The 55,834-nt window shown below is 44.0% G+C and carries 67 protein-coding genes and 1 tRNA gene; 58 read left to right on the top strand and 10 right to left on the bottom strand.

Annotated features, from left to right (window positions below):
* The first annotated feature begins 88 nt into the window (after positions 1-88).
* The 5 genes from DOT_RS05770 to DOT_RS05750 are packed head-to-tail and all read left to right on the top strand — an operon-like array spanning position 89 to position 4,258.
* Positions 89-670, top strand: a complete 582-nt coding sequence (locus DOT_RS05770; RefSeq protein ID WP_009615395.1) for a nucleoside recognition domain-containing protein — start codon at positions 89-91, stop codon at positions 668-670.
* Positions 667-1,206: a spore maturation protein gene (locus DOT_RS05765; RefSeq protein WP_009615394.1), complete on the top strand. Its 540-nt coding sequence runs from the start codon at positions 667-669 to the stop codon at positions 1,204-1,206. The genes DOT_RS05770 and DOT_RS05765 overlap by 4 nt, the downstream gene beginning before the upstream one ends.
* A 50-nt stretch (positions 1,207-1,256) precedes the next feature.
* A complete protein-coding gene (locus DOT_RS05760) occupies positions 1,257-2,060 on the top strand; it encodes a glycosyltransferase family 2 protein (protein ID WP_009615392.1) in 804 nt (267 codons plus the stop codon).
* Positions 2,045-3,451 (top strand): glycosyltransferase family 39 protein, encoded by a 1,407-nt coding sequence (locus DOT_RS05755; protein ID WP_009615390.1) that lies wholly within the window; start codon positions 2,045-2,047, stop codon positions 3,449-3,451. Before DOT_RS05760 ends, DOT_RS05755 begins: the two co-directional genes overlap by 16 nt.
* 21 nt (positions 3,452-3,472) lie before the next feature.
* Positions 3,473-4,258, top strand: coding sequence for a pseudouridine synthase (locus DOT_RS05750; RefSeq protein WP_009615388.1), 786 nt, complete (start codon positions 3,473-3,475; stop codon positions 4,256-4,258).
* Positions 4,259-4,271: 13 nt separating this feature from the next.
* Here DOT_RS05750 and DOT_RS05745 read toward each other — a convergent pair whose 3' ends face one another.
* Positions 4,272-4,784: a hypothetical protein gene (locus DOT_RS05745; RefSeq protein ID WP_009615387.1), complete on the bottom strand. Its 513-nt coding sequence runs from the start codon at positions 4,782-4,784 to the stop codon at positions 4,272-4,274.
* A 179-nt stretch (positions 4,785-4,963) separates the two neighbouring features.
* Between DOT_RS05745 and DOT_RS05740 the strand changes: the two genes are divergently transcribed.
* From DOT_RS05740 to DOT_RS05715, 6 genes are all read left to right on the top strand, one after another.
* Positions 4,964-5,428: a hypothetical protein gene (locus DOT_RS05740; protein WP_009615386.1), complete on the top strand. Its 465-nt coding sequence runs from the start codon at positions 4,964-4,966 to the stop codon at positions 5,426-5,428.
* 349 nt (positions 5,429-5,777) lie between these two features.
* The gene (locus DOT_RS05735) at positions 5,778-7,460 is read left to right on the top strand and encodes a lactate permease LctP family transporter (RefSeq protein WP_009615385.1); all 1,683 of its coding nucleotides are present in this window, start codon (positions 5,778-5,780) and stop codon (positions 7,458-7,460) included.
* Between the two features lie 194 nt (positions 7,461-7,654).
* Positions 7,655-9,043 (top strand): FAD-linked oxidase C-terminal domain-containing protein, encoded by a 1,389-nt coding sequence (locus DOT_RS05730; RefSeq protein WP_009615384.1) that lies wholly within the window; start codon positions 7,655-7,657, stop codon positions 9,041-9,043.
* 2 nt (positions 9,044-9,045) lie between these two features.
* On the top strand, positions 9,046-10,332 hold the full coding sequence (locus tag DOT_RS05725) for a (Fe-S)-binding protein (RefSeq protein WP_009615383.1): 1,287 nt from the start codon (positions 9,046-9,048) through the stop codon (positions 10,330-10,332).
* A 206-nt stretch (positions 10,333-10,538) separates the two neighbouring features.
* The gene (locus DOT_RS05720) at positions 10,539-11,258 is read left to right on the top strand and encodes a FadR/GntR family transcriptional regulator (protein ID WP_040411351.1); all 720 of its coding nucleotides are present in this window, start codon (positions 10,539-10,541) and stop codon (positions 11,256-11,258) included.
* Positions 11,259-11,374: 116 nt separating this feature from the next.
* Positions 11,375-12,430 carry a 4Fe-4S binding protein gene (locus tag DOT_RS05715; protein ID WP_009615381.1) on the top strand — a complete coding sequence of 352 codons (1,056 nt, stop codon included), beginning with the start codon at positions 11,375-11,377 and terminating at the stop codon, positions 12,428-12,430.
* Here the strand turns inward: DOT_RS05715 and DOT_RS05710 are convergent.
* Positions 12,374-13,279 (bottom strand): phosphatase PAP2 family protein, encoded by a 906-nt coding sequence (locus DOT_RS05710; RefSeq protein ID WP_050809826.1) that lies wholly within the window; start codon positions 13,277-13,279, stop codon positions 12,374-12,376. The two genes, DOT_RS05715 and DOT_RS05710, sit on opposite strands and share 57 nt — an antisense overlap.
* A 17-nt stretch (positions 13,280-13,296) precedes the next feature.
* Positions 13,297-13,566, bottom strand: coding sequence for a carboxymuconolactone decarboxylase family protein (locus DOT_RS05705; RefSeq protein WP_009615380.1), 270 nt, complete (start codon positions 13,564-13,566; stop codon positions 13,297-13,299).
* Positions 13,567-14,338: 772 nt separating this feature from the next.
* On the opposite strand from DOT_RS05705, the gene DOT_RS30295 reads away from it, so the two are divergent.
* From DOT_RS30295 to DOT_RS05650, 11 genes are all read left to right on the top strand, one after another.
* Positions 14,339-14,719 carry a hypothetical protein gene (locus DOT_RS30295; RefSeq protein ID WP_009615379.1) on the top strand — a complete coding sequence of 127 codons (381 nt, stop codon included), beginning with the start codon at positions 14,339-14,341 and terminating at the stop codon, positions 14,717-14,719.
* A gap of 121 nt (positions 14,720-14,840) precedes the next feature.
* Complete coding sequence (locus tag DOT_RS05695; RefSeq protein WP_009615378.1) at positions 14,841-16,151, top strand: NAD(P)/FAD-dependent oxidoreductase; 1,311 nt, start codon at positions 14,841-14,843, stop codon at positions 16,149-16,151.
* A 71-nt stretch (positions 16,152-16,222) separates the two neighbouring features.
* Positions 16,223-16,687, top strand: coding sequence for a hypothetical protein (locus tag DOT_RS05690; protein WP_009615377.1), 465 nt, complete (start codon positions 16,223-16,225; stop codon positions 16,685-16,687).
* 549 nt (positions 16,688-17,236) lie between these two features.
* Positions 17,237-17,656 carry a HutP family protein gene (locus tag DOT_RS05685; RefSeq protein WP_009615376.1) on the top strand — a complete coding sequence of 140 codons (420 nt, stop codon included), beginning with the start codon at positions 17,237-17,239 and terminating at the stop codon, positions 17,654-17,656.
* Between the two features lie 12 nt (positions 17,657-17,668).
* Entirely contained in the window at positions 17,669-18,037 is a 369-nt protein-coding gene (gene aroH / locus DOT_RS05680) for a chorismate mutase (protein ID WP_009615375.1), read from the top strand.
* 524 nt (positions 18,038-18,561) lie between these two features.
* A complete protein-coding gene (gene aroF, locus DOT_RS05675) occupies positions 18,562-19,593 on the top strand; it encodes a 3-deoxy-7-phosphoheptulonate synthase (protein WP_009615374.1) in 1,032 nt (343 codons plus the stop codon).
* Positions 19,587-20,489, top strand: coding sequence for a prephenate dehydrogenase/arogenate dehydrogenase family protein (locus DOT_RS05670; RefSeq protein ID WP_009615373.1), 903 nt, complete (start codon positions 19,587-19,589; stop codon positions 20,487-20,489). Before aroF ends, DOT_RS05670 begins: the two co-directional genes overlap by 7 nt.
* Before the next feature lie 62 nt (positions 20,490-20,551).
* Positions 20,552-21,838 (top strand): 3-phosphoshikimate 1-carboxyvinyltransferase, encoded by a 1,287-nt coding sequence (aroA, locus tag DOT_RS05665; RefSeq protein ID WP_009615372.1) that lies wholly within the window; start codon positions 20,552-20,554, stop codon positions 21,836-21,838.
* Positions 21,835-22,584, top strand: a complete 750-nt coding sequence (locus DOT_RS05660; protein WP_009615371.1) for an AzlC family ABC transporter permease — start codon at positions 21,835-21,837, stop codon at positions 22,582-22,584. The genes aroA and DOT_RS05660 overlap by 4 nt, the downstream gene beginning before the upstream one ends.
* A gap of 13 nt (positions 22,585-22,597) precedes the next feature.
* On the top strand, positions 22,598-22,918 hold the full coding sequence (locus tag DOT_RS05655; protein WP_009615370.1) for an AzlD domain-containing protein: 321 nt from the start codon (positions 22,598-22,600) through the stop codon (positions 22,916-22,918).
* Positions 22,919-23,065: 147 nt separating this feature from the next.
* Positions 23,066-23,641, top strand: coding sequence for an HDIG domain-containing metalloprotein (locus DOT_RS05650; protein WP_085930974.1), 576 nt, complete (start codon positions 23,066-23,068; stop codon positions 23,639-23,641).
* A gap of 95 nt (positions 23,642-23,736) precedes the next feature.
* Here the strand turns inward: DOT_RS05650 and DOT_RS05645 are convergent, their stop codons facing one another.
* Positions 23,737-25,935 (bottom strand): cell wall-binding repeat-containing protein, encoded by a 2,199-nt coding sequence (locus tag DOT_RS05645; RefSeq protein WP_009615368.1) that lies wholly within the window; start codon positions 25,933-25,935, stop codon positions 23,737-23,739.
* 552 nt (positions 25,936-26,487) lie between these two features.
* Here DOT_RS05645 and DOT_RS05635 point away from each other — a divergent pair.
* Entirely contained in the window at positions 26,488-27,465 is a 978-nt protein-coding gene (locus DOT_RS05635) for a zinc dependent phospholipase C family protein (RefSeq protein WP_009615366.1), read from the top strand.
* 172 nt (positions 27,466-27,637) lie between these two features.
* Here the strand turns inward: DOT_RS05635 and DOT_RS05630 are convergent, their stop codons facing one another.
* Complete coding sequence (locus DOT_RS05630; protein WP_009615365.1) at positions 27,638-27,847, bottom strand: hypothetical protein; 210 nt, start codon at positions 27,845-27,847, stop codon at positions 27,638-27,640.
* A gap of 87 nt (positions 27,848-27,934) precedes the next feature.
* On the opposite strand from DOT_RS05630, the gene DOT_RS05625 reads away from it, so the two are divergent.
* Both DOT_RS05625 and DOT_RS30290 read left to right on the top strand, forming a co-directional pair.
* Positions 27,935-28,597, top strand: a complete 663-nt coding sequence (locus DOT_RS05625; RefSeq protein ID WP_009615364.1) for an HAD hydrolase-like protein — start codon at positions 27,935-27,937, stop codon at positions 28,595-28,597.
* A gap of 11 nt (positions 28,598-28,608) precedes the next feature.
* Entirely contained in the window at positions 28,609-28,755 is a 147-nt protein-coding gene (locus tag DOT_RS30290) for a hypothetical protein (protein ID WP_009615363.1), read from the top strand.
* Positions 28,756-28,789: 34 nt separating this feature from the next.
* Here DOT_RS30290 and DOT_RS05620 read toward each other — a convergent pair whose 3' ends face one another.
* On the bottom strand, positions 28,790-29,110 hold the full coding sequence (locus DOT_RS05620; RefSeq protein ID WP_009615362.1) for a hypothetical protein: 321 nt from the start codon (positions 29,108-29,110) through the stop codon (positions 28,790-28,792).
* An 82-nt stretch (positions 29,111-29,192) separates the two neighbouring features.
* Between DOT_RS05620 and DOT_RS05615 the strand changes: the two genes are divergently transcribed.
* The 13 genes from DOT_RS05615 to DOT_RS05555 all read left to right on the top strand — a co-directional run bounded on the left by DOT_RS05615 (position 29,193) and on the right by DOT_RS05555 (position 42,667).
* Positions 29,193-29,918 carry a type II CAAX endopeptidase family protein gene (locus DOT_RS05615; protein ID WP_009615361.1) on the top strand — a complete coding sequence of 242 codons (726 nt, stop codon included), beginning with the start codon at positions 29,193-29,195 and terminating at the stop codon, positions 29,916-29,918.
* 16 nt (positions 29,919-29,934) lie between these two features.
* The gene (gene cmk / locus DOT_RS05610; protein ID WP_009615360.1) at positions 29,935-30,615 is read left to right on the top strand and encodes a (d)CMP kinase; all 681 of its coding nucleotides are present in this window, start codon (positions 29,935-29,937) and stop codon (positions 30,613-30,615) included.
* Positions 30,612-31,208 carry a lysophospholipid acyltransferase family protein gene (locus DOT_RS05605; protein ID WP_009615359.1) on the top strand — a complete coding sequence of 199 codons (597 nt, stop codon included), beginning with the start codon at positions 30,612-30,614 and terminating at the stop codon, positions 31,206-31,208. The genes cmk and DOT_RS05605 overlap by 4 nt, the downstream gene beginning before the upstream one ends.
* 90 nt (positions 31,209-31,298) lie before the next feature.
* On the top strand, positions 31,299-33,287 hold the full coding sequence (locus tag DOT_RS05600) for a bifunctional 4-hydroxy-3-methylbut-2-enyl diphosphate reductase/30S ribosomal protein S1 (protein WP_009615358.1): 1,989 nt from the start codon (positions 31,299-31,301) through the stop codon (positions 33,285-33,287).
* A gap of 220 nt (positions 33,288-33,507) precedes the next feature.
* On the top strand, positions 33,508-34,662 hold the full coding sequence (gene ftsW / locus DOT_RS05595; RefSeq protein ID WP_009615357.1) for a putative lipid II flippase FtsW: 1,155 nt from the start codon (positions 33,508-33,510) through the stop codon (positions 34,660-34,662).
* A 56-nt stretch (positions 34,663-34,718) separates the two neighbouring features.
* On the top strand, positions 34,719-35,348 hold the full coding sequence (locus tag DOT_RS05590) for a hypothetical protein (RefSeq protein ID WP_040411347.1): 630 nt from the start codon (positions 34,719-34,721) through the stop codon (positions 35,346-35,348).
* A gap of 87 nt (positions 35,349-35,435) precedes the next feature.
* Entirely contained in the window at positions 35,436-36,767 is a 1,332-nt protein-coding gene (locus tag DOT_RS05585; RefSeq protein WP_009615355.1) for a DUF512 domain-containing protein, read from the top strand.
* Positions 36,760-38,091 carry a ribosome biogenesis GTPase Der gene (der, locus tag DOT_RS05580; protein WP_009615354.1) on the top strand — a complete coding sequence of 444 codons (1,332 nt, stop codon included), beginning with the start codon at positions 36,760-36,762 and terminating at the stop codon, positions 38,089-38,091. The genes DOT_RS05585 and der overlap by 8 nt, the downstream gene beginning before the upstream one ends.
* Before the next feature lie 3 nt (positions 38,092-38,094).
* Complete coding sequence (gene plsY, locus DOT_RS05575; RefSeq protein ID WP_009615353.1) at positions 38,095-38,685, top strand: glycerol-3-phosphate 1-O-acyltransferase PlsY; 591 nt, start codon at positions 38,095-38,097, stop codon at positions 38,683-38,685.
* Positions 38,686-38,773: 88 nt separating this feature from the next.
* Positions 38,774-39,787 carry an NAD(P)H-dependent glycerol-3-phosphate dehydrogenase gene (locus DOT_RS05570; protein WP_009615352.1) on the top strand — a complete coding sequence of 338 codons (1,014 nt, stop codon included), beginning with the start codon at positions 38,774-38,776 and terminating at the stop codon, positions 39,785-39,787.
* A gap of 231 nt (positions 39,788-40,018) precedes the next feature.
* A complete protein-coding gene (gene spoIVA / locus DOT_RS05565) occupies positions 40,019-41,503 on the top strand; it encodes a stage IV sporulation protein A (protein ID WP_009615351.1) in 1,485 nt (494 codons plus the stop codon).
* A gap of 549 nt (positions 41,504-42,052) precedes the next feature.
* Positions 42,053-42,529: an ACT domain-containing protein gene (locus DOT_RS05560; protein ID WP_009615350.1), complete on the top strand. Its 477-nt coding sequence runs from the start codon at positions 42,053-42,055 to the stop codon at positions 42,527-42,529.
* A gap of 61 nt (positions 42,530-42,590) precedes the next feature.
* Positions 42,591-42,667: transfer RNA gene (locus DOT_RS05555), tRNA-Pro, on the top strand.
* A gap of 120 nt (positions 42,668-42,787) precedes the next feature.
* Here DOT_RS05555 and DOT_RS05550 read toward each other — a convergent pair.
* Both DOT_RS05550 and DOT_RS05545 read right to left on the bottom strand, forming a co-directional pair.
* Positions 42,788-43,903 carry a site-specific integrase gene (locus tag DOT_RS05550; protein WP_009615349.1) on the bottom strand — a complete coding sequence of 372 codons (1,116 nt, stop codon included), beginning with the start codon at positions 43,901-43,903 and terminating at the stop codon, positions 42,788-42,790.
* Complete coding sequence (locus DOT_RS05545; RefSeq protein WP_009615348.1) at positions 43,904-44,548, bottom strand: S24 family peptidase; 645 nt, start codon at positions 44,546-44,548, stop codon at positions 43,904-43,906.
* A 169-nt stretch (positions 44,549-44,717) separates the two neighbouring features.
* On the opposite strand from DOT_RS05545, the gene DOT_RS05540 reads away from it, so the two are divergent.
* The 3 genes from DOT_RS05540 (at position 44,718) to DOT_RS05530 (ending at position 45,797) form a co-directional block, all read left to right on the top strand.
* Positions 44,718-44,951 carry a helix-turn-helix transcriptional regulator gene (locus DOT_RS05540; protein ID WP_009615347.1) on the top strand — a complete coding sequence of 78 codons (234 nt, stop codon included), beginning with the start codon at positions 44,718-44,720 and terminating at the stop codon, positions 44,949-44,951.
* Positions 44,952-45,296: 345 nt separating this feature from the next.
* Entirely contained in the window at positions 45,297-45,569 is a 273-nt protein-coding gene (locus DOT_RS05535) for a hypothetical protein (RefSeq protein ID WP_009615346.1), read from the top strand.
* Positions 45,570-45,608: 39 nt separating this feature from the next.
* Positions 45,609-45,797 (top strand): hypothetical protein, encoded by a 189-nt coding sequence (locus DOT_RS05530; RefSeq protein ID WP_009615345.1) that lies wholly within the window; start codon positions 45,609-45,611, stop codon positions 45,795-45,797.
* A gap of 19 nt (positions 45,798-45,816) precedes the next feature.
* Here DOT_RS05530 and DOT_RS05525 read toward each other — a convergent pair whose 3' ends face one another.
* Positions 45,817-46,164, bottom strand: a complete 348-nt coding sequence (locus DOT_RS05525) for a hypothetical protein (protein ID WP_009615344.1) — start codon at positions 46,162-46,164, stop codon at positions 45,817-45,819.
* Positions 46,165-46,399: 235 nt separating this feature from the next.
* Between DOT_RS05525 and DOT_RS05520 the strand changes: the two genes are divergently transcribed.
* Positions 46,400-46,588 carry a hypothetical protein gene (locus DOT_RS05520; RefSeq protein ID WP_009615342.1) on the top strand — a complete coding sequence of 63 codons (189 nt, stop codon included), beginning with the start codon at positions 46,400-46,402 and terminating at the stop codon, positions 46,586-46,588.
* 157 nt (positions 46,589-46,745) lie between these two features.
* Here DOT_RS05520 and DOT_RS29615 read toward each other — a convergent pair whose 3' ends face one another.
* Positions 46,746-46,976, bottom strand: a complete 231-nt coding sequence (locus DOT_RS29615; RefSeq protein ID WP_139024143.1) for a hypothetical protein — start codon at positions 46,974-46,976, stop codon at positions 46,746-46,748.
* 98 nt (positions 46,977-47,074) lie between these two features.
* Here DOT_RS29615 and DOT_RS05515 point away from each other — a divergent pair, with 98 nt between their 5' ends.
* From DOT_RS05515 to DOT_RS29310, 16 genes are all read left to right on the top strand, one after another.
* Complete coding sequence (locus tag DOT_RS05515; protein ID WP_009615340.1) at positions 47,075-47,476, top strand: hypothetical protein; 402 nt, start codon at positions 47,075-47,077, stop codon at positions 47,474-47,476.
* A gap of 26 nt (positions 47,477-47,502) precedes the next feature.
* Positions 47,503-47,721: a hypothetical protein gene (locus tag DOT_RS05510; protein ID WP_040411339.1), complete on the top strand. Its 219-nt coding sequence runs from the start codon at positions 47,503-47,505 to the stop codon at positions 47,719-47,721.
* Positions 47,722-47,736: 15 nt separating this feature from the next.
* The gene (locus DOT_RS30285) at positions 47,737-48,054 is read left to right on the top strand and encodes a hypothetical protein (protein WP_157998417.1); all 318 of its coding nucleotides are present in this window, start codon (positions 47,737-47,739) and stop codon (positions 48,052-48,054) included.
* Positions 47,978-48,415, top strand: a complete 438-nt coding sequence (locus tag DOT_RS05505; RefSeq protein ID WP_009615339.1) for a hypothetical protein — start codon at positions 47,978-47,980, stop codon at positions 48,413-48,415. Before DOT_RS30285 ends, DOT_RS05505 begins: the two co-directional genes overlap by 77 nt.
* Positions 48,416-48,810: 395 nt before the next feature.
* Complete coding sequence (locus DOT_RS05500; RefSeq protein WP_040411337.1) at positions 48,811-49,131, top strand: hypothetical protein; 321 nt, start codon at positions 48,811-48,813, stop codon at positions 49,129-49,131.
* 134 nt (positions 49,132-49,265) lie between these two features.
* Positions 49,266-49,628, top strand: a complete 363-nt coding sequence (locus DOT_RS05495; protein WP_009615337.1) for a hypothetical protein — start codon at positions 49,266-49,268, stop codon at positions 49,626-49,628.
* A 13-nt stretch (positions 49,629-49,641) separates the two neighbouring features.
* Complete coding sequence (locus DOT_RS05490; protein ID WP_009615336.1) at positions 49,642-51,285, top strand: PcfJ domain-containing protein; 1,644 nt, start codon at positions 49,642-49,644, stop codon at positions 51,283-51,285.
* An 18-nt stretch (positions 51,286-51,303) separates the two neighbouring features.
* Entirely contained in the window at positions 51,304-52,434 is a 1,131-nt protein-coding gene (locus tag DOT_RS27720) for a DUF3102 domain-containing protein (protein WP_009615335.1), read from the top strand.
* 59 nt (positions 52,435-52,493) lie between these two features.
* On the top strand, positions 52,494-53,465 hold the full coding sequence (locus DOT_RS27715; protein WP_009615334.1) for a phage replisome organizer N-terminal domain-containing protein: 972 nt from the start codon (positions 52,494-52,496) through the stop codon (positions 53,463-53,465).
* Between the two features lie 11 nt (positions 53,466-53,476).
* Positions 53,477-53,881, top strand: coding sequence for a single-stranded DNA-binding protein (gene ssb, locus DOT_RS05475; RefSeq protein WP_009615333.1), 405 nt, complete (start codon positions 53,477-53,479; stop codon positions 53,879-53,881).
* 17 nt (positions 53,882-53,898) lie between these two features.
* On the top strand, positions 53,899-54,057 hold the full coding sequence (locus tag DOT_RS30280; RefSeq protein WP_009615332.1) for a hypothetical protein: 159 nt from the start codon (positions 53,899-53,901) through the stop codon (positions 54,055-54,057).
* A 122-nt stretch (positions 54,058-54,179) separates the two neighbouring features.
* Positions 54,180-54,665, top strand: coding sequence for a Holliday junction resolvase RecU (locus tag DOT_RS05470; protein ID WP_009615331.1), 486 nt, complete (start codon positions 54,180-54,182; stop codon positions 54,663-54,665).
* A 35-nt stretch (positions 54,666-54,700) separates the two neighbouring features.
* Entirely contained in the window at positions 54,701-55,006 is a 306-nt protein-coding gene (locus DOT_RS05465; protein WP_009615330.1) for a hypothetical protein, read from the top strand.
* A gap of 25 nt (positions 55,007-55,031) precedes the next feature.
* A complete protein-coding gene (locus DOT_RS29610) occupies positions 55,032-55,262 on the top strand; it encodes a hypothetical protein (protein ID WP_009615329.1) in 231 nt (76 codons plus the stop codon).
* Complete coding sequence (locus DOT_RS05455) at positions 55,198-55,644, top strand: ASCH domain-containing protein (RefSeq protein WP_202798699.1); 447 nt, start codon at positions 55,198-55,200, stop codon at positions 55,642-55,644. The genes DOT_RS29610 and DOT_RS05455 overlap by 65 nt, the downstream gene beginning before the upstream one ends.
* A partial coding sequence (locus DOT_RS29310) for a hypothetical protein (protein WP_040411362.1) occupies positions 55,641-55,834 on the top strand: 194 nt, incomplete at its 3' end. The genes DOT_RS05455 and DOT_RS29310, both read left to right, overlap by 4 nt.

Genomic DNA, 55,834 nt, shown 5'->3' with positions numbered 1-55,834 from the left:
ATAGGATTGGATAACCAAGAAAGAACGAGATTTCTCGTTCTTTTTTAGTTGTCCTTATCATACATTCTATTGAAATAGGGGGTGGGAAATGGTTAATCTCATCTGGCTTTTAATGTTGGTGACTGGAATTATCGTCTCTGCGCTCAATGGGCATATCGAAAATGTAACGGTATCTGCTATGAAAGCGGCTGAACTAGGAGTAGAGGTTGCCATTGAACTGATAGGTGTGATGAGCTTATGGTTAGGTCTCATGCGCCTGGCGGAGGAGGCTGGTTTTGTTAAAGGGATTGCCCGTTTATTCGGACCTGCAATTCGTCATTTATTTCCTTCACTTAAGCCAGATAGTCCGGCACTTGGGGCTATCATCATGAATTTGAGCGCTAATATACTAGGACTGGGTAATGCAGCGACGCCTTTCGGATTAAAGGCTATGCAAGAACTTCAAAAGGAAAACCCGACACCCGATGTAGCAAGCCCTGCAATGATTACCTTTCTTGCTTTAAACACATCATGTATTACCCTTATCCCAGCAACGATTATAGGAGTGCGACTTAAGGCGAATTCAGCAAACCCAACAGAAATTATCGGCACTACAATCGTTGCGACAGGATGTGCTATGTCTGTTGCTATCATCGTGGATTACCTTATTCGTCACAGGAGGAAGAAATGAGAATTATTGCCGAGATTTCTCGTTGGGCGATTCCATTACTCTTATTACTTATCCCGGTGCTCGCCTACCTGCGTAATGTCCCTGTCTATGAGTCCTTTGTGGCTGGAGCGGAGGAAGGGTTCAAAACTGGTGTACGGATACTTCCCTTTTTAATTGGAATGCTTGTGTCTATTGGGGTTTTCGTCGATTCAGGAGCACTCGATATAGTATCGCATTGGTTACAGCCACTATTCGGGTTTTTAGGTTTCGATTCAAACTTTGCAGCGATTATCCCGTTAGCTATCATGCGTCCTCTGAGCGGATCGGGAGCCTTAGGGGTAGCAACCCAACTAATTAATCAATATGGACCGGATTCCTTTATTGGACGATTGGCTTCAACCCTTCAGGGCAGTACAGACACCACATTTTTCGTGCTAACGGTCTATTTTGGTTCAGTTGGCATCAAAAAGTATCGTTACGCTTTAAAATTAGGATTATTAGCCGATCTCATTGGTCTAATCGTTTCTGTTTGGATTGTCAGCAAGACGTTTTATTGATTCATACTTTGAGCATACTAACGATGAACCGAAAGGGGGCATTGTGTAGTATGCTATATATAGTTCTACCTGCGTATAATGAGGCCGCAGCACTTCCAAATTTGCTCGAAGACATCGCGCAGAACTGTGCACCAATCCCACATCAGATTGTTGTCGTTAATGATGGAAGTTCAGATCGAACTCAGGAAGTCGTCGATAAATATGCTATGACGCATAAAAACGTCCACAAAGTTAACCATGATCAAAATCAAGGGCTTGGGGCAGCCTTAAACAGCGGTTTTCAGTATGTCTTGAATTATAACCAAACTCAAGGTCACCTCTCAGAAAATACTGGTTACAAGGAGCAGGAAGTCACAGACATACTCATAACGATGGATGCGGATAATACTCACCCTGCCAACTGCATTCCTTTGCTTTGTGAGGCCATATGTTCAGGTGCTGACCTTGTAATTGCTTCGCGTTATGTTCAAGGCGGTGAACAGCATGGGCTTTCTTTCGGGCGTAAGGTATTATCTTGGGGAGCTGGGAAAGTCATGAATTATTTTCTCCCCATTGCAGGGGTGCGAGATTATTCGTGCGGGTACCGTGCTTATCGGCTCTCCATCTTGGCTGAAGGAACTCGAATATATGGTCCAAATATAATCAAAAGCCAAAATTTTTCAGGAATGGTTGAATTGTTATTGAAAGTTGCTCCTTTAGCAGAGCTCGTAACGGAAGTTCCCTTAAAACTTCATTATGAACATAAGGTTGGTGTCAGTAAAATGAGAATAGGGGCAACAATTTGGGGATATATCCAGCTAATCTATCAGACAAAACGCAAAAAGTGGAGTACCGTGGAATGGGCCGAAGAATAAGACGTATACTCTTGTGTCTAATTCTTCTTCTGGCCTTACTAGTCCGTCTGCGGGGAATAACAAATCCATTGTTGGATAATCAAGGCTGGAGACAAGCCGATACGGCGAGTATGGCGACCCATATGCTTGGGCGATTAACAAATATTCCAAGTGTCTTCTTGCCTCAACTCAATTATGATGGCGCTACCCCTCAAAAGGTTGAATTGGAGTTTCCTTTTTTGCCTTATCTGCTGGCTTCCACTTGGACTTTGTTTGGCTGGGCAGATATTTGGGGACGGCTATGGTCGATTGTCTTATCTCTGGTTACAGTAGTTGGAATCTATGATTTAGGGCGGAAGATGTTCACGGACCGTGCAGGGCTTTATGCGGCAACCATCTATGCCTTAATGCCCTTATCAATTTATTATGGACGAGTTGTTATGCCTGAACCGATGGCCCAAGCTTGGAGTATTTGGGCCTTAGTTATGATCTGGCGATGGAGAATTACGCAGCAGGAGAGCGGAATTTGGAAAGTGGGCTTGTTAATGGCCGGGGCAATCTTGGCCAAACTTCCTCAGTTAATGTTGTTTCCGGTTGCCCTCCTGCTTGGCTTTTGGCCACTAAATCGTAAACGAGTAGTTCAGCTTGTTCATTATAGTATGTTTGTGCTAATTCCACCTATGGTATATTATTTATGGGTACATTCTCAAGTTGCTTCTTCAAGTCAATTTGTTTCAGGAATTTTGACGGATCAAGTGGCCAAGAACGTGCACAATCTTGATTGGAAAATATTGGAAAAAAATATTCTGCGAGGGTTTACTGACAGCATTCTCTTTCTTTCAGGCCTCGGTATGTGCCACATGATCTTTTTCCGCTCTCCGGTGCGCATGGCCCTGTTGATTTGGGGAGGAATTGCTGCCCTTTATATTGGATTAGTTTGTGTTCGTATTCCTTTAGATTACTACTTAGTCCCAATTTTACCTTTTGCTGCCTTGCTAAGTGGCTATGCACTCGGCCAGATAAAAAGTCTGCCGGGAACCGTGATCGTAATTATGCTCTTATTATTTATCAATCGAAGTTCTTATACCTACTTAACACCTAAGTATCAGTGGAATCAAGACTATCTCACTCAAGCCAAGTGGATTCAAGACCATACACCAGACTCGAGTATTCTCGTCTTAAGTGATCCACCGCCGATGACGTTTTATTATGCTCGGCGTGTTGGTTTTCGACTATCTATTCTAAAGGACGAGGAGATCCCGTCGAAAGTACTGCAAAAGTTCCCCGCTGATTACTTTGTTCAGCTTCCCCAAAGTGCCCAGAAAGAACTCTTTTGGGAAGACATTCAGAATAGTTATCCTGAAGTTGGGCCGGGCATTTTTGATCTTAAAAACCCTAAAACTAATCGATGAGGAGAAGGGGACCGGAGATTCATGAAAAGTGAGAACATGGCTCTAGATGAAGGAGCTGGAGAACGTCTGCAAAAAGTGCTTGCCCAGGCTGGAGTGGCCTCTCGTCGACATGCTGAACGACTTATTATTGATGGTCGAGTGACAGTCAATGGAGAAAAAATTTTAGCCTTAGGGACTAAGGTCAGAATCCAAGACGATATTGAAGTGGATGGGCATCCGGTTCAACGATCTGAGAGGTTGTACTATTATTTACTTAATAAACCAATAAGCGTTATTACCAGTGCTAGTGATCCGCAAGGCCGTCCCACCGTGGTTGATTTAATGAAAGATGCTCCGGTACGGGTATATCCTGTCGGGAGATTGGATTACGATACATCCGGCTTATTAGTGCTTACCAACGATGGTGAATTAGCCCATCGCTTAATGCACCCCTCATATGGAGTCGAGAAAACGTACCGGGTTTGGGTACAGGGCTCGGTTGGTATTAATGCGCTCGAAGAGTTACGGAAAGGGGTACTTCTTGAAGATGGCAACACCGCTCCTGCTAAAGTTAAGCGCCTGAGCGGTGTTGCCAAGGAAACAAAGGTAAATTCTAAGGAAGGACAGATAGAAATCTTAGAGGTGACAATTCATGAAGGTCGAAATCGCCAAATCCGACGGATGTTTGCTGCCCTAGGATATTTAGTGGTTAAGCTTCAACGGGTTAGTTTTGGACCGTTAACCCTCGAGAAGACGCTCCAGTTAGGGAATTACCGGGCACTTACTGTTAAAGAAGTGAAGGAATTGCGTTCTCAAGTAGGGCTATGAAGGAAATTTGAATCTAACCAATAGGGTAAATAGGATGCTCGATTTCTGTATTCCATTTTTCAATATCTCTACCGCCAAAGGCACGTAAGGCGTTTGCCACAGAATTTATTTTTTCGTGGCTTGTTTGGATCAGTACAAGCCAATGACCTGTACGCACTTCATGTTCATAATGCCGTGCCCGGATTTCAGAAAGTCCATAAGTGAGAAGCACCTCAACAAGTCCACGGTCCTGAGGTTGGTGCATAAGTTGACTTGCCAAAGGGCCGGCGACAACCACTTCACCTAGGTTGGGTACATTGAACGGTGGAGCTTGAACTAACCAAGCATTAAATTTGTCTAAGTTAATTTCACTGGGGTAATAAGCTAATTCATTGGCAATTTCTTCACGGAATTCGCCTTGATGGATGTATTCAACTCGAACCATGACGGATATCTTGCTATTTGCCAAGGATTCACCTTGAATTTCCTCGATTGCCTCTTTTGTTTGCTGAGGACCTTTGAAAATTGCGATGGCTGTTTTTCTCATTTCGTTTATCCTCCTTTAATAATTATGTTAGTATAACCTTCGGCGTTTTTTTTAGTATGTCCACAAATTACAACCCTAAATTCAAGACTTGCAGGAGAAAATCAAACGGATGGAGAATATTTTTATGATGAAATAGAAAGATATAAAAGCTTTATAATAGAGAAACGGAGATATGGAAGATGAAAATTCGGATTGGGAATGAGCTCTTAACGGAACATATTCGTGTGCGAATTCGCTTGGACTATCGAGGTGAATCGCGGAGTGGACGCTTTTTCTTTGGGAGCAAAAGTAAAGAACAAATAGCGGAAACGATGAGAGAACAACAGGTTGCCTTGTTGCGTAATGTTCCACTGCAAGGAATTTTTATTGAAGATGTCGATTTGAGTCTTGAAGTCTATACGGTGAGTCAAGAGGATGGGAGACGTAATCATGAGGCTGCCTATGCGCCTATTATATTGACCCTTCGGATTGAAAACCTCGATGATCTGCTTCCCCTCTTGATTAAACCTGAATTTCGTAAAATCGAGTTCTTAAGCCCTGAGAATATCTCCCTTCACCGCTTGGACATGGAACGACTGCTTTTTAGATTAAGTCAATCGTTTCAGCAAGAGACAAAATTGCTGGAACAGAAATACTCACGTTAAGTTAATTGCTACATACGTTGCAGAAAATAGATTACAAAAATTAACAGCGAAGAATGCCTTCTGAGGCTTCTTCGCTGTTAGTTTTTGTAATGTACATTTATTCGACTGAAAATAACAAATAAAGCGTTTTTATATAGTTTTTCTTTTCACAATATGATTTACATATTGAAATTTTCGCAACATTAGATTAATATATATGTAGTGGTCTGACCGCTATACTATCAGTTGGTTTAGTTGTCCATCTTTGCTTGAGAAAAGCAAAAAAAAGGGGGTGAGATGAAAAGGCCTGAATAAGGTCGAGGAGAGAGGGTAAAGATATAAAAATACTTAAGGAAAGGTGGAATTATTAATGCCATGGACACAAAACTATGCCGCACTCGGAAATAGTATTGGACTTACAGCACTCGCAGTATCCCTTCCTATCTTTTATCTGTTTTGGGCGCTAGCTATTAAACGAATGAAAGGTCATATCGCTGGGAGTACCACGCTCTTATTCACAATTGTTGATGTAATGCTTGTTTACAAGATGCCACTTGGAACTGCACTTTCTGCAAGTGCTCTTGGTATTCTGAATGGACTATTCCCTATTGCCTGGATTATTGTAACGGCTGTTTTCCTGTATAACTTGACAGTCGAAGCTGGCCAGTTTGAAATCATTAAAAGTTCAATTGCCTCCTTGTCTAGTGACCGCCGTCTTCAAGCTCTGCTCATCGCATTTTCATTTGGTGCGTTTTTGGAGGGAGCAGCAGGATTTGGTACACCCGTTGCAATTTCCGGCGCGATCCTGATTGGTCTGGGTTTTGAACCCCTCTATGCAGCAGGACTTTGTTTAATTGCCAACACGGCACCAGTTGCCTTCGGTGGAATCGGTGTTCCGATTATTACCGCAGGTGCTGTGACCGGGGTTAATGCTAACATCATCTCCGCTGCCGTAGGACGTCAACTTCCATTCCTTTCGGTCTTCGTTCCTTTATATTTGATTATACTTATGGCTGGTTGGAAAGGTGCTAAAGAAGTACTTCCTGCAATTGCTGTCTCAGGTGTTTCCTTTGCGGTTGCACAGTGGTGGTCTTCTAATTTCCTCGGACCTTTACTCCCGGATATCATTGCTTCCTTGTTTTCTCTAATTTCCACAGTCATCTTGCTCAAAGTCTGGAAACCTAAGAACATCTGGCGTTTCCCTAGTGAGAGCGGTGAAAAGGTTGCCGAATTTAAAAAGTATACTACCAGTCAGATTATTAAAGCCTGGTCTCCATTTGCAGTACTTACAGTTATGGTGGGTATTTGGGGAACAAGTTCCTTTAAAGATCTTATCGGTAAAAACCTCAAATGGTTCGTAAACATCCCTCACTGGCCTGGTCTAGATGGTTTGGTTTTGAAAACTATGCCAATCGTAAGCAAACCAACAGTCTACGGGGCTGGTTACAAGTGGGATTTCTTTGCAGCTGCTGGGACAGCAATCCTCATTACAAGTCTTATCACCATGTTGATTCTCGGCATTAGTCCGGCCAGAGGTGCTAAAGTAGCTGGGTCAACGGTGAAAACTCTCGTCTATCCTATCATTACCATTGGTTCGGTGTTAGGTTTTGCTTACATTGCTAACTACTCTGGGCTCTCTTATACACTTGGTCTTTTGTTTGCCCAAACAGGTCATGCTTTCCCATTCTTCGCACCGGTCCTAGGTTGGCTCGGCGTATTCTTAACGGGTTCTGATACATCTGCTAACGCACTGTTTGGTCAATTACAGCAAGTTACCGCTCAGCAAATCGGCGTTAATCCTGTCCTGACCATTGCGGCTAATAGCTCTGGTGGTGTTGTAGGAAAAATGATTTCGCCACAATCTATTGCCGTGGCTGCAGCAGCAACTGGTTTAGTTGGTAGAGAGTCTGACCTTTTCCGTTTCACACTTAAACATTCACTCTTCCTCTTGTTAATTATCTGCGCAATGACGTATCTTCAAGCGTATGTGCTTCAAGGAATGATCCCGACAATTGCGGGCATAATGCCAACGATTGCCTCGCTCATTCATTAAACTAGATTGTAGATCCTAAGAGCAAAATCAAAGTGGGAAGAGGTTGCATTTTACCCTTCCCACTTTGCTCTTTGTTTATTTATAAAGAGAATTTAAATTTAGATATTGAAATTTTAGTAAAATTGAATTAATATATGGTTAGGTGGTCTGACAGTCAGTTCGCAAATGCGGATGTTTTATTAGGGGGGAAAAAAATGTTAGCTAGTGAAGTGTTGCAAGAACTTGTTCAAGTGCTCGGTCGTGAAAATGTCCTCACCGAACAAGAAGATCTATTAACCTATGCCTATGACGCAACTGCAGCGATGAAACATCATAAGCCAGATGTTGTGGTTTCGCCCCTTTCTACTGAACAGGTGGCAGAGATCGTGAAAATTGCCGTACGCTATAAAGTTCCCATTTATCCTCGTGGTTCTGGAACGAATCTCAGTGGGGGAACCATTCCCACTGAAGGTGGCATTGTGCTGTCAATGCTCAATCTAAATAACATTCTGGAATTAGATCAGGACAATTTAACAGCGACAGTTCAACCGGGTGTGATTATCCAGGCGCTGAATGATGAAGCTGGAAAGCACGGTTTAATATATCCTCCGGATCCTGGTACTGTCACGACCGCAACGATGGGCGGCTCGGTATCCGAATGTTCGGGAGGACTGCGCGGTCTGAAATACGGTGTAACTAAGCATTATATCATGGGTTTGACAATAGTTTTGGCCAATGGGGATATCATCCGTTGGGGAGGAAAAACAGTTAAAAATGTCTCGGGGTATGATTTAGTAGCCCTCTTCACGGGGGCCGAAGGAACCTTGGGGATTATTACTGAAATAATTGTTAAATTGATCCCAGCGCCTGAAGCGCGAAAAAGTATCTTGGCAGTTTTTGATGATCTGGATAAGGCTGGTAACGCCATTGCAGCCATTATTCGCAATAAGATTATTCCGGCTACCCTAGAGATTATGGATAAGGATACTATTCAGACTGTAGAGAACTTTGTGCATGCGGGACTTCCGCTCGAAGCCGAAGCTGTCCTCTTATGTGAGGTCGATGGGTATAAAGAAGTTGTAGAACGCGAAGCTGTTTTAGTTGAGAAGATTTTAAAGGAAGAAGGGGCCACTCAGGTAAAAATAGCTAGAGACGATAAAGAACGCGATCTGCTGTGGTTGGCTCGTCGTAGTGCTCTTCCTGCTCTCGCTCAAAAAAGGCCCACAACAGTACTTGAAGATGCGACTGTTCCCAGAAGCAAGATACCAGACATGCTTAAAGCGATTCGTAAAATTGCCGTAAAGCATAAGCTGCAAATAGCTACGTTTGGACATGCCGGAGACGGGAACTTACACCCCACGATTTTGACAGATGAACGAGATTTGGAAGAAATGAAACGGGTCCACTTAGCAGTTGATGAGATCTTCCAAGTGGCTATTTCTTTGGGGGGAACCCTTTCTGGTGAACACGGGATCGGAATCGCCAAAATGAAATTTCTTGATATGGAATTCGGAGAAGCCGGCGTAGCGGCATTGCGGCGTATTAAAGAAGCCCTGGATCCAAACTATGTGTTGAACCCTGGGAAGATAGTAAGGAGGGACTAATCGTGTCCGTATATAATTCGCTGGATTCGATTACCGAAGAACTCCATAAATGCATGAAATGTGGAAACTGTCAGGCCGTCTGTCCTATTTACAAAGAAACACGCCAAGAGGTTGGTGTGGCAAGAGGAAAGATAAGTTTAGCGGAGTTCATTCTCTCGGGGGAAATAGAGATGACTGCGGGAATGGCTGATCGTTTTTCTCTTTGTACTACCTGTATGGCTTGTAATACGAATTGCCCCTGCGGAGTACGGTTTGATAAAATTATCCTTGCGGCCAGAGCAGAGGCTGTAAGAAAACAAGGGGTGCACTCAGTCAAAAAGATTGCCTTCACTGCTCTGAAGATGCAGCGGATGTTTGACTTTGGGATGAAGGCAGGAAGTATTTTTCAAGGCGTAGGCTTAAAGCGAATTCCGAATAAACACAGTCGTATGGCTCGAATGCGCGTTGATATCGGAATTGGCAAAGAAAAAGTGTTCCCAATGTTGGCCGGAAAGACCCTGCGCTCTGAGTTTCCCGAAGTGATTAAAGTTAAGAATCCAAAAATGAGAGTAGCTCTCTTCACGGGTTGTATGATCAACTATTTCTACACGGATATGGGAAGAGCGGTCGTTGAGGTACTTGCCGAACAAGATATTGAGGTTATCATACCAAAGGGTCAAGGATGCTGTGGTATCCCTGCCTCAGTCAATGGAGATGTTGTCTCAGCTCGTGTTATGGCTAAACGTAATTTGCGGGCATTTGAGAAGTTAGGTGCAGATGCGTTAGTTGTCGCTTGTTCATCTTGTGGTACCGCCTGGAAGCATGTCTTTGGAGAGTTGCTGGAGAATGATCCGGAATTTAAAGGGTTGGCAGATAAATGGGCTGGAAAATCCTATGATATTTCAGAGTTTTTGATTCATAAAGTTCCCTTCAAAAAAGAGGGCTTAGGCCGAGTAGCGCGTAAAGTAACGTATCATGATCCTTGCCACTTAAACCGTGGACAGGGGATTTACAAAGAACCGCGTGAAATCCTCAAAAGCATTCCTGGTGTGGAATTGATTGAAATGAAAGAGCCCGGTCGTTGTTGTGGTATGGCAGGATCATTCAGTCTAGTACACCCAGATCTCTCTGTACTGATTTCCGACCGTAAAACCGCAGATATTGCCCAAACTCACACGGATACTGTGGCAACGGGCTGTCCAGCTTGCCGTTTGCAGCTGCAAAGTGGTGTTGAAAATGCAGGCTTAGACGAAGAAGTGTTACACGCAGTTCAAATTTTAGCGCAGTCTTATCGAGCAGGTAAGAAATAACGGAAGTGCTTTGCCACTTTCTAACATGGAAATGCTTAGTAAAATAAGTATTTCCATGTTTTTTTCAAAAAGATATTAGGTTTTAACTATGTGATATGTTACACTAAAGAAGTAGCTTGAATTTTGCCACAATCCCTTATTGGTTATAGGAAAGTGGATCATGGAGCGTTCTTCCTTGAGCAGGGGTTCAGAAGGAGTGACATAAAGTGATGTTAAAGCCCATTAAGACCCAGAAGATTTATGAGAAGATTGTTGATCAAATAGGCCAACTCGTTGCTGAAGGCCAGTTGAAACCCGGTGACCGTTTACCGTCGGAGCGCGAATTAGTTGAGCGCTTTCAAGTCAGTCGTGCATCGATTCGAGAAGCGATTAGTGCCCTGGAGATGATGGGGCTGATCGAAGTTCGTTCTGGTGAAGGAACATATATTAGAGTTGTTAACATTGATTCAGTTGTTGCCCCACTGGCCTGGATGTTGTTTATTGAAAAGGATACGGATCTGGAACTTTATGAAGCTCGTAAGATTTTGGAAGTTCAGGCGGCTGGGTTAGCAGCAGAGAGAGCAGAAGAAGATGAGATCAATGAGATGTTTGAGGCCTTAGAAATTATGAGAATCGATCTCGAACATCATCGTTTGGGTGAAGAAGCGGATCATCACTTTCATTATGCTATTGCCAGGGCCACCCATAATAAGATCCTGTTTCGTTTGATGAACACCATCTCAGACACTATGCGGAAGACTTTGCAATCCAGTCGCAGCAAGCTTTATGAAGACCATAGCACGCCCGAAAAATTATATGAAGAGCACTATCTTCTTTATGAAGCGATTAAAAATCATGATGTGGTAAGAGCTCAGAAGCTTATGTTGGAACACTTAGTCGGTGTTGAGAATTATCTGGCGAAATATATGCTTTCGGACGTTGAATAAAAGAGGCGGGAAACACAAATATTGAGTGTGTTCCCCGCCTCTTTTAGGTAAGAAAGGAATTTGAAGATTAAAAGCGAATAATCTTGTAAGAAGTAAATGATAGTGAGGGTACGAGCATGACCTGTCAAATGGTATACCATAACGGGAATTGTCTTAATACAAAAAAGCCATATGCCCGCGCTTGTCGATTATGTGTAGAGAGTTGTCCTCATCAAGCCATCTCAGAATACCGGCAGTTGGAAACCAAGCTTTGTACAGAGTGTGGAGTATGTATGGCTGTGTGTCCAAGCGACGGTTTCGTGGATCGGACGATCGATAAATTCCATGAGTATCTCTTGGGGGCCAAAGAAATCATTTTAAATTGTCCTCAGGCAATTCCTGGTGGATTTGAGATTCCATGTTTAGGGATACTGGACCGAGATGCTTGGATGACACTTATCCTTTTGGCTAACGAAACACCCGTAACGATCATTACGGGTGTTTGCGCCGAGTGTGAAGACCGTCAAGCTTGTGCAGCCAGTGTTCAGACTTTTAAGCAGGTTCATGTAGATTGGCCAGACCATGCAGCTATTCATATTCAAGTTCGAGCTGATGATGAAATCAGAGTGAAAGCCGCTGAAGAGCCTAAGTTCGTTACCCAACGTTTTGAACTCACTGATTGGCGTCAAAGAAGCCGGAAGAAATTAGAGGAATGGCTGCCTAGCTTGTCTGCCGATGAGACATACTCTACCCCACGATCTCGTCAGTGGCTCATTCAAGCTTTAGAGAAAACCCCTGAAGGAAAAATCCCCTTTCGGGCTTTAACTGTGGCTGATTCGTGTACCAGCTGCGGGGTATGCACAGCAATTTGCCCACAGGGCGCGTTACAAAAACGTGAAGAAATGAATCCAATGGAAGAAACTGATAAAGAGGATAAGATATTATCGCTGCGTCTTATTCTGGAACCTCAGAAATGTGTTCATTGTGGCCGATGTGTGGAAGTTTGTCGATCACAGGCTTTATCGTTTTGCACTAAACAATTGTCGTTTCGTCTTCTGACCGGAAAGATATTATTACACGAGGGAAGCCCACGGTATTGCACTCGGTGTGGCAAAAGAATTTTTGATAATTCAGAGTTATGTCTGGTCTGTTCGACCAGTTGTCCGGATAGTCGCAATTCCTTTTTCCTTTAGAGGACCTTCCCAACCACAGCGACGAAATAGATAAGGGGCTCCAAAGGAAGTCCATAACCCGCCTAAGATGAGGACTGGGAGATAGATCCAGAAATTGCGTTCGGTTAGGGAGTGCCAAAGCCAGACCCAAAGTCCAAATAGAGTAAGACCAACGAATGTTTTCAAGAGTGATGGAGTAAATCGTGTACGTTCCTGATAATCCAGAAAAGTATCCTCTAAAAAATACCCGTTTGTGAATCCGATGACAAAGCCAACCATCTGACACCCTTCACGGGTGTGGTAAACAAGTAAAAAAAGCAGGGGGAGGCCGGTGGATAGGAGGAGTTTGGAAAATAGTGAAATGGAGAGTTTGAACAAGACCATATCAAGTCGTTCAAACCCAAAGACTATTAAGGCACCGATTAAATACCCACCTAGGATGTCTGCCGGCCAGTGCAGACCTAGGTAAAGTCTCGAAAAGCCAATACCTAGGATCATGAAAATTCCTAGGCCTAGCCAAACTTTCTGTCCTTGCCAACGCTGCCATGCATAGGGATAAAAAGTAGCCGCCCCTTGACTATGACCGCTGGGAAAAGAATTTCCCGTGGCCGATGAAAGATAAATGGAACGGACGCTCGGTTGGCCAATCGGGCGATGAGTGTGAAATATGTTTTTTAGCAAGCCATTAAAAGCCATGGATGTCAGGAATAGCACGGCTAGCCTGAAACCGAAACGTTTGTCCACATTCCAAAAAAAAACCGAAATTAAAAGAATATAGGTTGGTTCACTTCCTAAAAAACTAAGTAGGATAAAAAAAACATCAACACATGAGTTATGGATGGATTGAATCGCCTGATAAAAGGCTAGCATAATTTTATTGCACAGGCTCAGGCATGGTGGCAACCACACCCGCAGTGAGCACTGTGTTCATGCGTCGTTTTCTTCGGTTCTCGCAGAAGTTGATCAGTTAAATGGGATACGTGAGAAATGGGCTGTTGTTGAATTTCTTTGGCTAAGGCTACAACTTCCTTGATTTCCTCTGGGCTTAAGCCTACCTTTAAAGCTTCAGAGACAGCAAGACGGAGAGCGGCTAGGGCATTACACGCCACTGCAGCAGAAATCTGTGTCACGATGAGGGTGCGCTGGTCAAGACTCATGAAGCATTCCTCCTTATATTCTTAATCTATTGACGAGGGATATATTGTCAATCTTAGCACAGATAAGTTTCAAGGGCAAAGGAGGGAGGAAGTTTCTTAGCATCCTACGCCGGTATGTATTCCTTTGGGGGATCACGGCTTCGGCGATACTCTCCACTGGAGACTATCGTGTTCGCGCACGTTGCATTTGCTATTCGCTTGTCGCTAAGGCTAAAACTCAAAACCTCTGGGCTTTCTGGTCGAATGCAATGCCGTCCTGCAAGAAGGCTAATACGTGCGAAGACAGTGTCTTCGTGGGCACCACGACATCAGTCCATCACGGCACCTTGCCATCCTGCAAGAAGGGCTAATACGTGCGAAGACACTGTCTTCGGGCGGTGCTCTAACCTCAAACGTCCTGTTTGAGTCATGGACAAGTCCCGTTAAGTTTCTTCACGCCTTATCGACTGCGCTCATTGACGCAAATTCCACTTAAGCGCTCTCTCAGCTAAGAAACTTCCTCTGGCTGGGGTCGACGAGGGGAAAACGATGCTGGGGAATGTCTTGGGAGGATGAGGGGGACGCAAGTTGGAAGTTTGGGACGGTTCTGACTTGCATTCTGGATCCGTGACTCTGTTTGCGTTCCTTGACGCAAACGCGATTTGCATGCTCACAAAGCTAAGACTTTCTCTGACTTGGTTGACGGGGTGAGGGAGTATCTTGGGCAGGTACATACGCGCCATTACAGCGCGCTTTCACTTTTAGAGTGTGGTATGTTACTATATTTATAGAGGTGGTAAGAATTAAAAAATCCTTAATTCTAAAAGCAATTATATACATATTATTTGGCTTAGGAGCCATAATTACTATATTTATTATTCGCGAAAGTATTGATGATAAATTAGCTTTTAAATTTGTAATAGGATATCTGAGTATTGTTTTTTTATTAGCTCTTTATTTTTGGTTTATTACTATTCTGAACATGAAAGAATTAAAATGGATAGAAATGAGAAAAAAGTCATTAAAATTTATTGGTATGTTTGTTACGAGTAGTGTTTTGATTATAGTTTTAGATTATTTTTTTAGACCATCTAAAATAGATTTTATTCGAACATTTTCTATAACATTAGGTACTTCTTTTGGAATGTCTTTTTATGATTTGAAGAAACGTTAGACAATGCCATCAAATCATCTTCATAAGATGTATAGTTCAAGGTCTTGTGGGAGAGTTTTTAGCTACCCCTGCCGTAGTTAGTTTGGCTGTACGACAGACCTAAGAGAAAGGAATATAATTAATGAACGAATATCAGGTTATTGTAGTTGGTGGCGGAGCGGCTGGAATGATGGCTGCTGGACAAGCTGCCAAAGGTGGAGCAAAGGTGCTATTACTTGAGAAGAAAGAACGCCTGGGTAGGAAAATAGCTATCTCAGGCAAAGGACGTTGTAATATTACCAATGAAGAAAACGTTTCGGATTTTATGAGCCATTATCCTGGAAATGGCCGCTTCTTACATAGCATTTTGAGGGATTTTGATAACGTGGCCTTACGAGATTTTTTGGCCAGTTACGGGATAGAGACAAAAGTCGAACGGGGAGGACGAGTTTTCCCTGTCTCTGATGATGCAGAAACAGTGGTAGAAGCCTTGGTGAGCTTTCTTAAAGACAAAGGAGTAGAGATACGATCGGGCATAGCTGTGGAAGAAATTTTGGTTGAAAATGGACATGTCGTGGGGGTACGAGTGGCAGGCCAAAAGCGACTATTGGCCGCTGCTGTCATCGTATGTACCGGAGGTTCCTCTTACCCTGCGACTGGGTCAAACGGGGATGGGTTTCGGTTTGCACGAAAACTTGGGCATCGTGTGATTACACCGCGACCGGCTTTGGTCCCCCTCAAAGCTCCCGAAGAATGGGTGAAGGAGCTACAGGGACTTGCCCTGCGAAATGTCGAGGCCTCATTGTGGATCGACGGAAAGAAGAGAACGACAGAGTTTGGAGAAATGCTATTTACGCATTTTGGGGTATCCGGACCTATAATTTTAACGCTAAGCCGTCAGGCTGGGGATGCGCTTCGTGAAGGACAACAAGTCAAGTTGCAAATTGATTTGAAGCCTGCTCTGACGCAAGAACAGTTGGACGCCCGAGTTCAACGGGATTTCCAGAAGTATAGTAATAAGCAGTTCAAAAATGCTTTGGATGACCTTTTACCGCAAAGCCTAATACCAGTCATGATCCGTTTGAGCGGAATCAACCCGGAAAGGGTAGTACATCAAATTAACCGTGAAGAACGAAAACACTTGGTAGGATTGTTGAAAGAATTACCTCTGACGATCACAGACACCCTTTCAATAGAAACTGCGATTGTAACGGCCGGAGGTGTTGATGTTAAGGAGATTAACCCGAAAACAATGGCTTCTAAATGTGTAGAAGGGTTATATTGGGCTGGTGAGGTAGTCGACGTCGATGGAATAACGGGTGGGTATAACCTGCAGGCTGCATTTGCAATGGGATACCGAGCAGGACGGGCAGCTTGCGATTCCAGAGGTCGGATAACAGAGGCCGGAGATCAGAAAAAGGGAATACAACGATCTGACACATCCGGCTTCTGACCTCTGACGTCTGAGTTTAGGTGGTCTGATTAATCCACCTCCTGCATAAACTCTTTTCGAGGTGGTTATGCGTGCGTCGTAGAGAGAGTGTATTAGAATGGATGTGGAACATAGTACAGCGGGGGGAGCGCCGGATCATCCGGGTAATGGTTTTGGCATCGGTATTACTTATAGTAATGCAGCTAAGTGCGGTAAGAGATCCGCTTCAATTCTATATGGCGGTGGCGTCAAAGGTCGAAGCGCCACCCTTAGACTTGCCTTCTTTTTCAAAGTCAGTCAAGACTTGGCAGGTTACTTTAAAAGCGACACCCCCTGCTCCGATTCTTGTGATTCAAAATGGGCAAGTTATGGGTAGTTTAGCAAAAGGAGAACTGCAAATAATGGTTCAATCCGGTCAAATTCAGTTGGACGGGATAGGCGTGTCTCAGACAGTAAGGGTTCAGGTCTTAAAAAAAGATTCTCAGTTGCTTGAACCCCGTCAGAATCAGACTGTGGTATTGCAGGGTGATATTCAGAACTTGACAGTGAGGCCGTAGTGTTGCAAATGACGTGTTGGCGTACTATAATTGCAGCAACTAAAGTTTTTTCTTTATTTACCAACTGGAATGATTATTTATTCCTGTAGGTGAGAAAAGGAGGGTAGTACGGTAGGGCGGAAAAAGCGAACCTTTAAATCACAATTGTTTTCTTTAAAAAAGGCTTGTATGAAACATAATTGTAGGATTGAAGAACGGTGAGACGGTTTTCTGAAAAAACGAAGGCACCATTAAGGTGTCTTTTTATTAGTGACACTCGGCCATACGGCATCTAGCCATCCTACAAGAAGGCTAATACGTGCGAAGACAGTTCTTCGGGCGATGCTCTAATCTCAAACATCCTTGTTTGAGCCATGGCGGCGTTCTAACCTTGAACATCCTTGTTCGAGTCATGGCGATGCTCTAACCTCGAACATCTTGTCCGGATCCTTGGCCAGCGGTCCCTTCTCGCCATCACGGCGCCTGCCATCCTGCAAGAAGGCTAAAACGTGCGAAGACAGTGTCTTCGGCCAGCGGGTCAGTGTAAATTTAAGTGAAAGGAAGAGCATGATGAAGGCACAGAGTAAAAAAATTGCACTCGCTGCATTAAAGATGTCTATGACAGAGAGTCGTGAAGAAGAAACTCATTTAAAAGAGTCATATTTACGTCTGGGGATTAAAACCGCCGCGGTAGACTACGGTGGTGAGTACATCAGTTCAGTCCGCAAGATTGTAGAACGCGCCATAGTAGCCGCCAAACGCGAAGGGGCTATTCAAGAGACACATGGAGATGAAGGTGCAGTAGCAGGTGCTACTCGTGAGGCATTAAGTCAAATTATGAGCAAAGCCATTGGTTTGAATATTGGTGGAAAGATTGGAATCGCTCGTCAAGATGATCATTTAAGCGTGGCGATCTTTTTTGGAATTGGGTTATTACATCTGGATGAGGTGGCAGTGGGATTGGGACATCGCGTTGCTCCCAAAGAATAAGGGAGGTAGGATATGGTTCGAGGAATTCGAGGTGCGACGACAGTAGATCGCAATAATGCTGAGGAGATTCGGGAAGCTACTCAAGAACTTTTAAAAATGATGCTAGCGGAAAATCAGCTTTGTACGGAAGATTTAGTTAGTGCCATTTTTACCGTTACATCTGATTTAAACGCTGATTTTCCTGCGTCTAGTGCACGTGGCATAGGTTGGCAGTTGGTACCGCTACTTTGTGCGACAGAAATCCCGGTGCCTGGTTCACTCTCACACTGCATTAGAGTGCTATTACACGCTAATACTACGCGAAATCAAAGAGAAGTCCGGCATATCTTTTTACGAAATGCTGTCTTTCTACGGAAAGATCTTATTGATGCTGATAATTAGGCAGGACGAACGAAGGATTTAATCGTATTATAGGGGTTGTGAGGATAGCCCTTTCTGTGGTAAGATAATTTAAATTTAGATTTCTGCCTTTCGGATTTGTTAAAGCTTTGTTTGGCAAAGCTTATGTAGGATGGTTAACCTTAGATATTCCGTGGGTGCTTCGTGGAGAAGGACTTGCCAAAGTTAAGTAGGATAGTAGGACGGGAGCGATTAAGAGTTATGGCGCCCTCTATTCAGGGCGTCTTTTTGTACTGTCAGAAAGAATAACTTCTTTATATCATTTTGTTGGTTAAGTCTTTAAACTCACATAAGGTAGGTGTAAGTATTTAGAGATACAAGGAGACGGTTTTCTTGTTTTAAAAGTTAGAAGTTAGATTTGAGAATCGTCCCCTTGTCTCTTTTTAAGAATTGAGACAAGGTAGTCCAAATCATGCAGTATGGTAGAAAAACCCAGGAGGCTCAAGCGCTGTATATTTTAGAAACTAGTACAAATAATGTAGTATGGTAGAAAGGGGTCGGAGAGAATGATTATTGTTTTGAAAATGGGTTCGACGGCAGAGCAAATTGAAGAGGTTTCCACACGGTTAACAGAAGGAGGCTTCAAGGTGCATCTCTCTCAAGGCGTGGAGAAAACGATCATGGGGGCAATTGGAGACCGCCAGAGGATTGAAGCTCTTGATTTAGAAGCCTTACCTTGGGTCGAAAAAGTAGTGCCTATTTTGGCGCCGTACAAATTGGTCAGCCGTGAATTTCACCCTGCGGATACTATTATTCGGGTTGGAGCACATGAAATTGGAGGCGGTACCGTTCACGTTATGGCCGGACCTTGTGCAGTCGAAAGTAGAGCACAGATCTTAGAATCTGCTCATGCTGTGCGCGCAGCTGGGGCAACCTTTTTACGAGGTGGTGCCTTCAAACCGCGTACTTCTCCCTATTCTTTTCAAGGATTAGAGGAAGAAGGATTGCGCTATTTGGCTGAAGCTCGCGATGAGACGGGACTGATGGTGATTACAGAGGTAATTGACGCCAAGGACGTTTCTTTGGTAGCGGAGTATGCGGATATTCTCCAAATCGGTGCTCGGAACATGCAAAACTTTGTTCTGCTCAAAGAAGTGGCCAAATGTGGAAAACCTGTCCTCCTCAAAAGAGGGCCGTCTGCAACCTTAGAGGAATGGATGATGGCAGCAGAATATATTATGGCCGGAGGAAATTACCAAGTAATGTTCTGTGAAAGGGGCATTCGAACCTTTGAAAGTTACACACGAAATACCCTTGATTTAAGCATGGTTCCTGCTCTGCATTCCCTTTCCCACTTACCGGTCATTATTGACCCAAGTCATGGAACAGGGCGGTGGCAATTAGTTCATCCTATGGCGAAAGCAGCTTTGGCTGCAGGAGCGGATGGTTTGATTGTTGAAGTTCACCCACATCCGGAAAAGGCTGTCTCGGATGGAAAACAGTCCTTAACGCCTGAAAAGTTTCAAAGTATGATGGATGATCTGGCTAGGCTTACTTCCGCACTAGATCGTAGATTGGGGGAATTGAGTTCGTGTTAGATAGTCCAGAGGTGATTTTAACGCCGGGATGGTCAGGCCTTCGTATTCCGAAGGCCTGCATCTTCGGCTTAGGGCTGATCGGCGGGTCTTGGGCAGGTGCTTTGCATCAGATTGGATGGGAAGTTTTTGCCGTCGACCCGGAGGAGGCCAGTATCGATGAAGCTGTACGTAGGGGATGGATCCAGGCAGGTTGGACGGAAATGCCGCATTTTTTAGAAGTTGATTTGATTGTCTTAGCTCTTCCACTTCAGGAATTAGCAAAAGGGTATGACCAATTAGTAGGCAGAATTCCTAAGGGGGCAGTCGTTACCGATGTTGGCAGCATAAAGATGGAAATTTGCCATAAATCGCGAATAAGTGCTCAAACTGGCTCTTGCGACTTCCATTTCGTGGCAGGTCACCCTATGACAGGTTCGGAACAGTCCGGGTTTGGGGTCGCAGATCCCGGACTTTTTAAGGGGTATCCTTATGTTTTAACCCCTGAAGTCGATTGCCCGCAACAGGTGGTTCAAAAGCTGGTTGGAATTGTTCAACAGTTTGGAGCCAAAGTAGTGTTTCGAGAGCCAAGGGAGCATGATGCAGAAGTAGCCATGGTTAGTCACATTCCCCATTTATTAGCGGTAGCACTAACCTTAGCTACGCAGGATGCTTCTAAGGAGCAGGGATCGGCACTGGAGTTAGCAGGACGGAGTTTCCGAGATTTGACGCGTATTGCAGACAGTTCTCCAGAGATGTGGAAGGAGGTTCTGCTGAGGAATGCACCGGCAATTCTTGATGGGCTTACCCTTTGGGAAAAAAGAATAATAGAGTTACGGGAATGCATTCAGCAGGGAGCTGGAGAGGATATTGCTGAAGCGTTTAGAAAGGCCCATGAAGTCCGGAAATTTATCAATTAAGTAAACGGTAGAAACAGTGAATCAACTAATCGATTAATTGATAACTAAGGAGGTTAATATCTATGGGAGGCGTGTTTATAAAGCCGGTCTCCAGTGTGCAGGGAGAAATCCGAGTTCCGGGTGATAAATCCATTTCCCATCGGGCAGCGCTTTTAGGTGGAATGGCTCATGGAGAAACCCATGTCTCGAATTTCTTATTAGGTCAGGACTGTTTAAGTACGCTTCAGTGTTTAAAACAACTGGGGGTCGCTTGGCAGAGACAAGGGACGGAGGTTTGGATTCGTGGCGAAGGTATGGAAGCTTGGCAGGAGCCAACGGATGTACTTGATGCTGGTAATTCAGGGACAACTTCGCGGCTGATGCTTGGAGTGTTGGCAGGTAGCCCTTTTTCTGTAACCTTTACTGGAGATGAGTCTCTTCGATCTCGTCCCATGCGGCGGGTCACCGATCCTCTCAAGCAGATGGGCGCTCAATTTATGGGACGTCTTGGCGGTAATCAGTTCCCCTTGACGATGAGTGGTGGTCAGTTACAAGGACAAGCCTTTCGAACTGCTGTAGCCTCGGCACAAGTAAAATCGGCGATAATCCTAGCAGGGCTGAGAGCGAGTGGAGAAACGAAAGTTGAGGAACCGGCTCTTTCTAGAGATCATACTGAACGTATGCTCAGAGGGTTTGGAGTTGAGGTGCTCAGTGATAAGGCCGTGGTAAGAGTTCACGGTGGTGGCCGCCTTACGGGTCAAGATGTTTCTGTTCCAGGTGACATTTCATCGGCGGCTTTTTTCCTCGTCTTAGGAAGTTTGGTTGGACGTGGAGAAATTATCTTACCGAATGTCGGTGTGAACCCAACACGTACGGGAATATTGGATGCCCTCAAGGGCATGGGAGCGGATATCGATCTGCTCGATGTTTCGGATGTCTGTGGTGAGCCGAGGGCAACGCTACGTGTTCGCCCTGCGCGACTTAAAGGAATCGAAATCGGAGGGGACATGATTCCGCGCTTGATTGATGAAATCCCAATTTTGGCTGTGGCTGCTAGCCTAGCCGAAGGAGAGACAGTCATTCGGGATGCCGCAGAACTTCGAGTCAAAGAAACTGACCGCATCCGTACGGTCGCTGAGGGATTAACCGCATTGGGGGCCCAGGTAGAGGAACTTCCTGATGGATTACGCATTCAGGGGCAGCCTTCCTTGCGCGGCGGACAAGCGAGTAGTCTTGGCGATCATAGGTTAGCTATGGCGTGGGCTATTGCTGGAATGTTATCCAAGGAAGGGATTAGCGTGGAAGATATGGCTGCAGCCGATGTATCGTATCCCAATTTCTTAGCAGTGATCGAGAAGGTAGCTCTATGAATCAAGCAGTATCCCTTGAAATAAGAAAGAGCTTTGCTTATGGTTTGCGCCAGTCGTTAACAATAGCAATTGGATATGCTCCAGTGGCGGTGACCTTTGGAATTCTAGCGACTCAGTTCGGCTTAACCTTTTGGGAAGCTGGACTGATGTCTTTCTTTGTTTTTGCAGGTGCGTCACAGTTTATCGCGATTGAAATGCTTCATCAAGGAGCTACCATCTGGATGATTGGCTTAACTACACTCATTGTCAATATCCGCCATGTGTTGATGAGTGTCTCGGTTGTTCCTTTTTTCCCAACAAGAACTTTACCTTGGTCTCTAGGTTTGGCTCACGGGCTCACTGATGAAACTTTCGTGCTCAACACGAAAGTTCTCAAGGAGGTAGTCCAAGAAGAAGACCGCCGCCAGGTTATGTTGGGAATTAATCTGGGCGCATTCGCTTCCTGGCTCGTTTTTACGATTCTTGGAGGTCTGATTGGGAGATGGCTCCCTATTCAATTTTCAGGTTTCCAATTTGCTCTTTTGGCCTTATTTATTATTTTGACGACGACCTCTATAACCAGAAAAAATGCCATGACATATCTTCTAGCTGCGCTACTTGCCGTCGTCTTTAAGTTGCTCATCCCCGGAAAAATTTATCTTATCTTAAGTGTGGCATTGGCAGCTGGAATTGGGGCATGGTGGCGTCAAAGAGGACACACACTTTCGATTGCCGGCAAAAGGCCAAACGATAAGCTTAACAAGTAGGGAGAAGAGTTCTATGCCTATCCAATTTCTGGAGACGATTTTATTGATGACAATAGTCACTTATGGCGCACGTGTTTTACCTTTCCTGCTGTTCAAGGGGAAAAATGTCCATGGTTTTGTCCGAGATTTTATAGAATTGGTTCCAATTGCCTTACTGGCAGCCCTAGTCATTCCGGAGCTAGTGACACCAAAAGGTTCGATCGTTGTAATCCATAATCCCTATTTATGGGCGGGTCTCTTAACGTTTCTTTTTGCTCGATTTGTTCCAAATCTTTTTATGGGAATCGTGTTTGGGATGAGTGTGTTCTGGGGATTGGATAAGTTTCTGCACTAGACTAATTATGCATAAAAGGTTGCGTAAAGTTTAGAGGAGTGTTTAATCCTTAGGACATAGTTAATTCCTTTTCAAGTTGACATTAAAGTTATTAAGGATTAGTATTTTTAAAAAATGAATCATGAGGAGAAAGTTAGTGTGGAACAGATGATACCAACAAGAAAAGAAGCCGACGATCTTTTGACTAAGTACAATAAAAATCAGAGCCTGATCATGCATGCTCTGGCTGTTGAAGCTGTTATGCTTCATTTTGCTGATATTCTAGGAGAAGTCGAAAAGGAAAAGTGGGGCATTATCGGGTTGCTCCACGATGTTGATTACGAAATGTATCCTGAACAACATTGCCTAAAGGCTAGGGAAATACTTATGGAACATAACTGGCCCGAGGACTATATCCATGCAGTGGAAAGTCATGGCTGGGGGATATGCTGCAATGTTGAACCTATTCATAGGATGGAGCAGATTTTATTCACCATCGATGAACTAACTGGTTTAATTGCGGCTACGGCTCTCTTACGACCAAGCAAGAGTATTCTTGACCTTGAACTTAAATCGGTCAAAAAAAAGTGGAAGCAGAAAAGCTTTGCTGCAGGTGTAAACCGGGAAGTCATTGAGCAAGGGACAAAAATGCTGGGTATGGAACTTGACTACATCATCGGAGAAACAATCAAAGGTATGCAAAATGTAGCCGATAGTATAGGATTAAAAGGAGAACTTTCCTAAGTCTGTAAGATCTCAATGATTAAAAGAGAAAAGAAGAGAGGTGTTGCGAAACTGAAGTTCCGTAGCACCTCTCTTTTGGCATCAAAGATAATGTCTTACCCAGCCATATACCGACTTATATATGTCGAGGAAGAATCCGGGATGACCGCTTTTCCGCCTAGAAGGTAGATTCTACGAATCTGACCACTGTTGTCAGCTAAGAAGTTCATCACGCTAGCTTTTGTTAATTGCTTGTCGACTAAGATAATGGGGCTGCCAGTGCGCGCGGCTAGCGCAGATCCAGCGAGGGCATCGGGGAAGTTTTCACCAGTAGCGATTACAAGGGCAGTAATATCGGTGCGTAACCCCCTGGCTACTGCGACACTGGTCTCATACTGATCCATTCCCCAGTAACGTACAAGGCTTCTGTTTTCATCATTGGAGTCCCAATGGGTTGAGACGGTAGTGGTAATGGCATTGGCCACTTCATCATTAATTACTGCTCGTCCTCCTACTAATATAGCATCTGCAATGTCATGCTGCTGGAGTGCAGTAGAAGTAGAGTTAGGCAGTTGGTTATTCTTAGTTAAGAGAATTGGAATATGGTTGTAAGCTGCCCAGGATGAGATAGAAAGCGCATCGGGGAAGTTGTCACCATTAGCAATAACGACTTTTTTCGGAGCATCAGGGTTGACAGAGTAGTAATAATCGGCAATTTTAGCGGCAGTTTCATATTGATCCCAACCAGCTAGGCGGGTAACATCGCTATACTTCTGTTTCAGTGAATCTTCAATCGTCTCGGAAACAACGGCTTTCCCGCCTACAATAATAATCTTAGTCGGATTAAGCTGCTTTATTTCCGCTTGAATAGCAGGATCGAGTGTTTTGCTGTTGGTAAGCAGAATCGGTGCATCGAATTGATGAGCAAGTGTCGCTGCAGCTAGAGCATCCGGGAAATTGATCACCGTAGCTAGGATTACCGTTGAAGAACCATTCGGCCAGCCTTCTTTAGCAATCTCGGCTGCAGTATTTACGGCATCATTGCCTGATACTCGGCTCAGATAGGGCGCAGACGTTGGATAAAGACTGAGCTGGCCGCTGATCGGTGCATAAGTCCCGTCATAGTCGTCTTCTCCCATCACGTTGACAATACCCGCGCCTAATTGGCCTTTAGAATTATCGCCCCAGCCCCAAACACTGCCTAGGGCCCGTCCTAGGGCAAAGCCATAGCCTGCAGAGATGCTGGTGGCTTGTGTGATATTACTAGCCTTTACCGGATAGGCTGTAATCGGTAGGCTGTCAGCTTTTATGCCATTGCCAAGCTGTCCGTAGATGTTGCCTCCTAGGGTCCAAACTGTTCCATCATTGGTTAGAGCCATCGTCAGGTAAGCCCCGGCACTCACTGTCGTCACGTTTTTCAGAGGAGAAATCTGAACTGGTGAGTCGAACCACTGTTGATCATGGCTGCCCAGTTGCAGAAGTTCATTGCTGCCCCATCCCCAGACAGTTCCGTCTCCTTTTAAAGCCAAGCTGTGGCTATAACCAGCTGAAACACTGATAACATCTGAAATTCCGTTAATTTGGGTTAAGTTAGTAATGTTTGTGACTTCGCCGTCTTGATCGTCATTTCCCATAGGAACTTTTTGAGCCCCCCATGTCCAGACTGTGCCATCGTTTTTGAGAGCCAGACACCAGGCGCTACCGGCAGCTATTTTAACTACCCCGGACAGATTATTGACTATCTGTGGCGTGGCGATTTTGATTGCGTCACTGAAATAATTAATCTGTTTATACTCATTGGCGCCCCAAGCCCACACTTTGCCATCGGAACTTAGGGCCAGGCTGAACTCTAACCCTGCGGCTATAGCCACAATGTTTTGTAGACCTTCTACCTGTCTGGGAATGGCAATCGGAGAAGCCTGGTCAACGCCAAGTTGATCTGTCTCATTGTTGCCCCAGGCCCAGACGGTCCCGTCAGCTTTCAAGGCCAAAGCATGGACACCTCCGGCGGAAACAGAAATGACATTTGTAAGATCCTTGACTTGAATCGGAGTGGCGACAGGATTGGTGTCAGCAACTCCCTGTCCTAATTGGCCCTCGGAATTGTCGCCCCAGGCCCATACATTTCCTTGAGCGTCGACCGCTAAGCCAAAGTTAGCGCCCGCAGCCAGTTGGGAGGAAGCTGCTGCAGGTCTAGCATCCGTGGATGCCAACACGGGTGTGGGTCCACCCAACAGAGGGACTGGAACTATTGTCGAAGCAATAATCATGATTAAAGCTAGAAGTCCTGTAAATCCTGAATATAAAGTTTTCAAGCAAAAAACTCCTCTCTAATCAATATAATCATTATGCAAATAAAATGTTAAAAGTTTGTGAAGACAAATAGAACTATAGCAATAATAGTCTTAGATATCAACAGGGAATTGAAGGTAAGATTGTTTATGACTGACTAATATAATAATTAATAAATTAGATATGATTAACCTATATTCATTTTACGATTTGAGGAATAATTTTTGATCTTTTAAATAAAAAATATATATTTCGATAAATTACTTGGTTAAAAATAATTGATTTAAAATAATTTAAAATACGAAACATAAATGTTACATTTAAAAGCGTGTTGGTTAATTCGATCACAATTCTTACTGCAAAAAGGTCTATTCTGTTAGAGGATGCTTTCTCCGTCATGGCTTTGCCCAGATTCCTCCTGTCTAATCTCACGTCAGAATAAATAGTATGAAGGTGTGGCTGAACCTTGAAAGTCTTGGGCATTTACTTAAAGTAATGTCCTATATTAGGACCTACTACATAGCAGGAGATTGACAGTTTAAGGAGAATTATTGGGGTTGGAGAGGAGGGGTTCAGTGCCGAAGGAACTAACACACTGGCATATAGCTCGCGAAGCGTGGCAAAGGGGAGTCCCGGCGATGGTTGGGGAAATCATTGCCAACAATCCTGCTCTATATTATTTTGGTGCGGTTGCCCATGATATTGCTTTTTATGATTTGTCCAAACCGACTGAAGCGAGTATCGAGCGAGTTGCCAACCAACTCCATGGCGTGAATGGGGAGAATACCCTGCTCCCACTAATTGAAATAATGGAAACAGCACTTACTCAGAAGAATAAACATGCCCATCTGGCTTTTGTGCTTGGCATGTTGACACACTTTGTAGCCGACAGCACCTTCCATCCCATGGTTTATTATATGAGCGGAAACTATTTTGCTGAGAACTCGCTGGAACGGGGCAAGGCCGTGTTTCGTCATCGTTTATTAGAAACTGCCATCGATCTTTGGTTAGAGACCATTGATCCAATCGAATATCCAACAGACTTGATTCATCTCTGGCGTGAGGTGGGAGAATCCGGGCGCCAAGCGTTTAAACTGTTTATTGGGCATTATGCTTATAATGAAGATAAAAGCATCATTGCGCATTTTGAAAAGGCATGGCGTAATCACCGCTTTCTTCAAACGGCTTTTAGCTGGTCAATCCCTTGGCGGGTGTTAGCTCTTTACCGGCGTTTGGGACATCCATCGGTAGAAAAGCTGGAAGCTTTGTTCTACCCACAACCGCTGAACTTATCATTTTTTGATGCCAGTTTAGAGTGGTTACATCCCGTTACCGGTGAACCCTATGAAATGACTTTAGATCAACTCTATGATATGAGTGTTGAGAAGGTTATTAATTTATTTGAACAATTAGGTACATACTCAACGGAAAAATGGCCTATAGTTCTCCGAGATCTTCCGCCACTGTCGCTTGACAGCGGATTATCCTATGTACCTGTAACGCAAATGAAATTTTTTCGGCTAGAACCCATTGAACACCGTTTACAGGTATGATATAAAGAAAACCTAGCTTGCGCTAAATCACGGGCGCGACGATGACTCGAACAAGGATGTTCGAAGTTAGAACATCGGTCTTGAGAGGAAACTATTTGACTTGGCATAAACAAAAAAAACTCCGAGGAAAGCTCGGAGTTTGGATTATTGTTAAGTACGTGAACGTCATAAGTTATTGTGGAAAGTTATTGTTCGCTTTGAAATCGTCCATCATATCCATCTCATCATCGTTAACCTCATCCTCATTAGAGCATCCGCATCCTCGTGATATAATGGTATAGCCATACTTTTCGGATTTTCGACCCAGTATAAAAGCTACGATGAGACTAAGAACAAAGAACAATCCGTGGGCATGGTGGTGTTGTCTTTGACGATAAAACATTTTCAAATCCCTCCTTTAGTTTTAGAATGGCCCTTTCGGGTTGAATTCATCCAGAGAATTTAAGGAAATTAGCTTGGAGGCGTTATTGTGCATTATGATGTGTTGCTTTGGGATTTAGATGGAACATTGACAGACCCTAAGGTAGGGGTTACCCTATCTGTTCAATACGCCCTAAATCGGTTGGGTTATCCTCTTGGCGAGGTTGATGATTTAGACTGGATTATTGGTCCACCGTTAAAAGAAAGTTTTAGAACCTTGCTGCAAACGACAGATGAAACTCTACTGAATCGAGCCATCACTATTTATCGGGAGCGTTATCGGGAGATAGGTCTCTATGAAAATACCGTTTACCCGGGGATCCCTGAGCTACTCTCTCAATTAGTGGTAAAGGGCTGTAAGCATTTGTTGGCGACCTCAAAACCCAAAGTCTTTGCTGAAAAAATCCTTCAACATTTCTCACTGGATTCTTACTTTAGTGTTATCATGGGAAGCGAGTTGAACGGTCAATTTGTAGAGAAGGATGTATTGATTGCGGAGGTACTGAAAAAAGTGCCAGCAGGATCACAGTCTAAAACGGTAATGATTGGTGATCGCCGTTATGACGTCCAAGGCGCTAGAGCTAACGGTATTGATGTCATTTCGGTTGGATATGGTTATGGGACGATTGAAGAATTAAGCGTTGCCTCCCCTGATTTCATTGTTCAAAGCGTCAGGGATTTAGAAAAATTGTTATTATTTGACCTTGTTTAACTGGTTCATTCATGGCTACAGTTGACACTCGACCATCACGGCGCCTTGCCATCACGACACCTCGCCATCCTGCAAGAAGGCTAATACGTGCGAAGACAGTGTCTTCGGGCGGTGTTCTAACCTCGAACGTCTTTGTTCGAGTCATGGCGATGCTCTAACCTCAAACATCCTTGTTTGAGTCTTGGTGGCGCTCTAACCTCGAACATCCTTGTTCGAGTCAATGGTCAGCGGTCCCTTCTCGCCGTCCATGGCTACAGGTGACACTCGACCATCCATGGTCAGCGGGTAACGGACCGCAGCATCCAGATAAACATAATTCTCGTCCTTTTCTTGTCGTACCATTCCTACGATGCCGCTATCCTTCATTTCTTCTAGGTATTGATTTACAACAAACTGATAGGCACGCTCATCCCAGGGATCTAGGAAATCGGCCACTGTATTGAAATAGCGTTCTAAGGGAATTTTAAAATAACGATGATATATTTGGAGTGTTATGTTGTTCGGTGAATGCATATAAATCCTCCTTCCTTTAGGGTTTAGTCTGGGAAAATAATCAAAGAAATATGTGTCAAAGTGAGGAAAGACGGAGGTTAGTATGGACAAGGAAACCGAAGCAAATTTAGCCCAGGTTGAGACCCTGCTTCAGAAACGAAAATTAGATTGGGTAGATCTTGCCTTGATTTTAGGTGGGATTGTTTTTATATACATCCTATTGGCTTACGGAACGTTCAGGATAATGGAGTGGTGGCCTCATGAACGCGTATTAATGTATTTGAATGCATTTATGACTCAGCTGTCCTTTGTATTTCTGATTTGGGTGCTAAAAAAAATGCGACATTGGGAATGGGCAGATTTTGGTTGGCAAGCTGTGTCCTTGAGAACAATACTATCAAAGGTCTTAGTATTGTATGCCATAACTTGGGCCATCAATATTTGTTATGCCCTTGTCCTTTTAAAGTATGGGTTAACCCCTCCAAGCACGGATGTTTATAGCAAGTTGCTGGGGCAGACCACTTGGTATACTTTGATTCTTAATTTGATCTTAGCTGGTGTCTTAGCTCCCTTAGTGGAAGAAACATTATTTAGAGGAATAGTTTTTGGAGGTTTACAAGCGCACTTTGGAAAATGGACTGCAGCTGTGATTAGTGCCGTCATATTTTCTGGTCTTCATCTCCAAGCTTATGGATTCTTTCCTCGTTTCATCTTAGGAATATCTCTGGTTTACCTTTATAACAAGTACAGATCCCTTTATCCTTCTGTTGCGCTACATGCGTTAAATAACATTGTTGCTACACTGATCGCCGCAGGGCTATCGATTTAAAAAGGAGGATTTTAAGGTGAATCAACAACAACCCACTTTACAAATCGCTATCGATGGGCCAGCTGGTGCTGGAAAAAGTACGGTTGCTAAGCTCGTAGCGAAGAAATTAAATCTTTTCTATGTGGACACAGGTGCTATGTATCGGGCAATCGCTTATAAAGCACTGAAAAATGAAATTCAAATAGAAGATGAACCACGCGTAAGTAAAATCGCTAGAACTACAGAGGTTGTTCTGGATCACTCGGAGGAAAGAACTGTATGGTGTGATGGTGAGAATGTCACGCAGGCTATAAGAAGTCCGGAAATTTCACGAGCTGTTCCAATTGTTGCGTCTTATACTGGGGTCAGGGAACGTTTGGTTGAATTGCAACGCGAGGCGGCAAAAAGAGGGGGGGTGGTTATGGATGGTCGTGATATCGGTACCCATGTACTGCCCGATGCTGATGTTAAAATCTACTTAACGGCAACCCTTGAAGAACGAGCGAGGCGTCGGTGGGGGGAACTATTAAATGCAGGGAAAAATGTTTCTTTTGAAGAAGTGACTCATGACATGCAAAAACGCGACTGTCAGGATATTGGGAGAAAAGTTTCTCCGTTACAGCCTGCTCAAGATGCTGTCATTCTGGATACTACGGGCTTGAGTGTAGAGGGGATAGTAGCTAAAATTGTAGCGTTAACACGGGAGGACGAAAGATGACGTTATACGATTTTATGAAAAGAGTGTTTCGCTTTCAGTTCCGGTTAATGGGCTGGAAAATGCAAGGTGTAGAAAATATGCCAAGCGAAGGCCCTGTTATTTTAGCGCTTAATCAAGTTAATTTTTGGGATCCTATTGTCGCAGCAAGTAGTCTGTCACGTCAGGTTTTCTTTATGGTCAAAGAAGAATTATTCTCGATACCTGTCTTAGGGCGGATTCTTTTAAAGCTTGGTGCCTTCCCAGTTAAACAAGGGCAGGGCGATATTAACGCCATCAGACAGTCTCTTGGGGTTTTAAAAGAGGGCCGTGTACTTGGGCTTTTCCCTGAAGGGGCACGATCAAAGACAGGGGCAAGCCCAAAAGGCCTGCCAGGAATTGTACTATTGATGGATAAAAGCAAAGCGTCTGTTGTCCCCATAAAGGTGCACGGAACACGGCACTTGCTTACCAAAGGATGGGGAAAGCTTGGAGTCGTGGTTGGTAAGCCGTTGACAGCTGAAATGTTAAAGGCTCCCGTAGGGGTGGAAAATCGTCGAGAATGGATTGCCAATCGAGTTATGCAGGCGATGTCGGAATTATCCGAGGCAAAGTAATGAATATATCTCCCACAAAATAGCAGGAATTTAGGAACAGCGTAGAGAATTAATCCACTTTATATTACGATATGGAGGGGGTACTTGGTTTTGAAAGTTAAGCGGGCGGCTAAAGCCGGGTTTTGTTTTGGCGTCAAGCGCGCTCTGGATATGGCAGAACGAACAGTGGAAACCTCATCGGCAGTATCCCTTGGGCCACTTATTCATAATCAGCAGGTTGTGAAACGCTTGGCAGAACGCGGAATTCGTGTCGTTGATGATTTAGAAGAGGTAAGGTTAGAACAAGCTCTGATTATCCGGTCCCATGGTGTAGCCCCCATTGTTTATCAGGGGGCTGAAAATAAGGGCCTACAAGTTGTGGATGCCACATGCCCTTTTGTACAGAAGGCTCAACGGCTGGCTGCTGAGTCGGCTCAGATGGGACAACAAGTGATTGTTATGGGTGACAAGCTCCATCCTGAGGTACAGGGAATTCTGGGTTGGGCTGGAGAAGATGCCATACCCATCCAAACAGTGGAAGAAGCGAAAGAACTTCCGTTTTTCCCTCATTTAGCCGTTTTGGCGCAGACAACTCAGCTTACGGAAAATTTTGAGGGAATTGTCGAAGAACTGAAACTTCATACGGAAGAGCTTACGGTTCACAACACGATCTGTAATGCAACGGCAGAGCGGCAGAAGGCGGCCCGTGAGTTAGCAGAAGAAGTCGACGTTATGGTGGTTGTAGGTGGGCGAAATAGTGCGAATACTCGAAAATTGGCGAGTATTTGTGCAGAACGCACGAAAACATATCTAATTGAAACGGCTGAGGAATTAGAAACCATCTGGTTTAAAGAATCTAAGAGTGCAGGTTTGACCGCAGGGGCTTCAACACCAGATTGGATCATTGAGGAGGTTTATCAGAAAATGTCTGAAATGAATGAAGAAGAAATGGATATGGCCAGTTGGGATAAAAGTTTTCAAGAGCTTCATCTAGGTACCCGGGTTTCCGGAAAGGTCGTTAAAATTACTAATGACGAGGTATTTGTTGATATCGGCTGGAAATCGGAGGGAGTCATTCCACTAAAAGAGCTAACGGCGAGGAAAGCACGCTCAGAGGATCTCCTATCTATCGGAGACGAAATTTCTGCCGTGGTTATTCGGGTGGAAAATGAAGCTGGGCATACAGTCCTTTCGAAGCGACAAGCAGATGAAGAGAGGGCAGAGGAACATCTGAAAAAGTTAGCAGAGACTAAAGAAGAGATTCAAGCAAAAGTCGTGGAGGTTGTAAAGGGCGGTTTGGTTGTTGATGTGGGAATACGTGGTTTCGTTCCTGCCTCTCAAGTCCAACTGGGTTACGTTGAAGACTTAAACCAGTTTTTGGGTCAAACTCTCCGCTTACGTATGATCGAATTTGATCCCTCTAAGCGGAAAGTGGTTCTTTCCCAAAAAATAATTTTAGCAGAAGAACAAGCGATAAAGCGCAAGCATTTACTGGAAACCCTCAAAGAAGGTGATGTGGTAACAGGGGTCGTCCGGCGGATGGCCGATTTCGGTGCATTTGTGGATATCGGTGGGATCGATGGACTACTTCATGTATCAGACATGGCCCACACCCGGGTTCAACATCCCTCGGAGATTTTAAAAACAGGGGATGAAGTAGAGGTCAAAGTTTTAAAACTTGATCAACAAACAGGCAAGCTTTCCTTAGGGCTTAAACAACTCCAAGAAAGTCCTTGGGCTCAGGCGGCCGAAAAGTATCCCGTAGGTTCGTTAGTTAATGGTATCGTGGTGCGGGTTGTTACATTCGGTGCTTTCATTCAACTTTCAGACGGGGTGGATGGGTTAGTTCATATTTCCCAATTAGCGGATCATCGAGTTAATAAAGTGGAAGATGTTCTAAAAGTTGGGGATAAGGTTAGTGTTAAGGTCATTGAGTGCAAGCCAGAGGCGAAACGGATCAGTCTTAGCATTCGTGAGGTGATCAAAGACTCAGCTCAGCAAAACGATGCGCAAGCGTTGGCTTCACAATCTGAAAGCAAACCGGTAACCATCGGTGATGTGGTGGGAGAAATATCTCCTACAGAAAACCGAGAGGAATAGTATGAGTCAGTTTGACGCAATTCCACTAAAGTGCTCTCTCAGCAAAGAAACTTCCTCTGGCTGGGGTCGGACGGGGGCTTGGGTCAATGGTGAGAATGGATGCAATTTGAGGTCTGTTATGCAAGCACATTTGTGTTCATCGACGCAAATGTGCTTGCGTGCTCTCAAGTAAGAGCGACGAGCATTAATTTAAGTTCAATATATATGGCAAATAAGGAAGGTGATCCAGACGGCTAAACGACAATTGGCGCCTATTGATTTCCCTATATTGTTCTTAACACTGGCCCTATTAGCATTTGGATTAATTATGGTACTGAGTGCTGGGGCAGTACGTGGGTTTAACGCTACACAAAATTCCTATTTCTATGTTTTCCAACAGATGAAATGGATGCTTGTGGGTTTTCTCTTTGCGTTTATAGCTATTAAAGTTCCTTATGTGTTTTGGCGGAGGTTCGCGGGCTTTGGTGTGCTGCTTAGTCTGGGATTACTAATCGCCGTTATCTTTACGGATAAAGGGATCGCAACCCAAGGTTCCGCTCGTTGGATTAAGATTGCGGGAATTACAGTTCAACCTTCTGAAATAATAAAATTAGCCTTAGTGCTTTTTTATGCTCATATTTTAGACCGATTCCCAGTCAAACAAGGCAAAGATTGGCGTATTCCATTGGGTATACTGATTCCTGTTTCAATTCTTATTTTAGGACTCGTTTATAAACAGCCGGACTTAGGGACAGCAATGGTTTTAGCACTCACGAGTGCCGTGATGCTGTTACAAACAGAACTTTCGTCGATCTGGTTTGTAGCTGCTGTCCCAACCCTTGGCATACCCCTTTTTTACTTTATCCATGGTTATCAATGGCAGAGGATTATGGTCTGGTTAGACCCTTGGAAATATGCTAAGGATATAGGATATCAGATTACAAATGCCGAAATTGCCTTTGGCTCGGGTGGCTTGTTTGGAGTGGGTTTGGGACGAAGCTTGCAAAAATACGGGTTTCTTCCGGAAAATCATACCGATATGATCTTTGCCATGGTTGGAGAAGAGCTTGGTTTAGTGGGCACTCTTTTTTTAGTATTCCTTTTTATTGCGTTGTATGCACGAGCCTACTACGTTGTTCAGGAATGTCCGGATCGTTTTGGAAGGTTATTGGGCTTTGGACTGACATCAACATTGGCGATTCAGACAACAATCAATTTGGCTGTCGTTACAGGTGTATTACCAGTCACAGGGATTACCCTGCCACTAATCTCGTACGGTGGGAGTTCTCTGGTCATAACCTTGACGGAACTAGGTTTGTTGTTAAACATATCTCGCTATCGCAAAAAAGTGGCTAAGAGTAACATTGAAACGAACCACTCAAAAGTTACAGTGTAAACTCGATCTAAATGGGAATAATATGGCTAGAAGAATCTTTCAAGGAGGAATTTGGCTTGATTTTTCCCTATGGAGAATGGGTTATTCTTTTCTTAGCACTGGCGACCTGGGTTGAAAAACGAGCGTCTCGGCGATTTTTCCTGTTCTTGACCATCGCCTGGTTAATAGGAAAAGGAGTAGAGATAATGGTCCCTTCGACAATGCCTTGGCACTGGCATTTTGCACGTCTGGCGGTCATGTTGTTTTTCTGGGTATGGGCACTGCAACGCGCTGAGAGGAAAATATTTCCTTTTGTCATTACAAGTTTTATAATAAGCATGGAGACGCTCTTTATTGTTAATGATCCTGGAGTTATCCCCTATGGATCTTGGTTTTTCATGGTTGCACTCGTATTAGTGGCTTGGTTGACTGCTAAGTGTTATTGGGGAGCAGCCGCCGCTTTTACAGGGAGCATCCTTTTGAACCAAGTCTTTGTGCGTTTTACTAATGAGGGGATTGTGAGGCATGCGGATTTTCCGGATGCGTTTGTTTGGAATTTCGGCGTGGGGATACTTGTCGTTTGGGCTGCACTTCGAATAGGTTGGCAATATTATCTTGCCAGAGAGATGCAAAAAAAGGCCGCCGATGTATTACTTGTGAATGGAGTCGCAACTTATGAACAATCGGAAGAACAAGAACTCTTGTAGCAGGTATGTTCGATTTGTAGTATACTTGAAAACGATTGAAGCTGGGATAATATGCCCTGAGCTGGAATGTCAGGAGGATGAAACATTTTGCCTAAAGGGCTTGTGGTCGCTGCAGTCGACCCAGGGAGTATTGCAGAAGAAATGGAGATCAAAGTCGGAGATCGAGTTCTGGCGGTGAACGAAGATGAACTCAACGATATCATTGATTTTCAGTTGGGTATTTCGGAAGAGGAATTTACGCTGCTTATAGAAAAGGTAAATGGCGAACTTTGGGAGATCGAAATAGAAAAAGATCCTGGAGAATTCTTAGGCTTAGAGGTCGAGACAATAAGCGCTGAGGGTCTAAAACTATGTCGTAATAATTGTACGTTTTGTTTTGTGGCGCAAATGCCCCAAGGGATGCGGCCAACACTTTATGATAAAGATGATGATTATCGCCTATCAATTACACAGGGGAGTTTTATAACCCTATCTAATTTGAGTGAGGAAGAATTAACACGGATAATCTCTTTGCATCTTAGTCCGTTGTATATTTCTGTCCATGCTTGGAACCCAGAAGTACGTGCTCGTCTGATGAAAAATCCCCACGCCGGAAAGTTGCCTGAGCAGATTCGGCGCTTAGTTGAGGCAGGAATTGTTGTTCACGCTCAGGTGGTTTTGGTTCCAGAACATAATGATGGAGACGTGTTGGCAGAGACTGTCGAGCGATTAGGAGAACTCTATCCAGCAGTTCAATCGATTGCAGTTGTTCCGGTAGGGTTAACCCGCTATCGAGAAAAGCTTACGCCATTGCGTGGGTTCACAGCGGAGGAAGCGAGGCACACGTTAGATCAAGGTAACCAATGGCAAATGAAATTTTTCGCGCAGACAGGACAGCATGTTGTTTATTTTGCTGATGAATTTTATGTTTTAGCGGGGCGAGAGTTCCCTGAAGCCACTGTTTATGATGATTTTCCACAATTAGAAAACGGTGTGGGTATGGCACGAAAATTTATTACCGAGATCGAAACCGGTTGGAAACAGTTGCCGGAAACAATTCCAGAACGCCATATCCATCTTATTTCTGGAACATCAGCACAGCGATTTTTTGAATCGTTGCGGGATCGGTTAATGGATCGAGTGAATGGACTGAGGCTCTCCGTTCATACCATACGAAATGACTTTTTTGGGTCATCCGTTACCGTCGCGGGATTACTCACAGCACAAGATATTGCTCTTCAATTAGGAGATTTGAGTGGGGAGGAGTTTCTAATTCCGCGCGTGATGCTCAAAGCAGACGAAGATCTTTTTCTCGATGACCGGAGCGTTCAATGGTTAGAGAATGAGATTAAAGGCAAGGCGAGTATTGTTGAAAACAATGGCCTCGCATTTTTGGAACATGTTATTGGATATTCTTTGGGAGGTGAAATATTTGAGTAAACCTGTTGTGGCTATTGTGGGCCGTCCGAATGTCGGGAAATCTACATTGTTTAATCGTATCACTGGCGGACTTGTGGCCATTGTAGAGAATATGCCTGGGGTGACGAGAGACCGTCTTTATCGAGATGCCGAATGGCTTGGACGGAAATTTGCCTTGATTGATACCGGGGGAATCGAATTTAAGGATGAAGGGACGCCAATCGCTTCCCAGATGCGCAGGCAAGCAGAGATCGCCATGGAAGAAGCAGATGTCGTTATTTTTGTCGTGGATTCTCAGATATCGCCTACATCGGATGATGAATTGATAGCCCGCACGTTGCGTCGCTCTGGAAAACCTGTAATACTCGCCGCAAACAAAGTCGAAGATTTTGAAAAAGTAGAAGGACAACTTTACGACTTTTTAAGTCTGGGTTTAGGGGAAGCGATTCCAATTTCCGCAGTTCATGGCATGAATACTGGAGATTTGCTTGACATGGTTATCTGGAACTTACCGGAAAACAATGAAGAAGAGTATGATCCCGATGTAATACGTATTTCTGTCATAGGACGTCCAAATGTGGGAAAATCGTCCTTGGTCAATACGATGCTTGGAAAAAACCGAGTCATCGTTAGTAATATTCCGGGAACAACCCGGGATGCAATTGATACCCCCTTTGAACACGAAGGGAAGCATTATATCCTGATTGATACCGCAGGAATGCGTCGTAAAGCTCGGATCGATGAACTTACGGAGCAATATAGTGTGGTTCGTTCTCTTCGTGCAGTCGATCGCTCTGACATGATCCTTATGCTTATAGATGCTGTAGATGGGGTCACAGAACAAGATAAGAAGATAGCAGGGTATGCCCACGAGGCGGGCAAAGCAATTATCTTGATTGTTAACAAATGGGATCTCGTTGAAAAAGATGAGAAGACCATTAACGTCTTCGAAAAGACGATTCGCGAGGAATTAAGTTTTATGCAGTATGCGCCAACGATGTTTATTTCTGCAAAAACTGGTCAACGAGTTAATAAAATCTTAGAACTTGTCGATTTCGTGGTTGAACAAAACTCAACCCGAGTGACGACGGCTACTTTGAACACGTTACTCAGAGAATGGCTCCATCTTAATCCGCCCCCTTCCGATAAAGGACGGCGCTTAAAGGTCCGTTATATTACTCAAGTGGGAGTTAAACCGCCAACGTTTGTTTTCTTTGTCAATGACCCAGAACTAATGCACTTTTCCTATAAACGATATTTAGAGAATCAGATGCGGAAGCATTTTGGGTTTGAGGGTACTCCGATTCGAATTGTAGTTCGACAAAAAGATGAAGAAAAGGAGTAAGTCATGCCACGCTACCTTATTTTTATCCTGACGTATTTTCTAGGTGCCATTCCTTTTGCCTATTTAGCGGGGCGACTCAAAGGGATTGATGTACGTCGGCATGGCAGCGGAAATATGGGTACGACGAATGCCTTTCGCCTGCTAGGGGCTAAATTTGGTATCTTAGTATTGCTTGGGGATGCCTTAAAAGGTGCCTTATCTGCCCTGCTTGGTTACTGGGCCTTTGGACCTTGGGGAGGGATCATTGGAGGATTACTTGCTATGGCCGGTCACAGCTGGAATCCGTTGTTTGGCTTTCGGACGAGTGGCAAAGGGGTTGCCGCGGGCTTTGGTATTATTACCGTATTAATGCCCAAAATTATGGTAATCGCAATTGCCCTGTTCCTGCTAGTAGTCGTAACGACACGTTATGTCTCTATGGGTTCTGTAGTTGGCGCACTCACGGTTGCTATCGCAGGTTTTGTTTTTTCGGAGCCGATTGCCTATAAGACTTTCGGCTTAATCGGTGCATCAATCGTGTTGATTCTTCATCGTGCGAATTTTCGACGTGTGTTACAAGGAACAGAGCATCGGTTTGGTGAAAAGAAGATATGATGAAGTTCGTTGTTCGAGGTTGTAGGATGTGGTCATGTGCCTATTCGAACCACGAACTACGAACATCGAGTAAAGGGGGAGTAAAAGTATGGCAAATGTAGCGGTTTATGGGGCCGGGAGCTGGGGGAGCGCTTTAGCGGTGCTTTTAGCAAATGCTGGTCATCAGGTTTCGCTCATCGGACGACAACCGGATGAGATGGAACTCTTGAAGAAGCAACGCGAAAACGCACGGTATTTGCCGGGCGTTGTTTTGCCTTCAGGACTTCTACCAACAACGGATCTTGCGCTTTTAAAGGCTGATCTAGTTGTTCTTAGTGTGCCTTCCCATAGTGTTAGAGAGGCTGCTCGTATGATTAAGCCCTACCTCAGGCCGGGATGTATTGTGGTCAATACTGCTAAAGGGATGGAAGAAGGAACGCATCTTCGTCTCTCGGAGGTATTGACCGAGGAGCTTCCGCAAAATCCGATTGCTGTGTTGTCTGGTCCTAGTCATGCAGAAGAAGTCGGACGGGATATGCCTACCACTGTGGTAGTTGCCTCGGATGTTGGAACCGCAGAAGTGGTTCAAGACCTGATGATGACCCCGAAATTTAGGGTGTACACAAATCCAGATGTCATCGGGGTCGAACTCGGTGGGGCCTTGAAGAATGTCATTGCTTTGTGCACCGGGATTGCAGAAGGGTTGGGGTTTGGCGACAACACCAAAGCGGCTCTAATGACCAGAGGATTAGCGGAGATTGCACGTTTAGGTGTGGCTCTAGGGGGACATCCATTGACTTTTGCGGGGCTGTCTGGCGTCGGAGACCTTATTGTTACATGTACCAGCTTGCATAGCCGAAATCGTCGAGCAGGTGTCGCTCTTGGACAGGGTAAGCCGTTAGAGACCGTGCTTAGAGACGTTGGGATGGTGGTTGAAGGCGTAAGGGCAGCCAGAATAGCCTATCAACTCAGTGTAGAAAAACAAATTCCTATGCCTATCACCGAACAAGCCTATAAAGTTCTGTTTGAAGGTGCTGATACGAAAGTAGCAGTTGCAGATTTGATGTTACGTGGGAAAACCCATGAACTTGAAGAAGTTGTTGAGATGAGTTGGTTGAAATAACATACATATTTTTGGACTTTGCTTCATAGACGTAGAAGAGGTTGTTTAAATACCTTTTCTGCGTTTTTTGTTATTTGTCATATTTACCCAAAGGCGCCAATATACTTATACTGCTTAATGTGCTAGTCCGGTCATCGGGAATCCACGTGTTACGGGGGGGTGGAAGGGGAGAGAAGGTGGAGGCCCTTCCCCAAATTTTGGGACAGCACTCAAAAGGGAGGGAATTTACTAATGGAAAATCTAGACATTTTTAGGGATATTGCTGAGCGTACAGGAGGCGATATCTACCTCGGTGTCGTCGGGCCTGTGCGAACAGGAAAGTCCACCTTTATCAAACGCTTCATGGACCTCTTGGTCCTGCCGAACATCCAAGATGCATTTGAGCGGGAGCGGGCTAAGGATGAACTTCCTCAAAGTGGGACAGGAAGAATGATCACGACGACAGAACCTAAATTCATTCCATCAGAATCTGTGGAAATCATTGTGAAAGACTCAATTCATATGAATGTTCGCTTAGTCGACTGTGTTGGTTACAGTGTTGAAGGCGCTTTAGGGTACGAGGCAGAAGATGGTGAAGAACCTCGTATGATGAAAACATCATGGAGCGACGAACCCATGTCTTTCCAGGACGCAGCTGAAATGGGTACACGTAAAGTCATCACGGATCATGCCACGATCGGTGTTGTGGTTACGACAGATGGATCAATTACGGATATTCCACGTGAAGCTTATCTAGAGGCAGAGGAGCGGGTCATTTCCGAGCTCCGTCAACTGGGAAAACCGTTTGTGGTGATTTTGAATACAATTCGGCCTTACGCGGAAAATACGTTAGAATTATGTCGTTCACTTGAGGAAAAGTATGAAATACCAGTGATTCCTGTGAATGCTCTTGAAATGAAACAGGAAGATATCACGCAAATTCTTGAAGAAGTACTTTATGAGTTCCCCGTTGCTGAGGTCAATATTGATCTGCCAAAATGGGTTGAGGAGCTCGACACTGTTCATCCAATTCGAGCTGCTTTTGAGGAAACTGTGCGTAAAGCAATCGACGGAGTACGGCGTTTAAGAGATATCGATCAGGCCTTAGACGCTTTGACAGAATGCCAATATGTGCAAGATGTCCTCCTTAAAGAAATGAACTTGGGCACAGGGATTGCGAATGTTGAAATGACCGCTGTCGAGGGGCTCTTCAAAACCGTCCTCCAAGAACTTACAGGAATAGAAATTGAAGGAGATCACTCCTTGCTCCGTTTAGTGTTAGACTATAGTAAAGGTAAGGCGGAATGGGATAAACTGTCAGATGCCATTGCTGAAGTCCGAATTAACGGTTATGGCGTTGTCACACCTCAACTTGAAGAAATGTTCCTCGAAGAGCCAGAACTTGTCAAACAAGGGGGACATTACGGCATTAAGCTCAAAGCCAGTGCTCCGTCGCTGCATATTATCAGGGCAGATATCACGACAGAAATTACGCCCTTAATTGGAACTGAAAAACAAGCCGAAGAACTAGTAAAGTATATCCTTGATGAGTTTGAAAGTGATCCCAAAAAAGTCTGGGGATCTAATATCTTCGGAAAATCCTTACATGATTTAGTTCGTGAAGGAATCCAAAATAAACTATACAGAATGCCGGAAAATGCTCAACATAAGCTCCAAGACACCTTACAGCGAATTGTTAATGATGGCAGCGGAGGCCTTATCTGCATCATCATCTAATGAAATCTGCTATTTGAACTCGTTCAGATAAACCTGAACAGCGTGGCTTTGGATGATGAGAAAAGTTTCGGTGCCGATAGTGTTTAATGCCGATAGTGTCCAGTTCCAGTGGACACTATCGCCGAAGACACACGCTCCATAGAATACTAAACGCCTGAGGACTCTATTGCCTAAGGCCTACCTGAGGATTCTCCGAAAATGTGCCGCTCCAAAACCAACACATTCGGTTTGGATTAGTTTCGACGAAGCATATATCCCAGAAAGAACAAATCACGGTGAAGAAGGGTTTACCTCCACCGTAACAGTCCCTTAGTATTCTAATTAATAGAATGAGACTTTTGGATGCGGATACGTCTAAGAGACTGAAAATGTCAAAGTGACTGCAATATTAAGGAACGTATAGGTAATCTCTCAAATGTGAGGCCTAATGTTCCTTTTTTGTACTTGTCAGCCCCCCCCTTGCCCATTTCTCAAATGTTCGTGCAAATTACTATTCTTGCCAAACGCATAGAGATTAGCTTATAATTAATGCGTCTAACATTTAGGTGCATGATCGAGGGAATAGATAGGGGCGATTTGGTGATTGGCAAGACAAATGATTTTCTAATTGTCAGTAAAAATATATTGCCGGAAGCCATTTTGAAGACCGCTAAGGCGAAAGAACTACTTGTCAAAGGTGATGTCTATACGATCAATGATGCGGTGGAACGTGTAGGGCTTAGCCGAAGTGCCTATTACAAATATAAGGACGGCGTGTTCCCCTTTTACGAGGCGAGTAGGGAGCGGATCATAACCATTTCCCTCATTCTCGAAAACAAAGCGGGAGTGCTCTCTCACGTTCTGAATTTTATTGCATCTGTCAAAGGCAACGTCTTAACAATTAATCAAGGGATTCCCCTGCAAGGAATTGCCAATGTCTCTGTTTCCATTGAAACCGCTGGAATGGAAGATACTCCCGAAAATCTGTTGTCTGGACTTGCGGAAATCCATGGAGTTAGAAAAATAGAAGTAATCGGTCAAACTTAGGGTTGCTTTTTCCAACTTAATATGATATCTTATAAAAGTCCTTCATCTGAGGACATTATGTCGGGGCGTGGCTCAGCTTGGTAGAGCGCTACCTTGGGGTGGTAGAGGTCGCACGTTCAAATCGTGTCGCTCCGACCAATTACATCAACGGTTTAGGACGTTTCTGGTAGGTTTGCAAAATAGCGAATACCTACCAAATACCTACCAAAAAAATAAAAGACCATTTTTAAATGGTCTCATTTTGTATATATGCAGAATTCAGTTTATCTCTTCTTGTTGGAGTTCGATAATTTTTTGATTTATTTTTTCTTTTTTATTAACCCCAAGATGTTGATAAACTTCTTTTAAAACTCTAATATCGTGTCCTAAGCGCTCGGCTGATAAATGATCTGGTACATCATTTTCATACAGCCAAGTTGCATGAAAATGCCGAAGAAAGTGCAAACGAGTCTTCGGCATATTTTTTTTCCTAACAAGCTTTGCGATGTAACTGGAATAACTATCTGGCCTCATCGGGAATATAAACAATTCGCCCTTATCTTTCTTGTCCGATATTTCAACAACGACTTTTGACTTCTTTTTCCTTCTCAACGCAAATCCGTTTTGAATAACCCCCTTGATAAGTTCCATGAGGTAGAGGGGAGCCGCCACATTCCGAAGCCCGTTTTCAGATTTAGTGCTTTTAATTTCATATTTGTTCTGATCGTTTATAACGTAAGCTTCGTCTATGCGTATTTGGTTATTTTTAAAATCTAAATCATTTCGTCTGAGTGCGAATATTTCTTCCCTCCTGAGGCCACACCATGCCGCAAGTAAAATAATTGGCTCATCCCTAGTCCCTTTTACCGTTTTAAGAATTTGTTGAAACGTCTCTACTGTTGGAACATCCGAATAGTCAACCTTTGCCGCTTTTGGAAGTTTAAAATCCCTAAACGGAGACTTATCTTTTAGGGCATCATGAAAGATTGGTCGCAAACAAGAAAGAATCCGCCTAACACTGGTTGTTGATTGCTCAGCCAAAAGTTCATTCTCAAATTTTTTAAGGTGAATATCACTAAGATTCTTAAATTTCATCTGCTTAAAAAATGGATGGTAATAGTTTTTTAGATAGCCTTGGTACAATGCATATGTGCTAGGGCTATATTTGTTTTTGCGAATTTCTAGCCAGCTTTTTATCCATTCTGACACTCTGATATTTTCGGTATTTGTTAGCTTTCCCTCTTCATGCTCCTGTTCAATCTTACGAGCGGCTGCCTTACACTCTTTGAGACCTGGTCTGGTTAAGTATTTATTAATCCTTTTTCCATTCTCATCTCTCCCTAATGAAATTGTCGCTTGATAACTTCCGTTATCAAGCTTTTTAATGCTAGCCACTTACCTCACCTCGCTGATAAATCTGATAGCTTTACCGATAATACTTACTTGCCTCCTATCCCTCTTAGTAAACACCTGGTCCTGAAAATTTGGGTTCTCTGCGTGCAGGGTAATGGTTCCAGTTCCCTTATAAACACGCTTTAGGGTTGCATTCTCGCCATCCACCAATACGGCTGCTACTTCACCATTTTCAACATCTGGTTGCTGGCGAATATAAACAATGTCTCCGTCAAGGATCCGGGAGTTAATCATTGATTCCCCTTTGACGCGGAGACAAAAATCAACATGCATATTTTCAGGGACGTATTCGTACCCTTCTATGTTTTCTTGTGCAAGAATCGGAAGACCGGCCGCTATCGATCCGAGTAGGGGAATACGTTTATATGAGTCCATATTGGCGATCTTCTCATATTTATCATCCGTTCGACACATAAGAAAATCTGTAGTAACTCCGTAGAACTCAGCTATCTCCTGAACAAGAGAGAATCTTTGAGGTTTATGAATGTTATTTTCGTACCTTGATACCATAGGCTTACTCAATTTAGAATCTGGAAATCTCTTATTCATCTCCTGCGTGAATTCATCTATCGTTAGGTCATTCTCTTTTCTAAGTCTAAATAACCTGTCTCCAAATTGCTCCAACATGTCGGTAACCCCTTTTGATTAAAATATATTTTAATTAGTATAACCTATAACATTACGTATTTGCAATAAAAATATGCATGTTGTCGTAAAAAAGTTGTTGACAACGCAAATAACCATGCCTATACTTTAATTAAGTTACGATATTGCAACAAATAAAGGAGATGAAAACATGGCGGGAAAAACTGGTCGAAGGCTGAGACACTATCCATATTTAAAACTAAAAGCCCTGCTTGCGGAAAAAAATCTAAAGCAAAAGTACCTTGCAGACCTATTGGGCCTAAGTCCAGTAACGATTAACCAGAAGATCAATGGCACTCTTGAGTTCACTTATACTGAGGCTGAAATTATTTGTGACGAATTAGAAGTGTCTACTGAGATTTTGCGCGGCCAGAAAGTTTCGTAATCGTAACTTTTGTGATTAGATGAAAGGCCTTGGACAACAAAAGGAGGTGATCCGAGCCAAGAATCTGGAATGACAATTATCCAGAAGCGAAGGTTCGAAAGGAGATCACTGTAGAGATTATTGACTTATTTGTAAGTAAAGGAATGAGCTACGACGAGTGTTATAAAGCGCTAGAGGACGCCAACGACACTTTGCAATATCGCGCTAGATTTGTTGCCCTTTAGGCTGAGGCGGTGTGAGCTTAAACTCAAACTCCCAACTAGGATCATACTCTTGGTAGACATGTATAAGGTCAATAACGACACGGACGAGGGGAAACCTGTAAGAAAGGATGGTTAATAATTTATGGCAACCGGATTAAGTCTACATCTTTATACAACCAAGCAAGAACTGGACAACTCAAAAAACGGAGTTAGCACCATCGTAGCTTGGATAAAAGGCAAACAACCGAAAGAGGCCATCTTTCACGTTGGCGCATCCGTAGATATTTGCGATGTCCTTGACAGTGGTGAGGTTCGGATTAACGTCTCGAAAACTGATGGAGAGATGGAGAAAGCGGCTGCGCTGATGGGAGCGGTTATGGGTGCGGAGCTGGAAAAGGTGTTTAGTAAACTTTAGTAACTTAGTAAAAACGTTGGTTAGAGCGAGGTGAAAACGATGATAGCCGATTATTTAGTTGATCTTGAAAAACGAGTTGAGGCCATGGAAAAAGAAATAGCCGAACTGAAAGTGCAAGTTTCAGAACGGCAAAAAATAAGTGTCGAAGAGGTTGTTGGGCAAATCTCAAAACTCCTCGAAAGGAGTTCGATTTCTCAAAGCGCTGAAAATCTGGTTCACTCCACTTAGAAGGGGGCGCGAGATAATTTCAACTTACTTTTTTATTGGTTTCTTGATCGGAGTTGCTATTAGTAAGCTCATTAACCACATCCATGGCACACATAAAGGCAAATAATGAAAGTGTAAATAGAATGGTTGCCGTTGTGATTATTCCTACTGATAAGAAAGAATCAGAAGGAGTATAGCGACTCACTATCACCAGAACTAGAGCGATTGGAAAGCAAAAATAGAACTCCCGTTTTATTTTGTTAATATATTCTTCTGATGTATTTAAATGCTCCTCGGTACTTCCATCGCCTTTAAAAACATATTGCAACCATTTTACAAGGTAAGTAGTAATAATGCCAGAAACAACCCCAACGATCAAATCATTCATTATTTTCGCCTCCCTTCGTCAAAAAAATACTCTGGCAAATTTACTTTCGACGCTCGGTAGGAAAACCCTGTAAATATTTCACTGAGAGGATGTGATGCCATGTGTCAAACTACATTATCGTCCAGAAACGCGGCTATGTTGAGCTCTGGATTGATGGCAAATTCGCGGGTAACTTCGACACTCAGGAGGAGGCCCAAGCGGAGGTTAATGCGGCGTAATGAGAGGAGGTGAAATCATGCTCAGAAAAATCCTTGAAAGCAACCTCGGCCCCATGACTGACACTGAGTTCGAGGAAGCCCTCGATCTGGCCACTACGGACATCGTAGTAAACCGCATTGCCTTCGATAAGCGGACAAGCCTAAATGAAGTGGTGGAGATAACCGAAAGGTGTTTTATCTCACTGAGCAGAGGGAAGGTGGCTTAAACAAATTTGAAGGAGGTTAAGGAGAGAGTGGGCGCTCAAAAAGAAAAAGTCACTTCCCAAGAAGTGACTAAGTGCCGAGTTTGTGGCAATGAGAATATTAAGGAAAATCATAACTTTTGTACGAAATGTGGAAATCAATTGAAGAAAAATCCCATTATTATTGATTTTCGCGCTTGAAATCTATAGGTGAAATGAGGCCTTCCACTTTATAGGTCGTCTCACTTCCGCAAGCAGAACAAAACGATGCATTGTCGGGACATGGAACTGGATCCCCGTTATTTAGGACACAATGGTCGTTTGTACAGAAATTACCAATTGGATAACCACAATTCCAACAATACTCGTCATCGTCGTTAAGCTCCGGGCATTCACATTTAATGCAATTCATAAGCGTTAACCTCCCACGGTTATAAATTTTCCTAGTGATCTTTCGACACAAGGAGAGAAAATACCTGTTAAGTATTGGAGTTTAAGGAGGATTAAACATTGAACGGAGATATTGAAAACCCAAGAGTAATTTTTGAATTCGAAGGTGGGCCGAGCCACTTATTCTGGGAAAACCAATTACTCTTTGGATCGAATTATAAAGATGATTCCATGAAGCCCGTTGTCCTGTATGCCTGTAAGGATCATCCGATTTTCCAAGAACACAAGATCACACCAACGTTAGAGGCTGTTGTTTGGGAAAAGATGCCCTTATTTAATCCATGTGAGGATTGCGCGGAATGCAGCTTTGAAACATGCCCTAAGCCAATTGAGGAAGTCAGTGAAAAAGGCTCGGGAATGCAACTATCTGAAACACTCGAGGGCTGGTTCATAGATCTTGCAATGTGTATACCCTGGAAGGAATGTGGATGCTGCAAGGGCACCGGATACATCAAAATTTGATTCCGAAAGTTAGGGGGTGAAAATCGTTGGGTGAATCGTCAACTACGGACAAACCGAGCCTGAAGGTTTTGAAATTCATTGGTGACTGTTTTGCTTCTGGATCCGTGACCTTAAAGGAGTGCCCCTTAGTCCCAGGCGGTCAGATCGTGCGCGATAAGACGGGCGCTGAGATGTTGTTCTTCTGGAGCATTGAATACGAGTGTTTGATGCATGCAGATCCGGGAGGATTATGTAAACGTGCTTAACGAGAGGAGGGGTAAATGATGATGAGGCCCACACCAAACCTCCAAAAGATGTATGACGATCTTGGAGTATACATCGAAAGCCTACAGGCCCAACGCGCGGCCATAGGAGCCAGCCCAAACATTTGCACACATCCGGAACAGGAAAAGACAGACTTTGAGGGAGGAAGGTCCATCACACATTGCAAGCATTGTCGGAGAGTTATCCGTGCCGTAGGTTTCGACCGTATACCAGAGGAGAAGCAAGGAGGCGGTCCTGATGTTAAAACAAGCGTTATCCCCAACTTGCATTTGCTTTCAAACAATGTCCTTCCCAGAAGGGCAAGTCAAGGCTAAATGCCCCACAAAAGGTTGTGGAGCGAACTGGGAACTTGGTCCCGAAGGGTATTGGTCCATTAGAAACATCACTCCAATTCAAGCGATACAACTGGACGAAGCTTGCGAGAAGTTCATTAGATCCATAATGGAAGCGTTCAGGCCAGTAATTGAAGCCATGGCAAAGTGGAGCAAGGGTTTATGGGACAAGCTCGTGGAGGTCGCAGCGAAGGAAATTAACCCAAAATGGTGGCATTTCTACAAACACTCCAAGAAGCAAAGGACTCGCAAAAAGTACGAGCGGCGAATCCAGAGCCACATGATCATTTTTCTAACGACCGCTCAAGCGGGGAAATTTGCTACTGGGAAAGTTGGTAAGTAGGTTGAGCAAGCGCCAGGCTAAAAAAAGAGAAGTTGATTATTATTCTATGAACGACGAATGCCGAAATTGTGAGCGGCATGAACGTAATGGTGGGCAATGTAAGGGTCGGAAGGGATCCCCACCATGTATTAGCTTAAAGAAAAAAGCGCGAGAAGCGGAGAAGGGGTGCTGGAAGTGTTAATTATTATTATTGAGCAACCTGAAGGAGCGGAAAAACAAAAGGACCGCAGGAGCGAGCACTCCAAGCGGACCATCTAGAAAAAATACCTGCTGAAAGTATACCACAAGAACGAGGTCATATTCCATATTCCTTTGAGGAATTCCCGAAAAGAGTTGTATATCCACGAGATCGATTCACCGGGACTATGCGTGACTTCAGGCGGTATCTAAGATCCATGCGTCGATTCTTGGATGCAAAGATCATTGGGCAAGCCGAAGGGAGGGAGGACAATGGCGCCAATCTAGATCGTGAAAAACGTAATCAGTGCTGGAGTAGTGGCTGTGAGTGTTTCGAAATGCGCTGCAAGGCCTACCATGGCAAGGAGTGTAAGCGACTAGGAGGAGATAGAATCCCAAGAATGCGCTTAATTAAGCCTGAGATGTGGGTGGACAAGCGTCCAAGTAAAATTACGCCGCCATCCACAAGGTTTAAGCCCTATTTTATGAGCCCGAACACAATGGATAGGGATGGTGAACCATTTGAGTCTTTCATTTGATCACTCGATATTCCGCCGATTTTTTAAGCACTTAAAGCACTGCGGGGGCTGTACCGGCCTCCGCGATCAGTCCAAGTGCAAATATTCGCTTGTATGTGCCTATGTCGAAAAACTCGCGAAGGAGGAGAATGATTATGTCTGTTGAGCAGACTATTTCGAAAGTAAGAGCTGAAATGACTCAGAATAACGCTAACTCTTATATCCAGGTTGTGGGAGGATTTCTATTAGATCATTTAGATAAAAACCCTGAGGATGCAGAGAAGATCTTTAACGCAGATAAAACGATCAGCAAGAGCTTTGATGAAATACGTAAGGCTGCAGAAAAAAAGAAGGTCGGCAATTCAGCAATGTTTACGCCTCAGGAAGGTTTCGCTATCGTGATGAAATATTTTGGTATTGATACCGTAGTAGACATGCAAAGACCAGTTGCTCCCGCTCCGATCGTACAGCCAAAATCAGACATTGACTTTGACATCAAGCTCGAAGACTTGCTATAGGGGGTGAACTGATGTGTTAGTAGCTGAATTAGTGATACCTCAAATGTTTACCGCCTATGCCGAAGATATAAGTTACCTCCAAAATGGATTGCATCATTTCCAATATTTCTGTGAGGAATGCGACCAAGCCTTTTGTTCAGCTTGGGGAAAAGTACCCGGTATAAGTCTATACGAGCGGGGAAGTCACTTCATTTGCCCGTACTGCGGTCATCGACATCATGAGAATGTGGTTTATGCCAAAAGAGAGCAGGACGTTCCCAATAAAATCCGTCTTACTGTCAGAGAGTATAAGAAGGTGGTCACTTTCGAAGTTTCCAGCGAGACAGTAATATTCACAGACTATTTACACCTGAGAAAAGGTTTTTGCAAGGAAGTTTTTCGATTCGATATCGCTAAGCAGAAGGTCACGTTTTCTAGCATTCGTAGAGCCTCAATATGGGGACCAGTTGAACTTGGCAATCCCTTTAGGTTGGAGATATTCGAAAGTATTCTATGCTATTTCACTTCGAGCAGCCTAGCAAAAAGATCGGATCTGAACAATATTTTAAAGGTCCTTCGAGAGACCGTACAACGCAAGCTTGAAAAGCATCTCAAGCACAAAGTATCTTCCATGTTCATTAGCTCTGGGCGGTATCATGGGGCGTTCTTATTACCTATTTTTAATATTGCGTATCGAATAGCGTGTCCAGATGCGTCTAATCTTCCAGTCGAATATCGTGAAAGCCCTAAAGAAATTCAACATTTTTGGGAATTAAAGTTGCTAAGCAATGAGGTTAACAAAGAGACGTACAGCATTGATTTAATGGATCATGTCATTTCCTTGACCCGCCGAAAAATAGACTTCATCACTGCAATAATCAAAACTCAATCACTGCCTGATAGACCAATGATACGCCGAACATTAAGGGAAGATCCATTTAATGTAAATATATTGTCCCAGGCATTTAATCTTTGTGAGAACTACGATTATGCCATCAGGATGTATGAAGGCCTGAAGGAGTTAGGCGACGATGGGCGCGTTAGGTGGTCGCTTAAGGACAATTTATTTCAGTTCCTTAACGAAATGAAACCTCTTTATGGGGAAGTCGGGATATGCCGTTTGGTAGAAGACTATATGAAAACACAGGTATGGGATTGTGTCACCTTATTTCAGCAGCTCAATGAGGAGAATCTTAAGGCTTTGAGATCTGAGTCAATAAGATTGAGGGACCTCCACGATTGGATGTCTTTAAGGCACAAAAAGCAAACCCATATGAATCTGAAATTCGATGTTCCAGAACATGTTATCAAAAGGCTATCTATGCAAACTGAACGCCTTAGATTCTTCATGCCAAAGGAATCAATGGAACTGCTCATTGCTGGACACGAACTAAATAACTGTGTGGCCTCCTATGGGAAAGCCATGAAGGATAACTCGAAATGGATTGTTTTAGTGGCTGATGATAAAGGGAAATTGGCCGTTTGCTTGGAGATTAAGGGAAACGAACTGGTTCAGGCTAAGACTAACAGAAATAAGGCTGTGTCGCTTGACAACAAGTTGAACAGTGCTGTTATTGCTTGGGCCAAGGAGGCTAATCTCGAGATTAAGACATCGGATATTAATGTGCCAGGTAAAGAGAAACTTACCAAAACGGGACTTGTGACTGTACCGGCATAATTGAAAGGAGTAAAGAGCATGAATGAAGTTGCGATGATTGATAAAAATACGTCAGTAGAACGGACACCTGAAGTAATTGCTTTAGAAATTAACAGCATCACGGAAAATCTCCGAAAAATATTCCTGCTCAACAGTATCGAGATAGGACGCCGACTAGCGGAGGCCAAGATCATGATTGGTCATGGAGAGTGGGGTAATTGGCTTAAGAAATCGTTCAATTATTCCCAGAGAACAGCTAGTAACCTCATAGGAATATTCGAACAGTACGGATCAAGCCAGATGGTTATTTTTTGCGACAATGCAAAATCGCAAGCGCTTGCCAATTTGAGTTACACCCAGGCTGTTTTGCTGATGGGCATCCCCATGGAAGAAAGGGAAGAGTTTATCGAAAAGAACGATATTGACAGTATGACCACCCGAGAGCTTCAGGAAGCCATCAAGGGAAAGAAGGAGCTTGAGAACAAGGCAAAAGAGCTTGAAACAAAGGTAAAAGAGCTCGAGGATGGCTGGGAAGGGACCAAACGAATTGCCGATAAGTCCAAACTCCTGGCTGAAGAAAAAACTCAAGAAGCCCAGCGATTACTCGAGGAAAAGGAGCAAGCGGAATCAGATAAGCAGGCTGCTGAAGCTATAGCCGCTCAACTTCAGGATGATCTCAAAAAAGAAAAGGAGAAATCGAAGAAAGAGATTAACCGGTTGGGATTGTCTATCGAGGAGACCAAAAAGCTACTCGCAGAAGCCCAAGCTTCCGGGAATAACGATGAAGTTGAGCGGCTGAGTGAGTCACTTGTGAAAGCGGATAATGATCTCGTTATAGCTCAACAAAAAATTGAGGAGCTTGAGCGGCAGCTTACGGAGCCGATCGAAGTTACTGCTGCACCGGTTGTTGAAAAAATTCCTGAGGAAGTCGAGAAAGAACTCAATGAGCTCAGGGAACGAACGAAGGAACTTGAAGCTAAAGTAGCTCAGCAAAGTAATCCTGTCGTTCCCCCAAAAGAGAGATTTAGAGTTCATCTTGACTCATTAGTGGATGGATTTAGGGATCTACTAAGTTCCTTGGCCGAGATAGAAGAGATCGAAGAGCAAGAGCGATATAAGCAAGCCGTATTAAAACTAATCGGAAAAATGTCAGAGCGTTTGAAGCAATAAATAAAGACGGGATTAACCCTGGCCTTTATCGCAGCTCCTTAAGGTAATGAGGTGATGGTATGGCAGACGTTAAGTGGATCAAGCTAAGTACTGACATGTTTGAGGACGAAAAGATAGATTTCATAACCAGTCTGCCTGAGTCCGACGCAATTCTAGTGATATGGATTAGGCTCTTGGCTCTGGCTGGCAAGTGTAACGCTGGTGGATACATTCATCTAACTGCAACGATTCCATACACGGAGGAGATGCTGGTCCACAAGTTTAGGAAGTCTCCAGCCATAATTAAGTTAGCTCTGGAAACATTCAAAAGACTTGGCATGGTGGACTTAGATGAGGCGGGTATTTTCCTCCCCAACTGGGATAAGCACCAGAACGTTGAGGGCCTGGAAAAGATCAAGAAACAAACAGCGGAACGTGTTGCTAAACATCGGGCTAAGAAGAAATTGCCCGATGGTAATGCGTTACCAACGCAAGATGTAACGTTACATGTAACGCACGGTAACGCAACAGATATAGAACTAGATAAAGATTTAGATATTAACAACAACATCACCGCGCGTGAGGAAATTGAGCTTAACGTGAACGAATCCGAGGAGAACGTATTCGAAACGCCTAAAACCGCGAACGAATCAAGCGAAATCGTGTCCGAAACTAAGCAAGTACGTTCCATGGACATTGGTACCCGAGCAATAAACTGGGCGGAAATAAACTGGGGGCGAATGATCCCTAAGGGCGAGTCTGACTCAATTCTTGCATGGTGCGATGAGTTCTCTTCACGAGGAAGTCCTGATCCAGATGGGGTAGTGATCGAAGGCCTAAGGCGGTGTCTTGATGCAGATGTACGGAACATGTTCTATCTTCGCAGAGTCTTAACCGACTGGCGAGAGGCTGGTGTTCTGACAGTGGCCCAAGTCGAAGCTCGAGAGACTGAACGTAAAAGCCAAAAAGATAACAAACGCAATAAGGATCCTGGAGATAAGTCACCCGGTCAACGCTCATCCTCGAGCAAGTACGAGAAATTTTATCTGTGAGGTGAAATTTATTGCTAAATCGAGTCGTTTTGGTTGGTCGCTTAACCAAAGACCCTGAGTTACGTTATACGCCAAATGGAATTGCCATATCAAACTTCACACTAGCAGTTGATCGTAAATTTAAAAATGCTCAGGGACAAAGGGAAACAGACTTTATTCCATGCGTTGTCTATAGACAACTTGCGGAACTCTGTGCTAATTACCTGGCCAAAGGGAAGCTAGCCTCTGTTGACGGACGGATCCAGATCAGGACATACAACGATAAGGACGGTCAAAAACGTTGGGTTACAGAGGTTGTTGCTGAAGATGTTCATTTTTTAAGCCCTAAGGATGGACAAACTGGAGCACCGGCGCATACGTCCAATGGCACGCATTATGGGCATGAAGTTAATTTGGATGATGATATCCCGTTCTAGGTTAGGGGGAATTTACAATGAAACTTGCGTTTGAATTAATTCTCACGGCAGTATTCTTTGTCGGAATATACTCCATAGCAGCTGCATCAAGGCAGAGAGAAGAGATGTGGGGCGAAATGATCGAAAGAGAAGCTCGAGTGTCTGGTAAGAAAGTACAGGATGGCCGCTCAAGCTAATTTGCTCAATTAACGAAAAGGCGAGGTGAGCCCAGTGAGTAGAGACCAGCGCAGGATACCAGGATCTTACTGCATACGAAGCTATTAAACGCTGCAAGGATCCGAAACGCCAACTTCAAGGCATGAGGTCAAAGGTTATTGGAGATCTTTTTGAGGACATGATCTCGGGGGCTTGCGATTACTACTACGAGAAGAACCTCGCCCACATTGAAAAAACACCGGAGCCCATGAAGGTGCTCAAGTCAATACCAAGACAGCCAGGAAAGTTCATCGCTCATTTTGAAAAAGCGGCTCAGCCAGATTACAAGGGAACGCTCAAGGGAGGTCGGGCAATAGTCTTTGAGGCAAAGCATACAGACCATGACCAAATTGAGCGGAGTAGACTCACACAAAAACAGCTTGACGGACTGGAAAAGCATCACAAGTTAGGAGCCATGGCTTTCGTGGTCGTATCCTTCGGGTTCCAAAGATTCTACAGGATCCCATGGACTGCCTGGCGTGACATGAAAGATCTGTACGGTCGAAGGTACCTCAAACTTGACGAGCTGGACAGCTATCGTGTACCGGCACATGGAAGCGTAATCAAGCTGTTGAGCGGAATCGTCTAAAATGGCTGAACTTGAAGCGGTAGGAGGAATAAAGCGTGGGAGACTTCTATCACGAGCGTAAAGTTAAAAAGACCAAAAAGGATCACAAGTGCTTCGGATGTAGGGCGAAAATACCAACCGGATCATCATGCTTCTATATCACGTTTGTAAACGATGGAGATTTCGGAGCTGATTATCTTTGCCTCAAGTGTAAAGAGTATTTGGTTAACAATCCAGAGTTCGCTAGAGCGGGTTATGGCGAAGGAGACATTAGGGATGCAATGCTGGAGGATGAAGAGTGGCGCAAGCAGCGTGGAAAGGATGCTGTGGCATTTCAAATTGGCAAGCGCTTGCCAATTTGATCCATACGCAAAGGAGGATTAATTTATGGCCATAAACATGATGTGTACGAACAGTCGTTGTATAAATTACTGGGAAGATAACTGCATGAAGAATCTTAACGAGGAGCGTATTGAGATTAACGAAGTCGGCATGTGTGAGACGCTTGAAGAGGGTATCAGTCCAATGTATAAAGGGCAGGAGGATATGGACAATGAGGATAATGAGGGCATTAACGCTATGGCAACCTTGGGCGACATTGATGGCGGAAGGCCATAAGAAAAATGAAACACGGAGCTGGCCAACAAATGTCCGGGGACCAGTTGCGATACATTCCGCGAAAAAGCCATTCAAAGAGGTAAGAAGCCTAATCGACCCAAGATCCATCGAAGCAATAAGCAATCTCGTATATCCTTACACACTGGACAAACTCCCAACAGGTTACGTATTAGGAGCAGGGAATCTCAAGGATTGCAAACGGATTGATGAGGAATTCCTAGAAACTTTAGATCCAACGGAGCGGCTTTTAGGCGACTATACCTTGGGTCGGTATGCATGGTTATTTGAGGACGTAAAGCATTTCAAAATACCTATTTTGGCCAAAGGATTACAAGGCTTTTGGAACTGGGAAGTGCCTGATGGTATTGAGGTAATCCTATGAACGTAAAGATCACACCACATAAACCTGGTGACGGAGGCATTGTATGTATGCCATTAAAGAGTAATATCCCGGATGCCGGTAATAGACCAGACTGGAATCTCGTTACCTGCCCAATGTGCGGGGCCGAATGTTGGGAATCAAATCTTATTCGAGAAGTTGTTAAGGCTGAAGGGTTATCTGCAGCGTGTAC

Origin of the sequence: Desulfosporosinus sp. OT, from assembly GCF_000224515.1 — a bacterium.
GTDB lineage: Bacteria > Bacillota > Desulfitobacteriia > Desulfitobacteriales > Desulfitobacteriaceae > Desulfosporosinus.
This window is presented reverse-complemented; position numbering and strand designations above follow the sequence as displayed.

What these genes read in the sequence shown, in the direction of transcription:
- DOT_RS05770 (WP_009615395.1), top strand. Translation starts at nt 89, where the DNA reads ATGGTTAATCTCATCTGGCTTTTAATGTTGGTGACTGGAATTATCGTC.
- DOT_RS05765 (WP_009615394.1), top strand. Translation starts at nt 667, where the DNA reads ATGAGAATTATTGCCGAGATTTCTCGTTGGGCGATTCCATTACTCTTA.
- DOT_RS05760 (WP_009615392.1), top strand. Translation starts at nt 1,257, where the DNA reads ATGCTATATATAGTTCTACCTGCGTATAATGAGGCCGCAGCACTTCCA.
- DOT_RS05755 (WP_009615390.1), top strand. Translation starts at nt 2,045, where the DNA reads ATGGGCCGAAGAATAAGACGTATACTCTTGTGTCTAATTCTTCTTCTG.
- DOT_RS05750 (WP_009615388.1), top strand. Translation starts at nt 3,473, where the DNA reads ATGAAAAGTGAGAACATGGCTCTAGATGAAGGAGCTGGAGAACGTCTG.
- DOT_RS05745 (WP_009615387.1), bottom strand. Translation starts at nt 4,784, where the DNA reads ATGAGAAAAACAGCCATCGCAATTTTCAAAGGTCCTCAGCAAACAAAA.
- DOT_RS05740 (WP_009615386.1), top strand. Translation starts at nt 4,964, where the DNA reads ATGAAAATTCGGATTGGGAATGAGCTCTTAACGGAACATATTCGTGTG.
- DOT_RS05735 (WP_009615385.1), top strand. Translation starts at nt 5,778, where the DNA reads ATGCCATGGACACAAAACTATGCCGCACTCGGAAATAGTATTGGACTT.
- DOT_RS05730 (WP_009615384.1), top strand. Translation starts at nt 7,655, where the DNA reads ATGTTAGCTAGTGAAGTGTTGCAAGAACTTGTTCAAGTGCTCGGTCGT.
- DOT_RS05715 (WP_009615381.1), top strand. Translation starts at nt 11,375, where the DNA reads ATGACCTGTCAAATGGTATACCATAACGGGAATTGTCTTAATACAAAA.
- DOT_RS05710 (WP_050809826.1), bottom strand. Translation starts at nt 13,279, where the DNA reads ATGCTAGCCTTTTATCAGGCGATTCAATCCATCCATAACTCATGTGTT.
- DOT_RS05705 (WP_009615380.1), bottom strand. Translation starts at nt 13,566, where the DNA reads ATGAGTCTTGACCAGCGCACCCTCATCGTGACACAGATTTCTGCTGCA.
- DOT_RS05695 (WP_009615378.1), top strand. Translation starts at nt 14,841, where the DNA reads ATGAACGAATATCAGGTTATTGTAGTTGGTGGCGGAGCGGCTGGAATG.
- DOT_RS05685 (WP_009615376.1), top strand. Translation starts at nt 17,237, where the DNA reads ATGAAGGCACAGAGTAAAAAAATTGCACTCGCTGCATTAAAGATGTCT.
- aroH (WP_009615375.1), top strand. Translation starts at nt 17,669, where the DNA reads ATGGTTCGAGGAATTCGAGGTGCGACGACAGTAGATCGCAATAATGCT.
- aroF (WP_009615374.1), top strand. Translation starts at nt 18,562, where the DNA reads ATGATTATTGTTTTGAAAATGGGTTCGACGGCAGAGCAAATTGAAGAG.
- aroA (WP_009615372.1), top strand. Translation starts at nt 20,552, where the DNA reads ATGGGAGGCGTGTTTATAAAGCCGGTCTCCAGTGTGCAGGGAGAAATC.
- DOT_RS05660 (WP_009615371.1), top strand. Translation starts at nt 21,835, where the DNA reads ATGAATCAAGCAGTATCCCTTGAAATAAGAAAGAGCTTTGCTTATGGT.
- DOT_RS05655 (WP_009615370.1), top strand. Translation starts at nt 22,598, where the DNA reads ATGCCTATCCAATTTCTGGAGACGATTTTATTGATGACAATAGTCACT.
- DOT_RS05650 (WP_085930974.1), top strand. Translation starts at nt 23,066, where the DNA reads ATGATACCAACAAGAAAAGAAGCCGACGATCTTTTGACTAAGTACAAT.
- DOT_RS05630 (WP_009615365.1), bottom strand. Translation starts at nt 27,847, where the DNA reads ATGTTTTATCGTCAAAGACAACACCACCATGCCCACGGATTGTTCTTT.
- DOT_RS30290 (WP_009615363.1), top strand. Translation starts at nt 28,609, where the DNA reads ATGGCTACAGTTGACACTCGACCATCACGGCGCCTTGCCATCACGACA.
- DOT_RS05620 (WP_009615362.1), bottom strand. Translation starts at nt 29,110, where the DNA reads ATGCATTCACCGAACAACATAACACTCCAAATATATCATCGTTATTTT.
- DOT_RS05615 (WP_009615361.1), top strand. Translation starts at nt 29,193, where the DNA reads ATGGACAAGGAAACCGAAGCAAATTTAGCCCAGGTTGAGACCCTGCTT.
- DOT_RS05605 (WP_009615359.1), top strand. Translation starts at nt 30,612, where the DNA reads ATGACGTTATACGATTTTATGAAAAGAGTGTTTCGCTTTCAGTTCCGG.
- plsY (WP_009615353.1), top strand. Translation starts at nt 38,095, where the DNA reads ATGCCACGCTACCTTATTTTTATCCTGACGTATTTTCTAGGTGCCATT.
- DOT_RS05570 (WP_009615352.1), top strand. Translation starts at nt 38,774, where the DNA reads ATGGCAAATGTAGCGGTTTATGGGGCCGGGAGCTGGGGGAGCGCTTTA.
- spoIVA (WP_009615351.1), top strand. Translation starts at nt 40,019, where the DNA reads ATGGAAAATCTAGACATTTTTAGGGATATTGCTGAGCGTACAGGAGGC.
- DOT_RS05560 (WP_009615350.1), top strand. Translation starts at nt 42,053, where the DNA reads ATGATCGAGGGAATAGATAGGGGCGATTTGGTGATTGGCAAGACAAAT.
- DOT_RS05545 (WP_009615348.1), bottom strand. Translation starts at nt 44,548, where the DNA reads ATGTTGGAGCAATTTGGAGACAGGTTATTTAGACTTAGAAAAGAGAAT.
- DOT_RS05540 (WP_009615347.1), top strand. Translation starts at nt 44,718, where the DNA reads ATGGCGGGAAAAACTGGTCGAAGGCTGAGACACTATCCATATTTAAAA.
- DOT_RS05535 (WP_009615346.1), top strand. Translation starts at nt 45,297, where the DNA reads ATGGCAACCGGATTAAGTCTACATCTTTATACAACCAAGCAAGAACTG.
- DOT_RS05530 (WP_009615345.1), top strand. Translation starts at nt 45,609, where the DNA reads ATGATAGCCGATTATTTAGTTGATCTTGAAAAACGAGTTGAGGCCATG.
- DOT_RS05525 (WP_009615344.1), bottom strand. Translation starts at nt 46,164, where the DNA reads ATGAATGATTTGATCGTTGGGGTTGTTTCTGGCATTATTACTACTTAC.
- DOT_RS05520 (WP_009615342.1), top strand. Translation starts at nt 46,400, where the DNA reads ATGCTCAGAAAAATCCTTGAAAGCAACCTCGGCCCCATGACTGACACT.
- DOT_RS29615 (WP_139024143.1), bottom strand. Translation starts at nt 46,976, where the DNA reads ATGAATTGCATTAAATGTGAATGCCCGGAGCTTAACGACGATGACGAG.
- DOT_RS30285 (WP_157998417.1), top strand. Translation starts at nt 47,737, where the DNA reads ATGATGATGAGGCCCACACCAAACCTCCAAAAGATGTATGACGATCTT.
- DOT_RS05505 (WP_009615339.1), top strand. Translation starts at nt 47,978, where the DNA reads ATGTTAAAACAAGCGTTATCCCCAACTTGCATTTGCTTTCAAACAATG.
- DOT_RS05500 (WP_040411337.1), top strand. Translation starts at nt 48,811, where the DNA reads ATGCGTCGATTCTTGGATGCAAAGATCATTGGGCAAGCCGAAGGGAGG.
- DOT_RS05495 (WP_009615337.1), top strand. Translation starts at nt 49,266, where the DNA reads ATGTCTGTTGAGCAGACTATTTCGAAAGTAAGAGCTGAAATGACTCAG.
- DOT_RS27720 (WP_009615335.1), top strand. Translation starts at nt 51,304, where the DNA reads ATGAATGAAGTTGCGATGATTGATAAAAATACGTCAGTAGAACGGACA.
- DOT_RS27715 (WP_009615334.1), top strand. Translation starts at nt 52,494, where the DNA reads ATGGCAGACGTTAAGTGGATCAAGCTAAGTACTGACATGTTTGAGGAC.
- DOT_RS30280 (WP_009615332.1), top strand. Translation starts at nt 53,899, where the DNA reads ATGAAACTTGCGTTTGAATTAATTCTCACGGCAGTATTCTTTGTCGGA.
- DOT_RS05470 (WP_009615331.1), top strand. Translation starts at nt 54,180, where the DNA reads ATGAGGTCAAAGGTTATTGGAGATCTTTTTGAGGACATGATCTCGGGG.
- DOT_RS29610 (WP_009615329.1), top strand. Translation starts at nt 55,032, where the DNA reads ATGGCCATAAACATGATGTGTACGAACAGTCGTTGTATAAATTACTGG.
- DOT_RS05455 (WP_202798699.1), top strand. Translation starts at nt 55,198, where the DNA reads ATGAGGATAATGAGGGCATTAACGCTATGGCAACCTTGGGCGACATTG.